Origin of the sequence: Microbispora sp. CSR-4 (assembly GCF_008033685.1) — a bacterium.
In the GTDB taxonomy this organism is placed as follows: Bacteria; Actinomycetota; Actinomycetes; order Streptosporangiales; family Streptosporangiaceae; genus Microbispora.
This window is the reverse complement of the sequence record NZ_VJVX01000056.1, coordinates 1-56,783: the sequence shown is the minus strand read 5'-3', so window position 1 is coordinate 56,783 and position 56,783 is coordinate 1. Positions and strand designations below refer to the sequence as shown.

Sequence of the window (56,783 nt, the reverse complement as noted above, 5' to 3'; positions counted from 1 at the left end):
GTTACGATTCGAATGCGATGCGTCATCCCGCACTCCCGCTGAACCCGGTAACCGCTAACCACCTGAAGGAAGGCTTCCTTCCGCATGGGCAGCAAGCTGACATTCCTGGGCCGTGACATGGCTGTCGACCTTGGCACGGCGAACACTCTCGTCTACGTCCGAGGGCGCGGCATCGTCCTGAACGAGCCGTCCGTCGTCGCCATCAACGTCACGACAGGAAACATCGTGGCTGTTGGGATAGAAGCGAAGCGGATGATCGGTCGGACGCCCGGAAACATCGTCGCGATCCGTCCCCTGAGGGACGGTGTCATCGCGGACTTCGATGTGACCGAGCGGATGCTGCGTTACTTCATCCAGAAGATCCACAAACGGCGCCATTTCGTGCGCCCGCGCATCATCGTGGCCGTGCCGAGTGGCATCACCGCGGTGGAGCAGCGCGCCGTGAAAGAAGCGGGCTACCAGGCCGGGGCCCGCCGTGTGTACATCATCGAGGAACCGATGGCGGCCGCGATCGGAGCCGGCCTGCCGGTCCACGAGCCGACCGGGAACATGGTCGTCGACATCGGCGGCGGCACCACCGAGGTGGCCATCATCTCGATGGGCGGCATCGTGACCAGCCAGTCGATCCGCGTCGGCGGCGACGAGCTCGACCACGCGGTCATCGCCTTCGCCAAGAAGGAGTACTCGCTGATGCTGGGCGAGCGCACGGCGGAGGAAGTCAAGATCGCCGTCGGGTCGGCCTGCGTCACGTGCGAGGACTTCCACGCCGAGGTGCGCGGCCGCGACCTGGTCAGCGGCCTGCCGAAGACGGTCGTCATCAGCGCCGAGGAGATCCGCCGGTCCATCGCAGAGCCGGTCAACGCGATCGTCGACGCGGTGAAGTCGACGCTGGACAAGTGCCCGCCGGAGCTCTCCGGCGACCTCATGGACCGGGGGATCGCCGTGACCGGTGGCGGCGCCCTGCTGCGTGGCATGGTCGACCGGTTGCGTGAGGAGACCGGCATGCCGGTCCACCTGGCCGAGAACGCGCTCGACTCGGTCGCGCTCGGCTCCGGGCGGTGCGTGGAGGACTTTGAAGCCCTCCAGCAGGTGCTCGTGCCGGAGCCCCGCAACTAAGGAGCGTCATGAGAGACACCCGTCGCGCCCGTCTCACGCTCGGAATCCTCCTCGCCGTGGCGCTGATCCTCATCACCGTGGATCACCGGGCCGGGAACAACCGCGTCCTCGGCCCGGTGCGCGACTTCGCGAGTGCCGTGTTCGGGAAGGCCGAGCGCGTCGGTGCCGCCGTCACCAGCCCGATCACCGGATTCGTCGGCATGCTGCGCGACGCGCCCTCCGCGCGGCGCACCATCGCCGACCTGCGCAAGGAGAACGCGCGGCTGCGCGACGAGGTGTCGGCGCAGAAGCTCGACAGGGCACGGGCCGACAAGCTCGACAGCATGCTCGGGCTGGCGGGTCTCGGCCGCTACCGCATCGTGCCGGCCCAGGTCGTCGCGCGGCGTACGGTGGCCGGTTTCGAGGACACGGTCGAGATCGACGCCGGCACCGGCGATGGGATCCGGCCCGACATGACGGTGCTCAGCGACGCCGGGCTGGTCGGCCGCGTCGTCCAGGCGGGCCCGGACGGCTCGACGGTGGCGCTCCTGACCGACCCGGCCCTGTCGGCCGGGGCCAGGTTGGAGGGCGGCAACGAGCTCGGCGTCGTGAGCGGCCTCGGCGAGGCGGGCGGCGGCGGCAACCTCGTCAGGTTCCGCCTGCTCGACTCCACCGTGCCGATCGGCGTGGGCCGCCGGATCGTTTCGTTCGGCTCCCAGCAGAGCAAGCCGTACGTGCCGGGGGTGCCGATCGGCGTGGTCGAGCGGGTGGACAACACGCCGGGTGAGGTGACGAGGACGGCCTACGCGCGGCCCTTCACCGACTTCTCCGCGCTGGACGTCGTCGGCGTGGTGGTCGCGGCGCCGAAGCGTGATCCGCGCGACGCGGTGCTGCCGCCGAAGCCGCCGCGCGAGGACCAGCGGCGCGGCGACGCCCGGGGGCAGGGACGCGCCTCGCTGGAGGCCGAGTGGGGGCTCGACGGCCGCAGTCGCGGCGCGGGCGACGAGGCGCGGGCCGCGACCGGACCGCAGGTGCGCGAGGGCCGGCCCGAGGCCGCGCAGGAGCGGCGCGGCCGGCACGGCACGCAGGCCGTGGACAGCGAGCAGCGCGCCCAAGAGCAGCGCGCACAGGAGCAGTACGCCCAAGAACGGCAGGCGCAGGAGCAGAGGCGCGAGCAGCCGGCGCAGGAACGGCAGGCGCAGGGGCGGCAGGCCCACGAGCAGCCCGCCGCGCACCGATCGCCCGCCGCGCACCGGCCGCCGGCCGTGGAGCCGCGCGACGCGCCTCGGCAGCACGACGGCCACGGTGAAAGGAACTGACCGATGGGCCGCAACCTCCTCGCCGCGCTGCTGCTCTTCGTGGCTCTGGTGCTCCAGGTCAGTGTGGTCAACCGGCTGCTGCTTTCCTGGGCGCCCGACCTGGTGCTGGTGACGGTGGCCGCGCTCGCGACCAGGCGCGGGGCCGTCCCGGGCGCGGTGATCGGCTTCTGCGGCGGGCTCGCCTATGACCTGCTGCCTCCCTCGAACCACACGCTGGGCCAGTACGCGCTGGTGCTGTGCGCCCTCGGCTACGCGGCCGGGCGGTTGGGAGATCGGGTGCCGCTGTTCGCGGTGGCGGCGTGCGCCGTGCTCGCGCCCGGCATGCTGGCGGGCCTGGGCGCGTTGATCGGCGCGCCGGGGGTCACCTGGTCGGTGCTGGCCACGGCATGGCCCCGGGCCGCGATCTGCAATCTCGTGGCCGCTCCACTGGCGCTCTGGGCGGTCAAGGTCACGCACGGCGGCCATCGCAGGCGCGCAGGCGGTGGCGAGCTCGTGCCGAGCTGGAGACGGGGGACGGCATGACACGTTTGCGCGGACGCCTGATCGTCCTGCAGGTGCTGGTCATCGCCATGATCGTGGTGCTCGTCGTCCGGCTGTGGCAGGGCCAGGTGGGGCAGGGGCCGCGGTTCGTCACGGTCGCGACGGAGACGCGCACCCGTGAGGTGCGGGTGCCCGCTCTGCGTGGGGCGATCCTCGACTCCTCCGGCCGCCCGCTCGTGCGCAACCGTACGACGCTGGTGGTCTCCGTGGACCGCGGCCGGCTTGAGCGGATGCCGGACGGCGGCGACGCGGTTCTGCGCCGGTTGTCCGCCGTGCTGAAGGTGCCGCTCGCGAAGCTGAAGCAGGAGATCCGGGCGTGCGGCCCGGGCATCAGCCGCCCGTGCTGGCCCGGCTCGCCGTACACGCCGATCCCGGTCGCCAACAACGTCAATCCCCGGGCGGCGCTGCAGATCCTGGAGCGCCAGGAGGACTTCCCCGGCGTCACGGCCGACATCCAGGCGCTGCGCGACTATCCCAACGGAAAGGACGCCGCCCAGCTCCTCGGCTACCTGCAGCCGGTGACGGAGAGCGAGCTGGAAAAGCGCGAGGGTCTCAAGGCCAACTATTCGGGCGTCGACCTCACCGGCCGCGACGGGCTCGAGCGCACCTACGATTCCGCACTGCGCGGCACGCCCGGCCTGCGCAACGTCCAGGTCGACCGGATGGGCAAGGTCATCACGGTCAACCAGGCGTCCGACCCGGTCCCCGGCGACGTCCTGGTGACCAGCATCGACGCCAAGGTGCAGCGCATCGTGGAGAAGTCGCTGGACCAGGCCATGCAGGAGGTGCCCCGCTCCGACGGCGCCGCAGGCGTGGTGCTCGACATCAAGACCGGTCGCGTGATCGCGATGGCCAGCCGGCCGACGTACGACCCCAAGGTCTGGACGGGCGGCATCTCGGAGAAGGACTACCGGTGGCTGCTGTCGGACAAGTCGGGCAAGCCGCTGGTGTCGCGGGCGATCGCCGGCGAGTACGCGCCGGGTTCGACCTTCAAGATCAGCTCGGTGTCGGCGATGATCGCCGATGGGCAGCCCCTGCACGGCACCTACCAGTGCCCGAGCTCCTACAACGTCGAGGGCAGGTCGTACCCGAACGCGGGCGGCATGAGCCTGGGCGCGATCTCGCTGCACGAGGCGCTGGTCAAGTCGTGTGACACCGTGTTCTACCGCGCCGGATATGAGGAGTGGCTGCGCGACGGCGGCAAGACGCCCAAGGCCAAGGTCAAGGAGCCGATGCCGAACATGGCCAAGGCCTACGGCTTCGGCAAGCGCACCGGCATCGACCTGCCCGGCGAGTCCGCGGGCCGCATCCCGACCCGCGCCTGGAAGCTCGACCTGTACAACACGACGAAGTCGGAGATGTGCAAGCGGGCCAAGATCGGCTACCCGGAGATGAAGGACCAGAGCCGGGCGGCGTTCGCCAAGCGGCTGGCCAACGAGAACTGCCTGGAGGGCATGATCTTCCACGCCTACGAGGCGGTCAACCTCTCGATCGGCCAGGGCGACGTGCTGGTCACCCCGCTCCAGCTCGCGCGGGCGTACGCGGCGCTGCTGGGCGACGGCCAGGTGCGCAGCCCGCGTGTCGGCTGGGCGCTGATGCGGCCGGACGGCACCCTTAAGAAGGAGATCCCGGTCCCGGTCGTGGGGCGCCTCCCGGTCAACGACGAGACCCGCACCTACATCCGCAAGGCGCTCAGCGAGGTGCCCTCGGACGGCACGGCCGCCGGCGCGTTCCGCGGGTTCCCGATGAACGTCGTCAAGATCGGCGGCAAGACCGGTACGGCAGAGGTCTACGGCAAGGAGGACACGTCGTGGTTCGCGTCCTTCGCGCCTGCGGACAATCCGCGGCTGGTCACCGTGGTCATGGTGGCGCAGGGCGGCTTCGGCGCCTCGACCGCCGCGCCCGCCGTGCGGCGCATCTGGGAGGGGATCTACGGCCTCGGCAAGGGGAACGACGGCAAGCCGCTCAAGCCGGCGCTTCCGGACGGCAAACCGGCGACGCGGCTGCCGGCCATCAGCCGCGAAACGCAGTGAGGCGGATCTGCCATGACTGAAGCCCTCGGGGTAAGGCGGAGGTCGTTCGCGAGCCGCGTCGTCGGCAGGGGATCGGTCGTCTGGCGGATGGACTGGCTGCTGTTCGGCGCGGTGGTCGCGCTCAGCGCGATCGGCACGCTGCTGGTGTGGTCGGCCACCCGCACGTGGTCGTCGATCGAGCCGACGGGCATGGCCAAGAAGCACGTGCTCAACCTGCTCATCGGCCTGGCCCTCTACAGCGCGATCGCGGTGACCGACTACCGCTGGCTGCGCACGTACGCGCCGGTCCTGTACGGCATCGCCGTCCTCGGGCTGATCCTGGTGATCAGCCCGATGGGTTCGACGGTCAACGGCCACCACTCGTGGATCCTGCTCGGCGGGGGTTTCGCCCTGCAGCCCGCCGAGCTGATGAAGCCGGCGCTGGTGGTGATGCTGGCGCGGCTGCTGGCCCCGGTGTCCGAGAAGGGGAAGACCAAGGACCGGCCGAGGGGCTCCGGTCTCGCGCTGTCGCTGGCGGCGGCGGGCGGGGCGGCGGCGCTGGTCATGCTGCAGCCCGACCTCGGCACCACGATGGTGCTGATGGCGACGACCGGCGCGATCATCGTCTTCGCCGGGATACGCAAGCGCTGGGTGCTGGCCGGGGTGCTGCTCGCGGGCCTCGCGGGGGTGGCGGTGTGGGCGCTGGGGCTGCTCAAGCCCTACCAGGTGGCGCGGTTCACCGCGCTCATCGACCCGTCGAGCGACCCGCGCGGCGTGGGCTACAACAGCACGCAGGCGCTCGTGGCGATCGGGTCGGGCGAGGTGTTCGGCAAGGGCCTGTTCCACGGCGGCCAGACCACGGGTCGCTTCGTGCCCGAGCAGCACACCGACTTCATCTTCACCGTCGCGGGCGAGGAGCTCGGCTTCGTCGGGTCGGTCACCGTGGTGGCCCTGCTCGGCGTGGTGCTGCTGCGCGGCGTGCGGATCGCCCGGATGTGCAACGACCGGTTCAGTGCGCTCGTCTCCGGCGGCATCGTCGCGTGGCTGGGCTTCCAGACCCTCGTCAACGTCGGCATGACGATCGGAATCATGCCGATCACCGGCGTGCCGCTGCCGTTCGTCTCCTACGGCGGCACGGCGACGTTCGCGAACATGACGGCGGTGGCCATCCTGCAGGCGATCCATCTCAGGTCGCGGCCCGGGTGATCCGCGCCGCCCGGTGCCTCGCGCCGGGCGCCGGGACGCCGCGGCCTACGGCGAGCCGGGTCACCGCCCGGTCTCGCCGCGCGGGCGGCCCGATCTGGCACCCCTGCTGAGGACGGAAGATCCGCAGGGGCCACTCTCCGGAGCCGATACCCTGGATACATGTCTGTCGAGTCGTTGTTTCCCCGCCTGGAGCCGCTGCTGCCCAAGGTGCAGAAGCCGATCCAGTACGTCGGGGGCGAGCTGAACTCGACGGTCAAGGACTGGGACGAGGCGACCGTCCGGTGGGCCCTGATGTACCCGGACGCCTACGAGGTCGGCCTGCCCAACCAGGGGGTGCAGATCCTCTACGAGATCCTCAACGAGCTGCCCGAGACGCTGGCGGAGCGCACCTACGCGGTGTGGCCCGACCTCGAGGCGCTCATGCGGTCCGAGGGTGTCCCGCAGTTCACCGTGGACGGTCACCGGCCGGTTCGCGCGTTCGACATCCTCGGGGTGTCGTTCGCCACCGAGCTGGGCTACACCAACCTCCTCACCGCGCTCGACCTGGCGGGGATCCCGCTGGAGGCGGCGGACCGCACCGACGAGGACCCGATCGTTCTGGCGGGCGGCCACGCCGCGTTCAACCCGGAGCCGATCGCCGACTTCCTCGACGCCGCCGTGCTCGGCGACGGCGAGCAGATCGCCATCGCGATCTCCGAGGTGCTGCGCGAGTGGAAGGCCGAGGGCTCGCCCGGCGGCCGCGACGAGCTGCTGCTGCGCCTCGCCTCCACCGGCGGGGTGTACGTCCCGAAGTTCTATGACGTCGAGTACCACCCGGACGGCCGCATCATGCGCGTCGTCCCCAACCGCGACGGCGTGCCGACGCGCGTGTTCAAGCACACGGTCATGGACCTCGACGAGTGGCCCTACCCGAAGAAACCGCTGGTCCCGCTCGCCGAGACCGTGCACGAGCGGTTCAGCGTCGAGATCTTCCGGGGCTGCACCCGGGGCTGCCGCTTCTGCCAGGCGGGGATGATCACCCGTCCGGTGCGGGAGCGGTCGATCACCACGATCGGCGACATGGTCGAGGCGGGGATCAGGGAGTCCGGCTTCAGCGAGGTCGGGCTGCTGTCGCTGTCCAGCGCGGACCACTCCGAGATCGCCGACGTCACCAAGGGCCTCGCCGACCGTTACGAGGGCAGCCAGGTCGGCCTGTCCCTGCCCTCCACCCGGGTCGACGCGTTCAACATCGACCTGGCGAACGAGCTGTCCCGCAACGGCCGCCGTTCCGGTCTCACGTTCGCGCCGGAGGGCGGGTCCGAGCGGATGCGCAAGGTGATCAACAAGATGGTCACCGAGGAGGACCTGATCCGCACGGTCACGACCGCCTACTCCAACGGCTGGCGGCAGGTGAAGCTCTACTTCATGTGCGGGCTCCCGACCGAGGAGGACGAGGACGTCCTCGGCATCGCCGACCTGGCCAAGAAGGTCATCAAGGCGGGCCGCGAGGCGACGGGCTCGCGCGACATCCGCTGCACGGTCTCCATCGGCGGGTTCGTGCCCAAGCCGCACACGCCGTTCCAGTGGGCCGCCCAGTGCGACCACGAGACGGTGGACCGCCGGCTGCGCGCGCTGCGCGACGCCCTGCGCTCCGACAAGGAGTACGGCAGGGCCATCGGCTACCGCTACCACGACGGCAAGCCGTCGATCGTGGAGGGGCTGCTGTCGCGGGGCGACCGCCGGGTGGGCCGGGTCATCCGGGCCGTCTGGGAGGACGGCGGCAGGTTCGACGGATGGAGCGAGCACTTCTCGTTCGAGCGGTGGATGGCCGCGGCCGAGCGCGCCTTCGCCGACGAGCCGGTCGACGTGGACTGGTACACGACGCGCGAGCGGGACGAGCACGAGGTGCTCCCCTGGGACCACCTCGACGCCGGTCTCGACCGCGAGTGGCTGTGGCAGGACTGGCAGGACGCGCTGAACACGGTCGAGGTCGAGGACTGCCGCTGGACGCCCTGCTACGACTGCGGCGTCTGCCCCACGATGGGGACGGAGATCCAGATCGGCCCCACGGGCAGAAAACTGCTGCCACTCACCGTGATCTGACGGTCACGGCCTATCCTGAAAGACGATCGACCGACAGCGGAAGGACGACGGAACTCTGAAACCCGTTCCCGACGGGCCCGCACCCGAACCCACCGTGCAGCGCCTTCGTGTGCGCTACGCCAAGCGGGGCCGCCTGCGTTTCACCAGCCACCGCGACATCTCCCGCGCCGTCGAAAGGGCGGTGCGGCGAGCGGGCATTCCGGTGGCCTACAGCGCCGGCTTCAGCCCTCACCCGAAGATCTCCTACGCCGGCGCCGCCCCCACCGGAGTGGCGAGCGAGGCCGAATACCTGGAGATCGGGGTGAACCGGCCGTGCGACCCGCGGCGGGTTCGCGACGACCTCGACGCCTCGCTGCCGCCGGGGCTCGACGTGCTCGACGTGGTGGAGGCGCGGGACGGGAACCTGGCCGACCGGCTGGAGGGCTCGATGTGGGAGCTGCGGCTCCCCGGAGCCGATCCGGGCGAGGCGGAGCGGGCGGTGAAGGAGTTCCTCTCGGCCGATCTGGTGGAGGTCGAGCGCCTGACCAAGAAGGGAATGCGGCGGTTCGACGCCCGCCAGGCGGTGCGTTCGCTGGCCGTCGTGGGGGAGCCGGGAATTACGGCAGGTCAGGAGACCGTTCAACCGTGTGTCATACTTCGTATGGTTGTTCGGCACGAAACACCTGCCGTCCGGCCCGATGACGTGCTCATGGGTCTGCGTCTCGTGGCAGGCTTCGCGCCGCCGTCACCCGCTGCGGTGACCAGGCTGGCGCAGGGGCCGCTCGACGCGACCGGTGAGCCCGCCGACCCGTTCGCCTTCGACCGGGCAGGCGGAGACCGATAAGACTTGCCGCCGAGGCGCCGACAGGAAGCCCGGCGGACCGCGAGAGACGAGAGCCTTCGCGCGGCGCGGCAACGTGCCCGGAGGCTGACGGGAGAGCGCCCGCATGCTCGACAACGAGCCCACTGACGGGGCTGTGAGCCTTGACAGTGACACGACAACAGAAGAACGCCGGCAGACCGGGGGAGAGGTCGTTTCTTCCGGTCCTTCGGTCGTATCCACGACCCGGCGCCGCCGGTCGGCGAGCCGTCCGGCCGGGCCACCGCCCGAGCCCGACGACCTGCCGCCGCCGGTGACCACCGTGGCCGCGGCCACCATGCCCAAGGCCGTGGAGACCACCGCGCCGAAGAGCGCCCGCGGCACCGAGCCGAAGAGCGCCCGCGGCACCGAGCCGAAGAGCGCCCGCGGCACCGTGCCGAAGAGCGCGGAAACCACCGTGGCCTCCGTGGCCGAGCCCGTGGCGGCTCCCGCGCAGGAGGAGCCTGCCGCGAAGGAGAAGCCCAAGCGGGTGACCCGCCGCCGCACCAAGGCCGCGGAGGAGCCGGTCGCCGAGCAGCCGCCGGTGACCGCGGAGGCCGTGACGGCCCCAATGGAGACGGCCCCGGCGGAGACGCCACCGGCGGCCGCGGAGACCGCCGCGGAGACCGTGCCGGCCACCGCGGAGACGGCGCCTGCCGCGCAGGACGAGCCGCCCGCGCCCACCCGGCGTCGCCGGAGCCGCAAGCGGACCGACGAGACCGAGACGCCCCAGCAGGCCGAAACGGCACAGGCCGAAGCGGCACAGACGGAAACGGCACAGACGGAAACGGCACAGACGGAAACGGCGCAGACCGAAGCGGTGCAGGACGTGCCGGCCGAGCAGCCTGCCACGTCGAGGCGGCGCCGCCGCGTCCGCGCGGAAGAGCCGGAGCCGGAACGATCCAGGGCGATGAGCGCCGCCGAGGCGGAGGTCGACGCCGCGCTGCGGCTCAACCTCCCCGACGAGGAGCCGCTGGACGACGAGCCGCTCGACATCGAGGACGTCGACCTGGAAGAGGCCGACGACGAGGACGGCGATCGCCTGGACGTGGTGGCCGACCCCTTCGGGCTGTCCGCGCAGCAGCCGGCCGTGCCCTCGGTGACCTTCCAGGCGCCGTCGGCGCTGTTCCAGCCGATCTTCCAGGCCCCTGATCCGTACGCGGTGCCCGTGCAGAGGGCGGCGACGCCCCCGGCCGAGCCGGTGCCGGCGGAGGACGAGGAAGCCGAGGCGGAGGAGCCGGAGGAGACCGTCGATTCCGGCGATGACGACTCCGAGGGCGAGGGCGGCACCCGCCGTCGTCGCCGCCGCAGGGGCGGCCGCGGCCGCGGTGCCCGCGCCAGGGACGCCGAGGACGGCGAGGAGCAGGAGAGCGAGGGCGAGGAGCCCCAGGCCGCGTCGGCCGAGGAGGACGACCGCGAGCAGGCGGAGGACGACTCCGAGGGCCAGACCGGCACCCGCCGCCGTCGCCGTCGCCGCCGCCGGGGCACCGAGGACGCCGATCTGACCCCCGACGACCCGCCGAACACCGTCGTCCGCATCCGGGCGCCCCGCGCGACCAGGTCCACCTCCGTGGACGAGGTCCAGGGCGTGCGCGGATCGACCCGGCTGGAGGCCAAGAAGCAGCGCCGCCGTGAGGGCCGCGAGCTGGGCCGCCGCCGTCCCCCGATCATCACCGAGTCGGAGTTCCTGGCCCGGCGCGAGTCGGTCGAGCGGATCATGGTCGTGCGCCGCCAGGGCGGCCGCACCCAGATCGCGGTGCTGGAGGACGGCGTCCTCGTCGAGCACTACGTCGACCGGGAGTCCAGCCAGTCGTACGTCGGCAACGTCTACCTCGGCAAGGTCCAGAACGTGCTGCCCTCGATGGAGGCGGCGTTCGTGGACATCGGCAAGGGCCGCAACGCCGTGCTGTACGCCGGCGAGGTGAACTTCGACACCGCGGGGCTGGAGGGCCAGCCCAAGCGGATCGAGGCGGCACTGAAGTCCGGGCAGTCGGTGCTCGTGCAGGTCACCAAGGACCCGATCGGTCACAAGGGCGCCCGGCTGACCTCGCAGATCAGCCTCCCCGGCCGCTATCTGGTCTATGTGCCGGACGGCTCGATGACCGGGATCAGCCGCAAGCTGCCCGACAAGGAACGGGCCCGGCTCAAGCAGATCCTGCGCAAGGTCATGCCGGAGAACGCGGGCGTGATCGTGCGTACCGCCGCGGAGGGCGCCTCGGAGGAGGAGCTCAGCCGCGACGTCGCCCGGCTGTCGGCCCAGTGGGAGAACATCCAGCGCAAGGCCAAGTCGGCCAGCCCGCCGGAGCTGCTGTCCGGCGAGCCCGACCTGACCATCCGGGTGGTCCGCGACGTCTTCAACGAGGACTTCAGCTCCCTGGTCGTCGAGGGCGACGACGCGTGGACGACGGTGGACGAGTACGTCCGCTACGTCGCCCCGCACCTGGCCGATCGGCTGTCGAAGTGGGAGGGCGAGACCGGCGCGTTCGCCGCCTACCGCATCGACGAGCAGATCGCCAAGGCGATGGAGCGCAAGGTGTGGCTGCCGTCCGGCGGCTCGCTGGTGATCGACAGGACCGAGGCGATGACCGTCGTCGACGTCAACACCGGCAAGTTCACCGGGCAGGGCGGCAACCTCGAGGAGACCGTCACCCGCAACAACCTGGAGGCGGCCGAGGAGATCGTCCGCCAGCTCAGGCTGCGGGACATCGGCGGCATCATCGTGATCGACTTCATCGACATGGTCCTGGAGAGCAACCGCGACCTGGTGCTCCGGCGGCTGCTGGAGTGCCTGGCGCGCGACCGGACCAAGCACCAGGTGGCGGAGGTCACCTCGCTCGGCCTGGTGCAGATGACGCGTAAGCGGGTCGGCCAGGGCCTGCTGGAGGCGTTCTCCACGCCGTGTGACTGCTGCCACGGGCGCGGGATCATCGTGTCGACCGAACCGGTCGAGGCGAAGCCCGAGCCACGTGGCACGCAGGGCAAGATGGCCATCGAAAAGGCGGTGGCCGAGAAGGTGGCGGCGAGCGAGGGCTCCGTCGCCGCGGCGGCGGGCTCGGTGCGCGAGAGCGTCACCGACGCCATCGACGCCGATTCCTCCGACTCCGACGGGGGCGACGGCTCCGCGTCGTCTTCCCGGGGACGGCGACGTTCCCGCAGGAAGACGGCGGAGTAGCGACTTCGTCAACCGGCGGTCCGCTCGGTTCGACCTGGGTACCGGATATCCGGTACCCTAGTCAACCGGTGCGCCTGGTGTCGGCGTGCCTGGCTTCGCGCGCCTGCCCGGATCGCCGGTCGTTTTATCGACAGCAGCTGGATGCGGGGCGCGGCATCTCAGCATTTAGCCAGTAGAAGGGTTCCGCGGTGTACGCGATCGTTCGTTGCGGCGGCAGGCAGCAGAAGGTCTCCGTCGGGGACGTCCTCGAGGTGGACAAGGTCGCCGGCGAGGTTGGGTCCTCGGTGTCGCTGCCGGCGGTGCTCGTCGTCAACGACGGCGATGTCACCACCGACGCCGCCACGCTTTCCCGGTTCCAGGTGACCGCCGAGATCCTCGGCGAGACGAAGGGGCCGAAGATCCGGATTCTGAAGTACAAGAACAAGACCGGATACAAGAAGCGCCAGGGTCACCGCCAGCGGTACACCCAGGTCAAGGTCACCGGCATCAACCCCGGACAGTAGTTTCCCGGGGGACGACCCCCGCTTACCCCCGAAAGGGAGTGAATCATGGCACACAAGAAGGGCGCCTCGTCCACCCGGAACGGTCGTGACTCGAACGCTCAGCGTCTCGGCGTGAAGCGTTTCGGTGGCCAGCTGGTGAACGCCGGCGAGATCATCGTCCGTCAGCGCGGCACGCACTTCCACCCCGGCGACAACGTCGGCCGTGGTGGCGACGACACGCTGTTCGCCCTGGCCACGGGCCGGGTGCAGTTCGGCACCAAGCGCGGTCGCCGCGCGGTGAGCATCGTCCCGGCCGCGGAGTAGATCCGCCCAGGACACCCACAAGCAGCGCGATGAGGCGGATCGAGCATTCGGTCCGCCTCATTCGTTTTTTCATACGGCAGTAAGGGGGAGCGGCTGATGGCCGACTTCGTGGACCACGTCGTCCTGCACATCAAGGCGGGTGACGGGGGCAACGGCTGCGCCTCCATCCACCGGGAGAAGTTCAAGCCGCTCGGCGGGCCCGACGGCGGCAACGGCGGGCGCGGCGGCGACGTCATCCTGGAGGTGGATCCCAACACTTCCACCCTGCTGGAGTATCACCACCGTCCGCACCGCCGCGCGGGCAACGGCAAGCAGGGCATGGGCTCCAACCGGGACGGCGCCAACGGCGAGGACATCGTCCTGCCCGTGCCCAACGGCACGGTCGTGAAGGACGCCAGGACCGGCGAGGTGCTGGTCGACCTCGTCGGCTCCGGCACCCGTTATGTGGCCGCGCAGGGCGGCTTCGGCGGCCTCGGCAACGCCGCGCTCGCCAACGCCAAGCGCAAGGCCCCCGGCTTCGCGCTGCTGGGCGAGCCGGGTGACGAGGCCGAGATCGTGCTCGAACTCAAGACCGTCGCCGACGTGGCGCTGGTCGGGTTCCCCAACGCGGGCAAGTCGTCGCTGATCGCGGCGCTCTCCGCGGCCCGCCCCAAGATCGCCGACTATCCGTTCACCACGCTCATCCCCAACCTGGGCGTGGTGACGGCGGGCGAGACGGTCTTCACGGTCGCCGACGTGCCGGGGCTCATCCCGGGGGCGTCCGAGGGCCGGGGCCTCGGTCACGAGTTCCTGCGGCACGTCGAGCGCTGCTCGACGATCGTGCACGTGCTCGACTGCGCGACGATCGAGCCGGGGCGCGACCCGGTCACCGACTTCGAGGTGATCGAGGCCGAGCTCGCGGCGTACGGCTCGTTGCAGGACCGGCCGCGGCTGGTCGCGCTCAACAAGGTGGACGTCCCCGACGGACGTGACCTGGCCGACATCGTCACGCCCATGCTGGAGGAGCGCGGACTGCGCGTCTTCGAGATCTCCGCGGCCAGCCACGAGGGCCTGCGGCCCCTGGCGTACGCGATGGCGGAGATGGTGGCCGCCGCCCGGGCGCAGGCCCCGGTGGAGGAGCCCACCCGGCTGGTCATCCGGCCCAGGCAGCTCGGCGAGACCGGCTTCGCCGTACGCAGGATCGACGAGAACCGTTTCCAGGTGACCGGTGAGAAGCCCGAGCGGTGGATCCGCCAGACCGACTTCTCCAACGACGAGGCCGTCGGCTATCTGGCCGACCGGCTCGAACGGCTCGGCGTCGAGGAGGAGCTGATCAAGGCCGGTGCGACGGCCGGCGCCGAGGTGATCATCGGCCCGATGGAGGGCGGCTACGTCTTCGACTGGCAGCCGTCGCATGGCACCGGGGCGACCATGGGACCGCGTGGCACCGACGCCAGACTCGGCTGATCGGGGGCCGGAGTGGGAGAGGGCGTGACAGGCAGGGAACGGATCCGCGAGGCCGCGCGGCTGGTGGTCAAGGTGGGGTCGTCGTCGCTGACGACGCCCCGGGGCACGATCGACGTCGACCGGGTGGACGCGCTGGTCGACGTGCTGGCGGCCCGGCGTACGGCCGGCACGCAGATCGTGCTCGTGTCGTCCGGCGCGATCGCCGCCGGGCTGGGGCCGTTGGGACTGCGCGACCGGCCCAGGGACCTGGCCACGCAGCAGGCGGCGGCCTCGGTGGGGCAGGGGGTGCTGGTCGCCCGCTACACCTCGTCGTTCGCCAGGTATGGCCTGCGCGTGGGGCAGGTGCTGCTGACCGCCGACGACATGATGCGCCGGTCGCACCACCGCAACGCGCAGCGGGCGCTGGCCCGGCTGCTCGAGCTGGGCATCATGCCCGTCGTCAACGAGAACGACACGGTGGCCACCGACGAGATCCGGTTCGGCGACAACGACCGGCTGGCCGCGCTGGTCGCCCACCTGATCCACGCCGACGGGCTGGTGCTGCTGTCGGACGTCGACGCGCTGTATGACGGCGACCCCCGCAAGGACGGCGCGACACGCATCGCCGAGGTCCGCGGGCCGGAAGACCTCGAAGGCGTCGAGCTGGGCACCTCCGGCCGGGTCGGCACCGGCGGCATGATCACCAAGGTGGAGGCCGCCCGCATCGCCACCGGGGCGGGTGTCCCGGTCGTGCTCACGGCGGCGGCGCACGCGGCCCAGGCACTCGCCGGGGCCGACATCGGCACGTGCTTCCACCCGGGCGGCCGCCACCCCGGCACCCGGCTGCTGTGGCTCGCCCACGCGACGACCGGCCGGGGCCGCCTCTACCTGGACGCCGGCGCCGTCGAGGCCGTCGTACGGCGGCGCAAGTCGCTGCTGCCGGCCGGTGTGGTGAAGGTCGAGGGCGACTTCGCGGCGGGCGACCCGGTGGACGTGTGCGGGCCGTCCGGCGATCGGGTCGCCCGCGGCCTGGTGAACTACGACGCGGGGGAGATCCCGGAGTTACTCGGCCGATCCACCCGGGAGCTGGCGAACACACTCGGCCCGGAATATCGGCGCGAGCTGATCCACCGGGACGACATGGTCATATTGGAGCCCACAATTCGTGACGGAGCGCGAGGCAATGTCTGAGGCAGAGGAATTCCTGAAGGTCGCACGGGCGGCGAGAGACGCCGCGACGGTGCTCGCGCCGATGCCGCGCGCGCCGAAGGACGCGGCGCTGCGTGCCGTGGCCGACGCCCTGGAGGCCGCCACGGACGAGATCGTCGCGGCCAACGCCGTGGACGTGGACCGGGCCAGGGAGAACGGCACCTCCGAGGCGATGATCGATCGGCTGCGGCTCGACGCCGGCCGGATCGCCGCGATCGCGGCGGCCGTCCGCCAGGTCGCCGACCTGCCCGACCCGGTCGGTGAGGTCGTGCGCGGCAGCACACTGCCCAACGGCCTGGAGCTGCGTCAGGTGCGGGTGCCGCTCGGCGTCATCGGCATCATCTACGAGGGCCGGCCCAACGTGACCGTGGACGCGGCCGCGCTGTGCCTCAAGAGCGGCAACGGCGTGCTGCTGCGCGGGTCGTCCAGCGCGTACTCCTCCAACACGGCGCTGGTGCGGGTCATGCAGGAGGCGCTGGCCGCGACCGAGGTGCCGGCGGACGCCGTGCAGCTCGTGCCGGGGCAGACCCGCGAGTCGGTCAAGCACCTGATGCGCGCCCGCGGGCTGGTCGACGTGCTGATCCCGCGCGGCGGCGCCTCGCTGATCAACAGCGTGGTCGAGGAGTCGACCGTGCCGGTGATCGAGACGGGCGTGGGCAACTGCCACGTGTACGTGGACGCCGACGCCGACATCGACACCGCACTGAAGATCCTGGTGAACGCCAAGGCGCAGCGGCCATCGGTGTGCAACGCGGCCGAGACCGTGCTCGTGCACGCCGCCATCGCCGACGCGTTCGTGCCCAGGGCCCTGACGGCGCTGAAGGACGCGGGCGTGACCGTCCACGGGGACGAGCGGGTGCGGGCCTACGGCGCCGACGTCGTGGCCGCCACCGAGGAGGACTTCACCAGCGAGTACCTTTCGCTCGACATCGCCGCCGCCGTCGTCGACTCGCTGGACGACGCGGTCGCGCACATCCGCAGGTATGGCTCGGCCCACACCGACGCCATCGTGACCCGCTCCCAGCAGGCCGCCCGCAGGTTCGTGGCGACCGTGGACTCGGCGGCGGTCGCCGTGAACGCCTCGACCCGGTTCACCGACGGCGGGGAGTTCGGCTTCGGGGCGGAGATCGGCATCTCCACCCAGAAGCTGCACGCCCGGGGCCCGATGGGACTGCCGGAGCTCACCTCCACCAAGTGGATCTACACCGGCGAGGGCCACGTACGCGTGTGACCGCCGGCCGCGGGTGAGCCGGGGACGCGAGCCGAGGCCCGCGTCCCCGGCCCCGTGGGACCGCAGTGCCGCCTCCACAGTGCCGCGTCTGGGCCGCGTCCGGGCCGCGTCCGTGGCGGCGTCCGTGGCGGCGTCCGTGGCCGCGTCCGTGGCGGCGTCCGTGGCCGCGTCCGTGGCGGCGGGCGCGGCAGGTTTTCGGGCCGGCGGCCCTATCAGCTTCCGGTCTGTCCGCGCCATCGGTTTTATCGCGATCGGACGGCGCGCCTCCGCCTGTTCGGACGGCCGGACCGCTATGGTTGGCGCTCCTATGGCTGGACGTCTCGGGCGGGTCGGCCCCTACGCGCTGCTGGAGCGGCTGGGCCGGGGTGGCATGGGTGAGGTGTACCTCGCCGTCGGCCGCCGGGGCGACCGCGTCGCGCTGAAGATGCTGCGCGACCCCATCGAGAACGATCCCGACGCCCGATTACGGCTCGAACGCGAGGTGCGGGCGCTGCGCCGGGTCGAGAGCCCGTACGTCGCCCAGGTGCTCGACGCCGACCTGTCGGGTGACCGGCCGTACCTCGTCATGGACTACATCGAGGGGGAGAACCTCCTCGACGCCGTACGGCGGCACGGGCCGCTGCCCGAGTCTCGGCTCATCACGCTGGCGCAGGGCCTCGCGTCGGCTCTGGCGATCATCCACGCGGGCGGGATCGTGCATCGCGACGTCAAGCCGGCCAACGTCCTGCTGGGCGAGGACGGGCCGGTGCTGATCGACTTCGGCATCGCCCAGGTGCTCGACGCGACGCGGGTCACGATGACCGGCACGTTCCTCGGCACGCCCGGCTACTGCGCCCCCGAGGTCTTCGCCGAGGAGACCGTGGGGGCGCCCGCCGACGTGCACGGCTGGGCCGCCACGGTGGCGTTCGCCGCCACCGGACGGCCGACCTTCGGCCGGGGCACCGCCGAGTCGCAGATGTACGCGGTGCTGAACGGCAAGGCCGACCTGGTGGGGGTGCCTGCCGCGCTGCTGCCGCTCGTGCGCGCCGCCCTGCACCGCGACCCCGCCCGCCGCCCGACGGCCGCGCTGCTGGCCGACCGGCTGTCGCGGCTCGCACGGGTCGCCGGGGAGTCGTCCCGCGCGCCGGGCGAGCCGTCCGCCGCCGAGACCACCACGCGTACGGCGATGGAGGCGGCACGGGCCCGCGCCGCGTCCGACGCCAAGCCGGGCGCGAAGACGGGCACGAAACCGGACGCGAAGGCGGGGGTCAGGAAGGCGGCCAAACCGGAGGACAAGCCGGTCAGGAAGGGCGCCGAGACCACGGCGCGGGAGCCGGCGACGGCGGCCGAGCGGGCCGCCCGGCGCGGCGGCCCCGCCGCCCGGCCCCGGCGGGTGAAGGCGGCCACGGCACTCGCCACCGCGCCGGAGGGGGCGCCGGAAGGGGCGCTCGGCATCCCGACAGGGAACGCGGCCCTGGTGCTGGTCGCGCTGCTCGCCGTGCCGTGCGTGGTGGTGTCGGTGGTCTATCCGCTCGCGACCTTCGCGATCACGGCGGCCCTCGCGGTGGTGATCAGGGCGGTGTGGACCAGTCACTGGCTCGTACGGCGCCGCAAACCCGGCCGGGCCCGGGCCTGCCTGCGCGCGCTGGCGTTCCCGCTCACGCTGGCCGGTTCGGTGTTGTCGGCCGTCGCGTGGCCGGGGCTGCCCGCGGCCGCGGTGGCGTTCGCGGGGCTGTGGGCGATCTCCGGGGGACGTCTGGAGCCCGAGTGGTGGTCTCGGCCGGTGCCCGTGACGATCGCCGGGATCGCGTTCGGCGTCGTCAGCGGCGCGATCATCGGCCGGGAGATCGAGCGCGCGGGTGCGGCGATTCCCGGCCTGCGGAGGGAGGGCCTGCGCGCGCTCGCCGTCCTGGGCGGGTTCGTCGCGCTCTGCGCCGCCGCCGTCCGCGCCGTGGCGTTCTTCTTCTGACAGCTTCTGACAGCTTCTGACGGCCTTCCGACGACTGTGGAAGGCCCGCCGCGGTGCACACACGGCTCGTCCGGGCGGGCCTACCCGGCGCCCGCCCCGGTGCCTGTCCCTGGAGCCCGGGCTCCGGGCCCGGTCACGGTGGTCAGTTCTCGCGGCGGGCGGAGCGGGTGAAGATGCGCTCGCCGGCGTGGACCGCGCCCTCGGCGACGTCGCGCAACACGCCGATGAACGGGTCCTGCGACTGCGCCCACGACTCGCGGTAGGAGTTGGCCGCCGCCTTGATCTCGTCGGTGAGGCGGGCGTTGGCGTCGTCCTCGCGGCGGGGGTAGGTGCCGGCGATGATCCGGTCGTACTCTCCGCTGCGCCGCCAGCGGTCGAGCTCGGCGACGCGGCTCACCGCGAACGGGTGGGTCGTGCCGAGCATGTTGAGGACCTTGAGCAGGCCGTCGCGCACGTCGCCCGCGGTGTCGTACTCCCTGGCCTGGTCGAGGAACGCCTCGATGTTCATCTCGTGCAGGCGGGAGCCGCCGGCGAGCTTCATGAGCGCCCGCAGCGCGGCGTCGGGGTCCTGCCCGGCGAGCAGGCCGCCGCGGTCGGCGGACATCTCCGCCTTGCGCTGCCACTCCTCCAGGGCGGCGACGATGACCCGCAGGCCGATGTAGCCGAGCGGGATCCAGGCCACCCGGGTGGCCAGGCGGGTCAGGATCGCGAGCATCGTGCCGTAGACGGCGTGGCCCGACAGGATGTGCGAGGTCTCGTGGCCGATGACGAAGCGCAGCTCCTCGTCGTCCATGAGGTCGAGCAGCCCGGTCGAGACGATGATGAACGGCTCGTCGAAACCGATCGCCATCGCGTACGCCTTCGGGTCCTGCTGCACGTAGATCTCGGGGATCCGGTGCAGGTCGAGGATGTAGGCGCTGTCGCGGCCCATGTCGTGCAGGGCGCGAAACTGGGTGTCGGTCGTGCGCACCGCGGAGGCCAGGAACATGAGGCGGAGCCGGCGCTCGCTGAACAGGCCGGACGTCCGCTTGAGCACCGCGTCGAATCCGGACAGCGACCGCATCGCGACGAGGGCGGAACGATCGGCGGGGTGTTCGTAGGCTCGCGAGCTGATGCCGGGCAGCTGCACGCGATTGCGATCGGGAGTGGTCATGTTCCGCATGCTATGTCTCACGGGCCGGACGCGCGCGGGCACAGCGGGGCGCCCGGGCCGTCACGGGAGGGCCGGTTTCCCGGTTGGTCCGGTAGGGGCGTTATCGTCCGTTCCATGCGTAACGGGACGGCGATCCGGCGACTGGGCGTGATGGGCGGGACCTTCGACCCGATCCACCACGGTCACCTGGTGGCGGCCAGCGAGGTGGCCCACCACTTCAACCTGGACGAGGTGGTGTTCGTCCCGACAGGTCAGCCCTGGCAGAAGGCCGAGCAGACCGTGTCCTCGTCCGAGGACCGCTATCTCATGACGGTGATCGCCACCGCGTCGAACCCGCGCTTCTCGGTCAGCCGGGTGGACATCGACCGGCCGGGCCCCACGTACACGATCGACACGCTGCGTGACATCTCCGCCGCGTACGGCCCGGACGTGGAGCTCTACTTCATCACCGGCGCCGACGCGCTCGCGCAGATCCTTAGCTGGCGCGACGCCGACGAGCTGTTCACGATCGCGCACTTCGTCGGCTGCACCCGGCCCGGCCACACGCTCCAGGACCCCGGCCTGCCGGCGGGCAAGGTCAGCCTGATCGAGATCCCGGCGCTGGCGATCTCCTCCTCCGAGTGCCGCGACCGGGTGGCCGCCGGGGAGCCCATCTGGTATCTCGTCCCCGACGGCATCGTGCAGTACATCAACAAGCGGCGCTTGTATCGCGATCCGGAGTCGTGACGGCCCGGCGCGGTCTCCGCCGGGCGTACGCCGCGGCGAGCGCGCCGGCGAACGCCGCGGCCCACAACACCGGGCGGTAGGAGGTCAGGGCGAGGAGCCCGGCGCCGAGCGCCATCCCCACGGCGGTCGGGACGAACAGCACGGTGTTGGCGGTCGCCGAGACGGTGGCCAGCAGGTCGCGGGGTGCGATCCGCTGCACGGCGGTGAGGGCGGCGACCAGCACCCAGGGCAGCCCCAGCCCGGACAGCAGGCTCGCCGCCGCCACGACGGGCGTCGAGGGGAGGGCCCGCAGCGCCACCGAGGCGGCGTACAGGAGCCCTCCGGCGGCGGCCAGCCGCGCCTCGCCGGCCCGGCGCAGCAGCGGCCCCGCGATCATGCCGCCGAGCACCGTGCCGCCGCCCTGGATCGCGGACAGCACGCCGGTGAAGCCGGGCTCCTGGTGCAGGCCGTGATCGACGACGGCGAAGACGAGCGCCCCGTTGACCGCGCCGAGCGCGGGCCCGGCCACGCTTCCTGGACGCCGCCGGGCTGACCGAGCTGGCCGACGTACGGGTCCGGCGCGGAGGCAGGGAGCGCCGCTATCGGGCGGCGGGAGGCACGCCGCTGACCGAGCAGAGGGACGGCTTCCTGCTGCTCGCCGAGGCGCTGGCGCAGTCGCTGCGCGAGCGGGCCGGGCGGCGCCGCGCGGACGAGGAGGGGGTCACGGCCGACGCCGAGCTGTGGGTCGAGCCGGAGCTGTGGCACGACGTCCGCGGCAGGATCCTCGCCGCGATCGTGGACCTGCACGAGGGCGCGGCGGCCCCGCGCACACCGGGGACGATCCGGGTCGGCGCGACGGTCGCCGCCTTTCCCATGACGGAATCCACGGGCACCGAAGGACGTTGAACCCCTGATCCCGGGCATAACACCGGAATGACAGGGTGTGCCGGTAGGGTCTCCCCGGGAAAGCCGGTTGTACGGGGCACGCGGACTGTGCACCCTGGAATGACACTGTGCACCCTGGAAGAACCCGTCAACGGAGGACAGAACCGAATCGTGACAGCATCCGAGAGATCGATCCAGCTCGTGCGCGTGGCGGCCGAGGCAGCCGCGGAGAAGCTGGCCGACGACATCATCGCCTATGACGTGAGCGACCAGCTCGTCATCACCGACGCCTTCCTCCTCTGCTCCGCGTCCAACGACCGGCAGGTGCGCGCGGTCGTCGACGAGATCGAGGAGCGCCTGCGCGTGGAGGCCGACGCCAAACCCGTACGCCGCGAGGGGGAGCGGGAGGGCCGCTGGGTCCTGCTCGACTACCTCGACATCGTGGTGCACGTGCAGCACGAGGAGGACCGCAACTTCTACGCGCTGGAGCGCCTGTGGAAGGACTGCCCGTCCATCGAGCTGCCGGAGAGCGTCAAGCGGGTCGCCGCCCAGCGCGGGCACGGGGCGGCCCGGTGACGAACGCCATCATCGGAGCGGCGCGATGAGCCGTCGCGTCGTCTGCCTGCGGCACGGGCAGACGCTGTGGAACGTGGAGAAGCGCTTCCAGGGGCACACCGACATCGCACTGGACGAGACCGGCATCGCGCAGGCGGCCCGGGCGGCCTCCCTGCTCGCGGCCCTGCGGCCGACCATGCTCGTCTCCTCGGACCTGCGGCGCGCGTACGACACCGCCTCGGCCCTCGGCCGGCTCACCGGCCTCGACGTGTCGGTCGACAAGGACCTGCGCGAGCGCGGCGGCGGCGAGTGGGAGGGCCTGACCCGCGACGAGATCAGGGCGGGCTGGCCGGTCGAATACGAGGCGTGGGAGGCCCCGGGCGGCGAGGACGTGGGGCACGTCGCCGACCGGGTCGCCGACGCGATCGGGCGCTGGGCGGCCCGCCTCGACGACGACGGCCTGCTGGTCGTCGCCTCGCACGGCGCCGCGCTGCGGCTCGGCATCTGCCGGCTGCTCGGGCTGCCGCAGGAACTGTGGTCGGCGCTGGGCGGCCTCGGCAACTGCTCGTGGTCGGTGCTTGAAGAGGGCCGCCGGGGCTGGCGGCTGCTGGAGCACAACGCGGGCACGCTGCCCGAGCCGGTCAGCAGCGACGACAGCCCGGCCGCCACCGCGGACGGCTGAGACGCGTGTGACCGGTGACGATTAGGTAAACGGATGGGCATACCTATATGCTCTCCGAGCGCCGCGCCGGGAACACCCGGAGCGGTGGCAAGGGGCTATAGCGCAGCTGGTAGCGCACTTCCATGGCATGGAAGGGGTCTGGGGTTCGAATCCCCATAGCTCCACCCTTCATCCGGTGAGTTATCCGGCGGGCAGCGGGCTGCGGTGAGCGACGCGTGGCGTGGACCAGGCCGCTTACGGCGCAGATCGGGACCAGCGCCGGATACCGCGGCACGGAGAACGCGAACCACAGCTCGCCCACGACTGCCTCGCCCAGCGCCGCCGGCGAGGCGGCGGCGATCGACGTGCCGAGCGGCGCGCCCGCACCCGTCACCGCCGGCGTCGCATGCAGCGTCTGAGGATCAGAGGCTCTTGAGATAGGCGAGCGACGGCATGAAGAAGTATTCGCCGCCCTTCATGGTCACGGTCTGGGGGACCTGGCGCTGCGGGGCGCTGAGCTTGGTGCTGTTCCACGCCTTCGGGTAGCGCACCTTGACGTCCCGCTTGCCCTGGCCGATCACGGGATCGTGGCCGGTGCCCTCGTCAGGGAAGCCGGGGTTGTCGGCCCAGGTCTGCTGGGTGAACTCGAACTGGCCCTGCAGGCTGGCGTTGAACGCCATGAACAGCAGGCCCACCCCGCCGGTCGGCCGGGCCGCCGGGGGCGCGTCGTCCCACGGCGTGTCGGTGCGCCTGCCGTACGTCTGGCCGCGCCGGGCCATCATCACGCCGAGCGTGCGCTCCAGGCCGCCGTCCCGGGAGTCACGGGGGTTTGCCTTGCGGATGTGCGCGCCGACCGGGCACTTGGCGCCGGGGTCGTCGCGGTAGCTGAAGTCGTTCTGCACAGGGTGGCCCTCGGAGCTGGGCCTGCCGTGCAGCCGCAGCGGCGTGCCGTTGCGGAACCGGCCGACCAGCATCGCGCCCGCGAGCGGCCGGTCGTCTCCCTTCAGGCCGAGCGCGTCGGCGAGGGCCTCCTCGGCCTCGCGGAACGCGCGGACGTTCTGCTCCAGCTTGCGCAGCACGAGGTAGCTGCCGAAGTGGCGGGCCGGGCGGGGAGCGAGGGGATCGGGGACGAGCACGTGGCTCAGCGGGAAGAAGGGATTCCAGTTGGCGCCGGACTCGGCGGCCACCTGGTCGGCGAGGAACAGCGGCTGGCTGCGGCCGTCCACGTAGCCGAAGTGCTCGATGCCCCGCCCCTGCGCGTCGCGCAGGCCCTCGCCCTTCTCCTCGCCGACGATCTTCGCGGTCTTCGGCAGCAGCGCGAGGACACGCTTGCGGGTGGCGGCGACCGGCTCGGGCGCGGCGTCGCCGATCAGCACGATCGCGTGGATCTCCTCCTGGTAGTGCTGCTCCCAGGCGCTCACCGCCGGGTCGTTCAACGTGTCCTTGCGCCGCTTCATCCCCGATTTGAACGCGTTGTCGGTGAATCGGGTGGTCGAGTGGCCCAGTTTCAGATAGCCGATTTTGCTGATGCCGACGCCCACGTACGGCGTGCCGGGTTTCTTCGTGCGGTTGAACGCGCGGACCTCCTCCAGGTGCTTCCTGGCCGATTTCATGAGCGGCGCCAGGGAGCGCAGGAAGCGCCTGCCGTCCGGGCCGTCGCCGAAGTGCACGAGGAGCAGGGACATGCTCTCCCGCACGTGCGCCTGGAGGATGTTCGGCTGCAGGTTGTCGAGCATGACCTTGGTGTCGGCGTCGAGTTTCGCCGAATCCCAGGCGAGCGGTTTGGCGTTGGACAGGTCGACAGGCATGTCGAATCCTTCCCCGTAGTGGAAATGTCGGGCCCCCACCCGATAAGAGCCATCATTCACGGAAAATGTTCTACGTAAAGGGAAATTCGCCAGGCGACGCCGGATACGTACACGGCTCCTGTCTCGCGCGTGCTCGGCCGGGCAGGCCTATTTCGCACCATCGGGGTAGTCGAGCGGTCATGACGAAGAGACGGCCTGTCGGCGTTGAAGAAGAGTTCCTTGTCGTCGATCTCGAGACCCGGCGGCTGACGCCGGTGGCGGAGTCGATGCTGGAGCGGCTGCCGGACGCGGGGTTCGCGGCCGAGCTGCAGCGCTCGGTGGTGGAGACCAACAGCACCCCGATGGAGGACCTGAGCGACGTGCGGGCCGAGATCGTGCGGCTGCGCCAGGGGCTCGTGTCCGCCGGTGAGCCGCTGGGGGTGGGCGTGATCGCCTCCGGCAGCACTCCGATCACCGGCATCGAGGGCTACACGTTCACGCCCGGGGAGCGCTACGAGTACCTGCAGGAGTCCTACCGGTTCCTCGCCCAGGAGCAGCTCATCTGCGGGGCGCAGGTGCACGTGGAGATCGACGACAGGGACGTGGCGGTGCTCGCCGCCCAGCGCGTGGAGGCGTGGCTCCCTCCGCTGCTCGCGCTCAGCGCCAGCTCGCCCTACTGGATGGACGAGGACAGCGGATATGCCAGCAGCCGCGCGCTGACCTGGCAGCGCTGGCCGACCGCGGGCCCGCTCGGGCCGTTCGCCGACGCCGCCGACTATGACAGGACGGCCGATGACCTGGTGGCCTCCGGCGTCATCGAGGACCGCGGCATGGTCTATTTCGACCTGCGGCTCAGCGCCCACGTGCCGACGGTGGAGATGCGCATCTGCGACTCCTGCCCGCTCGCGGACGACGTGGTGCTGCTCGCGGGTCTCTTCCGCGCCCTCATGACGAGGGAGACCGAGGCCGTGGAGCGGGGTGAGCCGCCGGCCGGCGAGCAGCGCCTTGCGCTGCTGCGGGCGGCCAACTGGCGGGCGGCCCGCGACGGGCTGGAGGGCGACCTGCTGTCGCCGGTGACGAGCAGGCCCGAACCGGCCCCGCGGCTCATCACGTGGATGCTGGAGGAGCTGCGGCCGACCCTGGAGGAGCTGGGCGACTGGGAGATCGTCTCGGAGCTCGCCGACGCAGCACTGCGCCGGGGCAGCTCCGCCTCGCGCCAGCGGGGGGCGTACGCGGTCAAGGGGAAGCCCGAGGACGCGGTCGACCTGCTCCTCGCCGAGACCCGACGGCGCTAGGCGGCGCCGGGAGGCCGTGCGGCGGGGCGGGCGCGGGGGCCGATACCCTACTGGCCATGTCTGTGATCCCCGCCCCGAGCGCGGCATGAACGGCGCCTACTCGGGCTGGCTGATCGGCGCCGCCCTGGTGCTCGCACTGGTCAGCGTGATCACCGCCGTACGGAACCGGCCGATGGGGCCGGTGCTGCTGGCCGGGCTCGGGCTGCTCGAACTCGCCGTGCTCGCGCAGGCGGCCTTCGCGCTCGCCGATCTCGGCCACGTGACGGAGAAGGCGACCTTCATCGGCTACCTGCTGGGCACCGTGGTGATCCCGCCCGCCGCCATGTGGTGGGGCCGGGCGGAGCGCACCCGCTGGGGCCCCGGGGTCATCACCGTGGCCGCCTTCACCGTCGCCGTCATGACCGGGCGGCTGCTGCAGATCTGGAACGCGGGCGCATGAGTGCTCATTCCGGGCAGGACCGGGGCGGCGAGGCCGTGCGCTCCGGGCCGGGACGCGTGCTCGTCGCCGTTTACGGCATCTTCGCGCTGGCCGCGACCTCACGCGCCGCCGTGCAGATCGCCACGAGATTCGCCGAGGCGCCGCTGGCGTACGTGCTGTCGGCGTTCGCCGGGGTGGTCTACATCGTGCTCACGGTGGCGCTGGCCCGCGGCGCACGGCGCGTCGCGGTCGCCGCCTGCGTGGTCGAGCTGGCCGGGGTGCTGGTCGTCGGCACGCTGAGCCTGGCCGACTCCGCCGCGTTTCCGCAGGCCACCGTGTGGTCCGGGTACGGCAGTGGCTACGGCTTCGTGCCGCTCGCGCTGCCCGTGATCGGCCTGCTGTGGCTGCTGCGCGGCGTGCGGCGTTCGTAGAACTTCTCCCAGGCTGGAACAAATGAGAGCGATGAGGGCTTTGGTATGGTGTCAATCGTAGGATGACCGGATGAGGGGAGATGTTGCGGCGATGAGTGCCGTCGTGACGCGGAGGGGCGTGCTCGTAGCACCGTTGCGAGCACACGGCGGATCGATGGCGTGGCTGATCGCCGGGGGCATCGCCCTCGCCGCGTTGAACCTGCGTACCGCGGTGACCAGCGTGGGGACCGTGCTCGACCAGGTGAGCGCGGGGCTGGGCCTGTCGGCGGCGATGACCGGGCTGCTCACCACCCTGCCGGTGATGAGCTTCGCCCTGTTCGGCGCGCTGACGCCGGCCATGTCGCGCAGGATGGGGGAGCAGCGGCTGCTGCTCGGGGCGATCGTCCTGCTCGCGGCGGGCCAGGCCGCGCGCGCCCTCGCCGACTCCGCCGTGCCGTTCATGGCGGCCAGCGCCGTCGCGCTGGCGGGCGGCGCGGTCGGCAACGTCGTCATCCCCGCGCTGATCAAGAGGCACTTCCCCCGGCGGGCGGGGGCGATGACCACCGTCTACTCGACGGCCCTCGCGGCCGGGACGATGGTCGCCGCCGCCGCGACCGTTCCCGTGCAGCAGGCCGCGGGAGGCAACTGGCACGTGGCACTCGGGGTGTGGGCGGCTCTGGCCGCCGTGGCCGCGATTCCGTGGCTCGCGCTCAGGCGCGGTGAGCCGGAGCGGCGCGACACATCCGTGAGGGCCGGAGCCGACGGCCTCCTGCGCAGCAGGCTCGCCTGGGCCGTGGCCGGATATTTCGGCTCGCAGTCGCTCATCGCGTACGTGATGTTCGGCTGGCTGCCCCTGCTGCTGCGGGACAACGGCTACACCGCCGGGGAGGCCGGCCTGGTCCTCGCCGTGTTCACCGGGCTCGGGATCCCCGTCTCCATGGCGGTGCCCGCCCTGGCGACCCGGTTGTCCGGCCAGCGCCCGCTGGTGATCGCCTTCTCGGTCCTGTACGCGGCCGGCTTCGCGGGCCTGCTCACCGGGCACGCGCTGTGGGCGTGGTCGATCCTCGTGGCCGTCGGCGGGGGCACCTTCCCGCTCGCGCTGGCGATGCTGGCCATGCGGACCCGCACGCCGGCGGGCACCGCCGCGCTGTCGGCCTTCGGGCAGAGCGCCGGATATCTCATCGCCGGCGCGGGACCGATCACGTTCGGCCTGCTCCACCAGGTGAGCGGCGGGTGGGCGCTGCCGTTCGTGCTGCTGTTCGCGGCGCTCGCCGTACAGGTGGTGACCGGCTGGTACGCGGCGGCCGACCGCACCCTCGAAGACGAGACCCCGCCCGTGCCCGCCGGGGGCCGGGACGACCACGTCTCGCGGGGCGTGCGCGACCTGGTCACGGGACAGGCGCGCCGGCCGGCCGGCAAGGCGCGGCACGCGCAGACGGGTGACGGGGGCAAGGCGGCCCGGCCGCGCCTGGCCCGCCCGGCCGGGCGGCACGAGGGGCGCCGCAGGTCGCCCTGCCCCTGAGGCCGCCGGGTTTACCTCCATCTCTCAGGGCAGGCGTAGTGCGGCAACCCACGAGAGAAGGAGAAGGCATGAGCTCGATCGAGCAGTCAGTCGACGTGAATGTCCCGATCCGCACGGCGTACAACCAGTGGACGCAGTTCGAGAGCTTCCCGGAGTTCATGGAGGGCGTGGAGTCGGTCAAGCAGATCGGCGACACGCGCACCGACTGGGTCGTCGAGATCGCGGGCGTCCGCCGCGAGTTCGAGGCGGAGATCACCGAGCAGCACCCCGACGAGAGGGTGGCCTGGCGCTCGGTGGACACGCCGCGGCAGGCCGGCGTCGTGACCTTCCACCGGATCGGCGGCGACACGACGCGCGTCACGCTGCAGATGGAGTACGACCCCGAGGGCTTCCTGGAGAAGGCGGCCGACGCCCTGCAGATCGTCCGCATGCGGGTCAAGGGCGACCTGGAGCGTTTCAAGACGTTCATCGAGACGCGCGGCGGCGAGACCGGCGGCTGGCGCGGCGAGGTCCCCGGCCCGCACCAGCAGGACGACACGGGCCGCGCTCCCGGCGCCGGCGGCACGGGTTATGACATCGGCGAGCCGATGCCGCCCCGCACCGTGAACCCCGAGTATCCGCGCGAGACGCCGCTGCCGCCGCCCGGCACCGGCCCGGTCCCGCCCGCTCCCGGCACGGGCCCCGCTCCCGGCACCGGTCCGGTGCCGCCGCGGGACACGCCCGGTCCGGTGATCTGATCCGATGCAGTCAGGCCCGTCTCCCGAAAGGAGACGGGCCTGTTATTTCCGAGAAATCGGAAATTTATTTTGTCCTGATATGATGGACGGGATGTATTGTAGCCTCACGGGCGTATCCGGCAATCTCAACGAAAGGCATATCGCCCGTGTGTTACGAGCCCGACGCCGTGCCGCCCGTCTGCGGTTCTCCGATCACGACCGTCACGTCCGAACGCATCGTGCTGACCTCGGCCGACGGCGCGAACTTCGCGGCCTTCCTGTCCCGTCCCGGCCGGGTGTCCGGCTCCGCGGTGCTCGTCCTGCCGGACAATCGCGGTTTGTCGGGGTTCTACGAGCGCCTCACCGAACGGCTCGCCGAGCAGGGCCACACCGCGCTCGCCATCGACTATTTCGGGCGTACGGCCGGGACCGATCCGAGGCCCGATGACTTCCCCTTCATGGAGCACCTGGGCAAGGCGCACCGGGACGGGCTGTTCGCCGACATCGCCGCCGGCGCCGCGCACCTGCGGGCCGAAGGAGGTGAGGACGTGGTGTCCCTCGGCTTCTGCTTCGGCGGGAGGCTCGCGTTCATGACGGCCAGGCCCGCCTTCGGATTCGCCGGGGTGATCGGTCTCTACGGATATCCGGACGTGCTCTTCGGCAACCCCGGCCCCACCCAGACGGCGGGCGAGCTGCGCGGGCCGATCCTGGGCCTGTTCGGCGGCGCGGACGAGGGCATCTCCGCCGAGGTGGTGAGCGCGTTCGATGAGGCGCTGGAGGGCGCCGGGGTGGCGCACGAGTTCGTCACCTATCCGGGAGCGCCGCACAGCTTCTTCGAGCTGGGCCGCCCGGAGCTCGCGGAGACCTGCGCCGACGCCTGGTCGCGCATCCTCGGCTTCGTGAAGCGGACAGCCCGAGGCGACCTGACCTCGCCTCGGGCTGCCACGATGTAAGACTAAGCCTTCCGCATCCCGTCACGCGCACCGGCACCCCCGAAAGTGCCCAAATGGTGATGCGGACGGCCGTGCGGACACGTTACGGTGCCCGCGTGACATTGATCGTCTCTCCCCCCCCCGCCCGCTAGCGGGCGGCACCATCCGGTGAGCCGGGCCTGGGCGGCCCGGCCGGTGGCCCCTGCCCGCCTGCGGGAATCGGGCCCACCTCACTGGAGAGACGTCGATGAACCATGCTGCAGCCCTGTCCGTACGGCAGGGCCTTGTCTACGTGTCCACCGCCGCGGTCGCCTGGGGAACCGGGGGAGCGGCGGGGGCGCTGCTGCACGGTGCGGGACAGCTGAGTCCCGTCGCCGTGTCGTTCTGGCGCTTCGCCTGCGGCGCGGTGCTCCTGCTCGCCGTCGCCCGCAGCCGGCCCTCCTGGCGGGTGGTGCTGCTCGTCGGCCCGGCGATGGCGGTGTGCCAGGCGGCCTACTTCGCGGCCATCGCCGAGGCCGGTGTCGCGGTCGCCACCATGATCACGATGGGCGCGGCTCCGCTCCTGGTGGCGGCCGGCGGCCGGATCTTCCTGGGCGAACGGCTGGGCCGCACCGGCCTCGGGTGCGCCGCGCTCGCCGTCGCGGGTCTCGCCATGCTCACGGGCGGCGCGCAGACCGTCACCCCGGCCGGAGCCGGCTACTCGCTGCTGTCTGCGGCGGCCTACTCCTGCGTCACCCTCACGACCCGCCGGATGCCCGCCGACGGCGTGGCAGTGTGGGGGTTCGCCGGGGGCGCGGCCTGCCTGCTGCCGCTCGCCGCGTCAGGGGGGCTGCTGCCCGCCGGGCACACCGTGACCAGCATGGTGACCAGCGTGCTGCTGCTCGGCTATCTGGCGGCCGTGCCGACGGCCCTCGCGTACGGGCTGTTCTTCGCGGGGCTGCGCGTCGTCGGCGGCACCACGGCGGCGGTCCTCTCCCTGCTCGAACCACTCGTCGCCGCCGTCATCGGCATCGTGCTGCTGGGGGAGAGGATGTCCACCGTACAGGTGGGCGGGGCGATGGTGCTCCTGTGCGCCCTCGCCTGGCTCGCCAGGGGGGAACTTCGTGACGCTCCGCACCAACACAAGGGGAGCGGGAGCTGTTAGCGATACCATGAGCTGGGCACGTGCGCACACGTGGTCGCCAGGCGGAACGTTCCTCACCGGGCTCGTGACGCACAGTGATCACCGTTGTGGTGGCGCGGCCCGCTGTTATCGCAATCACTCAGGAAACCTGACCAGAATGAGCGGGGCGCGGCGGATGACGAAGGTCCGGCCTGGAGAGAGCCCGACCGAACGCCCGAAGGCGGCGGTCATGGAGGACGTCGCGGAGCTGGCAGGAGTGTCGGCGATGACGGTGTCGAGAGTGCTGAACGCTCCGGAGAAGGTGCGCCCGGAGACCCGGGCGCGCGTCCTCGCGGCGGTCCGCGAGCTCGACTACCGGCCCAACTCGGCGGCGCGGGTCCTCGTGACCGGCCGCTCGGGTGTGCTGGGGGTCGTCTGCTTCGACACCACCCTGTACGGCCCGGCCTCCACGCTCTTCGGCATCGAGCAGGCGGCAAGGGACAGCGACTACCTGGTCAGCATCGCCAGCCTGCCCGCGCTCAACCGAAGCTGGATCACCCGGGGCATCGACCGCCTGCGGTCCCAGTCCGTGGACGGCGTCATCGTCGTCGCGCCGCACGAGTCGGCCGCCGAGGGGCTGCGCCACCTTCCCCAGGGGCTCCCGGTGGTCGACGTCGGCGGCGGAACGGACCTGCCGGTGCCGGTGCCGGTCGCGGCGGTGGACCAGTACGCCGGTGCCGCCCGCGCCACCCGCCATCTGCTCAGTCTGGGTCACCGCACGGTCTGGCACCTGTCGGGCCCGCCCAACTGGATCGACGCGAACGGCCGGGTGGCAGGCTGGCGGTCGGCGCTGGAGGCGGAGGGCAGGGAGGTGCCCGAGCCGCTGGTCGGCGACTGGACCGCCCACTCCGGCTACGAGATCGGCAAGCGGCTCGCCCGTGAGCCCGAGGTGACGGCGGTCTTCGTGGCCAACGACCACATGGCGATGGGCGTGCTGCGGGCCCTGCGGGAGGCGGGCAGGCGGGTCCCCGACGACGTGAGCGTCGTCGGGTTCGACGACGTCCCCGAGGCGGCCTACTTCTGGCCGCCGCTGACCACCGTGCGGCAGAACTTCGGCGAGGTCGGCCGGCAGGCGTTCCAGCTCCTGCTGGACCGCATCGCCGGGGTGGAGGGCGAGGCGCGGCGCATGGTGGAGCCCGAGCTCGTGGTGCGGGAGAGCACCGGCGTCAGGCCCTGAAGGAGGCCGCCGCGCCGGCCGCGATCGGCGTGCCGTTCCGCGCGGACAGTGCGGACAGCGCGAACAGGCCGACCTGCTCGACATCCGGCGCGGCGGTGACCCTGGACGCCTGGACCCAGGACGACGGCGCTGACGACGCCGCTCACGATGGCCGCCGATAAGGCCGGTGGCCAGGCCTTTCTGCTCATTCGAGGGGCACTCCGGGTGCTGTTAACGTTCTCATTACGAGATGGTTGCAAAGTGAGCGCTAACAACGGGGATTCGGCCATCAGTTAAGGGCTATGCGACATGTCCGTCAATAGCGTGTTACCAGGATGTGTCGGTGTGACCGGACCGTAATCCCTCATCGCCTTGACGGAGGGTCGTGTTAACGCTCACAGTCTTCCCAAGCAGTTGAGAGGAGCACCAGTGGGACCCAACGTCGACCGTCGCCCGCCCGTCATGGCCGACGTGGCCAGGCTGGCCGGAGTGTCGCATCAGACGGTCTCGCGGGTGCTCAACGACCATCCGAACGTCCGCGCCGAGACCCGCACCCGGGTCATGCGGGCCATCGACCAGCTCGGTTATCGTCGCAACCTCGTCGCCCGGGCCCTGGTCACCAAGCACTCGCGCACGCTGGGCGTGGTCAGCTTCGACACGACGCTGTACGGCCCGGCGAGCACGGTATACGGAATCGAGCAGGCGGCACGGGACGCCGGTTACTTCGTCAGCATCGTGAGCCTTCGGACCATCGACAGGGCCGGGGTCAACGACGCGATCGGCTACCTCGCCGAGCAAGGTGTGGACGGCATCGTCGTCGTCGCCCCGCAGCGGTCGGCGGCGCGGGCGCTCGACGACCTGCCGGCGGGCATGCCCGCCGTGGCCGTCGAGGGCTGGCATCAGGGCGAGGTCTCCGTGGTGAGCGTCGACCAGGTGGAGGGCGCCAGGCTGGCGACCTCGCACCTGCTCGACCTCGGGCACGAGACCGTCTGGCATGTCAGCGGCCCGGCGGACTGGCTGGAGGCCGAGGGGCGCATCGAGGGCTGGCGCGCGGTTCTGACCGCCGCGGGGCGGCCCATTCCCGGCATGCTGACCGGCGACTGGAGCCCGCGTTCGGGCTACCGGGCCGGCAAGGAGCTCGCCGCGATGGCCGGCGACGTCACCGCGGTGTTCGTCGCCAATGACCAGATGGCACTCGGCCTTCTGCGCGCGTTCACGGAGGAGGGGGTGAAGGTACCCGAGCAGATCAGCATCGTGGGCTTCGACGACATCCCTGAGTCGGAGTTCTTCTCCCCGCCGCTCACCACCATCCGACAGGACTTCGGGGCCGTAGGCAGGCGCAGCATCGACGTGCTGCTCCGGCAGATCGAGTCGGGCGAGGCGCTGCCCCACGAGCGTCTCGTCGTGCCTCCCCAGTTCGTGCTCAGGGGAAGCACGGCCGCGCGCTAGCCGTACGGAAACACATTGGATGAGCAGCGCTGCGCCCAAGGTGTTAGCGCTAACTTTAGAAAGGATCCCCCCCAAGTGTTGAAGAGGTTCTCGGCACTGATCCTGGCCGGTGCCACGGCCCTGACGATGGCCGGTTGCAGCAGCAGCGACGGCGGCGACTCGTCCGTCGGCGGCGGCGCCGACGACGGCAAGCTCGTGATGGGCTTCGCCCAGGTCGGCGCGGAAAGCGGTTGGCGCACCGCCAACACCAAGGACATCCAGGAGGCCGCGAAGGCCGCCGGAGTCGAGCTGAAGTTCTCCGACGCGCAGCAGAAGCAGGAGAACCAGATCAAGGCGATCCGGTCCTACATCCAGCAGAAGGTCGACGTGATCGCCTTCTCGCCGGTCGTCGAGTCGGGCTGGGACACCGTGCTCAAGGAGGCCCAGAACGCGAAGATCCCGGTCATCCTCACCGACCGGGCCGTGGACTCCAAGGACACCAGCCTGTACAAGACCTTCCTCGGCTCCGACTTCGTCGAGGAGGGCAAGAAGGCCGGTCAGTGGCTGGTCGACCAGTACAAGGACAGCAAGGACGACGTGAACATCGTCCAGCTTGAGGGCACCACCGGCTCCGCGCCCGCCAACGACCGCAAGTCCGGGTTCCAGGAGGTCATCTCCGCCGATCCGAAGTTCAAGATCATCGCTTCGCAGAGCGGCGACTTCACCCGCGCCAAGGGCAAGGAGGTCATGGAGGCCTTCCTGAAGTCCAACCCCGACATCGACGTGCTGTACGCGCACAACGACGACATGGGCCTCGGCGCCATCGAGGCGATCGAGGGCGCGGGCAAGGTCCCGGGCAAGGACATCAAGATCATCACTGTCGACGCGGTGCACGACGGCATGCAGGCCCTCGCCGACGGCAAGATCAACTTCATCGTCGAGTGCTCCCCGCTGCTCGGCACCCAGCTGATGGACCTCGCCAAGAAGGTCGTCGCCGGCGAGCAGGTGCCCCAGCGGGTGGTCACCGAGGAGACCACCTTCACCCAGGAGCAGGCCGCGGAGGCTCTGCCCAACCGTAAGTACTGATCGGGTTCCGGGCCGCCCCGCCACCGGGGCGGCCCGCCCCACGACGAGGCGAGGATCGAGAGACAGAGGAAGGGGCGCCGCATGGCCGCACCCGCGCCGATCCTGCGGATGAGCGGGATCGGCAAGCAGTTCCCCGGCGTGAAGGCACTGGACGGCGTCGACTTCCGGCTGCTTCCGGGCGAAGTCCACGCGCTGATGGGAGAGAACGGCGCCGGCAAGTCCACCTTGATCAAGGTGCTTACCGGCGTCTACGACATCGACGCGGGCGAGATCGAGCTGGAGGGCCGGCCGGTCGCCTTCTCCAGCCCTCTCGCCGCGCAGCAGGCGGGCATCAGCACCGTCTATCAGGAGGTCAACCTCTGCGCGAACCTGTCGGTGGCGGAGAACATCTTCATCGGCCGTGAGCCCCGCCGCTTCGGCCGCATCCAGTGGAAGGCGATGCGCCGCCGGGCCGAGGAGATCCTCGCCCGGCTCGAGCTCGATCTCGACGTGTCGGCGCCCCTGTCGTCGTATTCGCTGGCGATCCAGCAGATGGTCGCGATCGCGCGGGCCGTCGACATCGACGCGAAGGTGCTCATCCTCGACGAGCCCACCTCCAGCCTCGACGCGGGCGAGGTCGCCCAGCTCTTCCGGGTGATGCGCAGGCTCAAGGAGCAGGGCATCGCGATCCTGTTCGTCTCGCACTTCCTCGACCAGATCTACGAGATCTCCGACCGGATGACGGTGCTGCGCAACGGGACGCTCGTGGGGGAGTACCTCACCAGCGAGCTGAGCCAGGTCGAGCTGATCGGCAAGATGATCGGCCGGGAGCTGGCCGACCTGGAGAAGCTGGAGGAGCGCCCGCCGGCCCGCGAGGGCGCCCCGCTGGTCGAGGCCGAGAAGCTGGGCCGCACCGGCGCCATCCAGCCGTTCACACTGACCATCCACGAGGGCGAGGTCGTCGGCCTCGCCGGGCTGCTCGGCTCGGGCCGTACGGAGATCGCCCGGCTGCTGTTCGGGGCCGACCACGCGGGCACGGGCTCTTTGAAGATCGACGGTGAGCCGGTCAACCTGCGTACGCCGCGATCCGCGGTCTCCCGGAAGCTGGCCTTCTGCTCGGAGAACCGGCGGGCCGAGGGGCTGATCCCCGACCTGACGGTGCGGGAGAACCTCGTCCTCGCCCTGCAGGCCTCCCGCGGCTGGACCCGGCCGATCCCGCGGCGCAGGCAGGACGAGCTGGTCGACAAGTACATCGCCGCGCTGAACATCCGCCCGGCCAACCCCGACCAGCTCATCAAGAACCTCAGCGGCGGCAACCAGCAGAAGGTGCTGCTGGCCCGCTGGCTCATCCTGGAGCCCCGCCTGCTCATCCTCGACGAGCCCACGCGCGGCATCGACGTCGGCGCCAAGGCCGAGATCCAGCGCCTGGTCGCCGAGCTGTCGGACGGCGGGATGGCCGTGCTGTTCATCTCCGCCGAGCTGGAGGAGGTGCTGCGGCTCAGCCACAGGGTCGGCGTGCTGCGCGACCGCCGGCTGGTCGCCGAGCTGGACAACGACGAGGGCCTGACCACCGACACTCTGACGGAGACGATCGCGAGCGGAGCCCGATCATGAGCCGGATCCTCAAGCACCGCCTGTTCTGGCCCGTGGTCGTCCTGGTCGCGCTGCTGGCGCTGAACCTCTTCTTCACCGACGGCTTCTTCAAGATCGAGATGAAGGAGGGGCACCTCTACGGCAGCCTCATCGACATCTTCCGGTTCGGCGCGCCTTTGATTCTGGTGTCGCTCGGCATGACGCTGGTCATCGCCACCAGCGGCATCGACCTGTCGGTCGGCTCGGTCGTGGCGATCGCCGGCGCGCTGGCCTGCCTGCGCATCAGCGGCCTGTCCGACCAGAACTCGGTGAGCGGTGTGCTCGGGGCCGTGGGCCTCGCGCTGGTGCTGTCGGTGGTCCTCGGCGCGTGGAACGGCTTCCTGGTCGCCGGCATCGGCATCCAGCCGATCATCGCGACGCTGATCCTGATGGTCGCCGGGCGCGGCCTGGCCCAGCTCATCACCGACGGCCAGATCACCACCGTCAACAGCTCGCCGTACAAGCTGATCGGTGGCGGCTACTGGCTGACGCTGCCGTTCGGGATCATCGTCGTGGCGGTCGTGCTCGCCCTCACCGCGTTCCTCACCCGGCGCCTGGCGCTCGGCCTGCTCATCGAGTCGGTCGGCGGCAACGCCGAGGCGAGCCGCCTGGCCGGCATCAGCGCCCGCGGCGTGCTCATGACGGTGTACGCGTTCTGCGGGCTGTGCGCCGGCATCGCGGGCCTGATGATCAGCTCGAACGTCTCCAGCGCCGACGGCAACAACGCCGGTCTGTGGATCGAGCTGGACGCGATCCTCGCCGTCGTCATCGGCGGCACCCCGCTGTCCGGCGGCCGGTTCTCGCTCAGCGGCACGGTGCTGGGCGCCCTCATCATCCAGACGCTGACCACCACGATCTACTCGATCGGCGTTCCGCCGGAGACGACGCTGCTGTTCAAGGCGCTCGTGGTGACGATCGTCTGCCTGATCCAGTCCCCGGCCTTCCGCACGAAGGTGTTCCACCGCCGCAGACGCCCGGTCACGGCGTCCCCGGCGCCCGAAGAGAAGGTGAGGGTCACGGCGTGACGGGCATCACCGGTCTGCTGGACCGCCGCCGTGCGATCCCGCAGAAGTACATCCCGGTCCTGGTGACCGCGGGCCTGTTCGTGGCCATGTTCGTGGCGGGCGGCATCCGCTACCAGAACTTCGCCACCGGGCAGATCATCCTCAACGTCTTCATCGACAACGCGTTCCTGCTGGTCGTCGCGGTCGGCATGACGTTCGTGATCCTCACCGGCGGCATCGACCTGTCGGTCGGCTCGGTGGTCGCGCTGGCCACGATGCTGAGCGCCAGCCTGCTCAAGGACGGCTGGCCGGCGTACGCGGTCATGGTGCTGGTGCTGGTGATCGGCGCGGTGCTGGGCCTGGCGATGGGCGCGATCATCCACTATTTCGAGATCCAGCCGTTCATCGTCACGCTGGCCGGGATGTTCCTCGCCCGCGGCCTGTGCTACACGATCAGCACAGAGTCGATCCCGATCGACAACCCGACGTTCACCGACATCGCCCAGTCGCGGATCAACCTCGGCGGCGACCTGTCGGTCTCCCCGAGCGCGGTGATCGCGGTGGTGGTCGTGCTGATCGGGGCGTACGTGCTGCACTACACGCGGCTCGGCCGCAACGTCTACGCGACCGGCGGCAGCGAGCAGTCGGCCCTGCTCATGGGTCTGCCCGTGGCCCGTACGAAGATCGCGGTGTACACGATCAGCGGGTTCTGCTCGGCGCTCGGCGGCCTGCTGTTCGCCTTCTACTCACTGTCGGGCTACGGCCTGAGCGCCGTGGGCATGGAGCTGGACGCGATCGCGGCGGTCGTCATCGGCGGCACGCTGCTGACCGGCGGGAGCGGCTTCCTCTTCGGCACCGTGCTCGGTGTGCTCGTGCTGGGACTGATCCAGACGATCATCAGCTTCGAGGGCACGCTCAGCTCCTGGTGGACCAAGATTTTTATCGGTTTGCTGCTCTTTGTCTTTATCCTCCTGCAGCGCGTATTTTCAGGTGGCTCACGCCGCAGAGTTCCCTGATGTGCGGAAAGTCCTATCCTTCAATCGGCCGCACACCGGTGTGCGGCGACCCCCAAGGAGATCTACATGAGGTTGCTACGAATCGGGGGCGTGGTGTCCGCCATCGCGCTCGCCGCGACCATGACCGCCTGCGGCTCCAGCCAGAAGACGGTGGACACGGAGGCGTCCGCGTCCTCCGGGGCCGGCAACGCCGGGGCCCTGATCGGCGTCACCATGCCGACGAAGTCGTCGGAGCGCTGGATCCACGACGGCGACAACGTCAAGCAGCAGCTTGAGGCCCTGGGCTACCAGGTGGACCTCCAGTACGCCGAGAACGACATCCCCACCCAGGTCAACCAGATCGAGAACCAGATCACCAAGGGCGCCAAGCTCCTGATCATCGCCTCGATCGACGGCACCGCGCTCACCTCGCAGCTGCAGGAGGCCGCGGACAACAAGATCCCGGTCATCGCCTACGACCGGCTCATCCGCAACAGCCCGAACGTCGACTACTACGCCACCTTCGACAACTTCAAGGTCGGCGTGCAGCAGGCGAACTCGCTGCTCAAGGGCCTCGGCGTCGACGCCGGCAAGAAGGGCCCGTTCAACGTCGAGCTGTTCGGCGGCTCGCCCGACGACAACAACGCCACCTTCTTCTGGAACGGCGCGATGTCGGTGCTCCAGCCGAAGATCGACGACGGCACGCTGAAGGTCAAGAGCGGCCAGACGGACTTCAAGCAGGCCGCCATCCTGCGGTGGGACCCCGCCACGGCGCAGAAGCGCATGGAGGACATCCTCACCAAGACCTACACCGGCGGCACCAAGGTCGACGGCGTGCTGTCGCCGTACGACGGTCTTTCGATCGGCATCCTGTCGGCGCTCAAGAGCTCCGGCTACGGCACCAGCGGCCAGCCGTACCCGGTCGTGACCGGCCAGGACGCCGAACTCGCCTCGGTCAAGTCGATCATCGCCGGTGAGCAGTACTCCACCATCTTCAAGGACACCCGCAAGCTCGCGGAGCAGACCGTGAAGATGGCCGACGCGGTGCTGAAGGGCCAGCAGCCCGAGGTGAACAACACCACGGACTACAACAACGGCAACAAGGTCGTTCCGTCGTACCTGCTCGACCCGGTGGTCGTCGACAAGGACAACTACAAGGACGTCATCATCGGCAGCGGCTACTACACAGAGGACCAGCTCAAGTAGGGATCGGGGCCCGGGGAGCAGTCCCCGGGCCCTCCCTGAGCGGGGGGCACATGACCGAGCACATCTTGCGGATGAGCGGGATCACCAAGACGTTTCCCGGGGTGAAGGCGCTGCAGGACGTCAATCTGGCGGTGCGGCGGGGAGAGATCCACGCGATCTGCGGCGAGAACGGCGCCGGCAAGTCGACGCTGATGAAGGTGCTGTCCGGGGTCTATCCCCACGGCCAGTACGACGGCGAGATCACCTTCGAGGGCAAGCGTTGCGAGTTCGGCGGCATCCGCGACAGCGAGCACGCCGGAATCGTCATCATCCACCAGGAGCTGGCGCTGTGCCCGCAGTTGTCGATCGCGGAGAACATCTACCTCGGCAACGAGCGGGCCACACGCGGCTTCATCGACTGGAACCGCACCAACTACGAAGCAGGCGAGCTGCTGAAACGGGTCGGCCTGCGGGAGAACCCGACCACGACCGTCTCCGACATCGGCGTGGGCAAGCAGCAGCTCGTGGAGATCGCCAAGGCGCTGTCGAAGGAGGTGAAGCTCCTCATCCTCGACGAGCCGACCGCGGCGCTCAACGACGAGGACTCGGCCCACCTGCTCGACCTGCTGCGCGGGCTCAGGGACGAGGGCATCACCTGCGTGATCATCTCGCACAAGCTCAACGAGGTGATCGCGATCGCCGACTCCGTCACGATCCTCCGGGACGGGCGCACGATCGAGACGCTCGACATGGCCTCGGGCGACGTGACCGAAGACCGCATCATCTCGGGGATGGTCGGCCGCGCCCTCGACAACCGCTTCCCGCCGCGTACGCCGGCGATCGGCGAGGAGGCGTTCCGGATCGAGGACTGGACGGTCTACAGCCCCAGCCAGCCCGGCAGGAAGGTGGTCGACGGGGCCTCGCTCACGCTGCCGCGGGGGGAGATCGTGGGCCTGGCCGGGCTGATGGGCGCCGGCCGCACCGAGCTGGCGATGAGCGTGTTCGGCCGGACGTACGGCGTGCACATCTCCGGCAGGATCTTCAAGGACGGCAGGCCGATCGAGATCCGCACCGTGCAGGACGCGATCAGGCACGGCGTCGCCTACGCCACCGAGGACCGCAAGCGGTACGGCCTCAACCTGATCGAGGACATCAAGCGCAACATCAGCGCGGCGTGGCTGAAGGGCCTGTCGAGGCGGGGCTGGGTCAACGAGTACGAGGAGTACCGCGTCGCCCAGCAGTTCCGCGCGAGCATGAACATCAAGGCGCCGGACGTCGACAGCGTCGTCGGCAAGCTGAGCGGCGGCAACCAGCAGAAGGTCGTGCTCTCCAAGTGGATCCTGACCGAGCCTGACGTGCTGATCCTCGACGAGCCGACCCGGGGCATCGACGTCGGCGCCAAGTACGAGATATACGTGATCATCAACCGTCTGGCGGAGCAGGGCAAGGCCGTGCTGGTGATCTCGTCTGAACTGCCCGAGTTGCTCGGTCTCTGCGACCGCATCTACACGCTCTCGGAGGGGCGCGTCACCGGCGAGGTGCCGCGCGAGGAGGCCACACAGGAACGCCTCATGTATCTCATGACCAAGGGACAGGAGTCGCTCGCATGAGCAGCATCACGCCCGCCGACATCGAGGTCGGCGCCAAGGGCGGCGGGGGAGCGCCGGGGCGGCCGGGCCGGGTGTCGCTCGGCGGGCTGTCGCTCAACCTGCGCTCCAGCGGCATCTACATCGCGTTCGCGCTGATCATCGCGTTGTTCTCGGTGCTGACCGACGGCGCGCTGCTCCAGCCGCAGAACATCTCCAACATCATCGTCCAGAACTCCTACATCCTGATCCTCGCGATCGGGATGATCCTGATCATCATCGCGGGGCACATCGACCTGTCGGTCGGCTCGGTGGTCGCCGTCACCGGCGCGCTGGCCGCCGTGCTCATGGTGAACATGGGCGTGCCCTGGCCGCTGGCCCTGCTGATCACGCTCGTGGCCGGTGCGCTGATCGGGGCCTGGCAGGGGTATTGGATCGCCTACTTCGGCATCCCCGCGTTCATCGTCACGCTGGCCGGCATGCTGCTCTTCCGGGCGCTGACCCTGACCGTGCTGGGCAACCAGGGCATCGGCCCGTTCCCCGACCAGGTCCGGACACTGGCCAACGGCTTCACCGACGGCTGGCTGGGCAACATCGGCCTCGGCCCGCTCGGGGGCGCCGACCTGTTCAGCCTGCTGATCGGCATCGTCGCGATCGCCGGCATGGTCCTCGCGCAGTGGCGCAGCCGCAGCGCGCGCAAGGGGTATGGCCAGACGGTCGACTCCCTGGCGCTGTTCGTGCTGAAGATGGCGGCCGGAGCCGCGCTGATCCTCTTCCTCGTCGTGCAGCTCGCCCGCTTCAAGAACCTGCCGTGGGTGCTCGTGCTGCTGGCGGTGCTCGTGCTGGCGTACTCGCTGATGGCCAACCGCACCGTCTTCGGCCGGCAGATCTACGCGATCGGCGGCAACCTCCAGGCGGCCGTGATGTCCGGCGTCAAGGTCAAGTCGGTCGTCTTCTGGATCTTCGTCAACATGGGGGTGCTGTCCGCGATCGCCGGCGTCATCTTCGCCGGGCGGCTCAACCAGGCGGGTCCCACCGCGGGCAACAGCTTCGAGCTGGACGCGATCGCCGCGGCCTTCATCGGCGGCGCGGCCGTCCAGGGCGGCGTGGGCAAGGTCGTCGGCGCGATCACCGGCGGTCTGATCATGGCGGTGATCAACAACGGCATGTCGCTGATCGGCTCGCCCAGTGAGCGGGTGATGCTCGTCAAGGGTGCCGTGCTGCTCGCCGCGGTGGCGTTCGACGTGTGGACCAAGCGCAGGGCAGGCACCGCACGCTGATGGCCTCAGACATCGACAGGAACCCGGGCCGCCGGCCGCACCGCCGGTCGGCGGCCCCGTCCCGGTCGGCACGACAGCTTGTGGAGGTTGAGTGTGAGCGTTAACAATGACCGCTATGTGGTCGGTGTGGACTACGGCACGTTGTCCGGCCGCGCCGTGGTGGTGCGGGTGAGCGACGGCGCGGAGCTCGGGAGCGCCGTGCACGAGTACGCCCACCGCGTGATCGAGGACGCGCTGCCCGGCTCCGGGGTCCGCCTCGCGCCCGACTGGGCACTGCAGTCGCCGGCCGACTGGATCGACGTGCTGCGCAACGCCGTGCCGAAGGCCCTGGCCGACGCGCAGGTCTCCGCCGAGCAGGTCGTCGGCATCGGCACGGACTTCACGGCCTGCACGATCCTGCCCGCCACGGCCGACGGCCGTCCGCTGTGCGAGGAGTTCCCCGAGCGGCCGCACGCCTGGCCGAAGCTCTGGAAGCACCACGCGGCCCAGCCGCACGCCGACCGCATCAACGCGCTGGCCGCCGAGCGCGGCGAGGCGTGGCTGCCGAGATACGGCGGCAAGATCTCCTCCGAGTGGGCCTTCGCCAAGGGCCTGCAGCTGCTGGAGGAGGACCCGGAGATGTACGACCGGGCCGACCGCTGGATCGAGGCCGCCGACTGGATCATCTGGCAGCTCACCGGCGTGGAGACCCGCAACGTCTGCACCGCCGGATACAAGGCCGTCTTCCAGGACGGCGCCTACCCGTCCGAGGACTTCCTGGCCGCGCTGAACCCCGCCTTCTCCGGGTTCACCCGGAAGCTCGGCCAGGAGCTCGCGCCGCTCGGCGGGCTCGCCGGTCGCCTGACCGCGCGGGCCGCCGAGTGGACGGGACTGCCCGAGGGCATCGCGGTCGCGGTCGGCAACGTCGACGCCCACGTCACCGCCGCCGCGGCCGACGCCGTGCGGCCGGGCCAGATGGTGGCCATCATGGGCACCTCCACCTGCCACGTCATGTGCTCCGACCAGCTCGCCGAGGTCCCCGGCATGTGCGGCGTGGTGCGCGACGGCATCGTCCCCGGGCTGTGGGGCTACGAGGCCGGGCAGTCCGCCGTCGGTGACATCTTCGGCTGGTTCGTGGACAACTGCGTGCCCGCCGCGTACGCCGAGCGGGCGGCGGAGGCGGGCGTCGGCCTGCACGAGTACCTGACCTCGCTCGCCGCCGAGCAGCGCGTGGGGCAGCACGGGCTGGTCGCGCTCGACTGGCACGGCGGCAACCGCTCGGTCCTGGTCGACCACACCCTGTCCGGCGTGATCGTCGGGCAGACGCTCGCCACCCGGCCCGAGGACGTCTACCGCGCGCTCATCGAGGCCACCGCGTTCGGCGCCCGCACGATCGTGGAGACGTTCGAGGCGGCCGGGGTGCCGGTCGAGGAGTTCGTGGTCGCCGGCGGCCTGCTCAAGAACCGCTTCCTCATGCAGACGTACGCCGACGTGCTGCGCCGCCCGTTGTCGGTGATCGGCTCCGACCAGGGGCCGGCCCTCGGCTCGGCCATCCACGCCGCCGTCGCGGCGGGCGCCTACCCCGACATCACGGCCGCCGCGGCGGCGATGGGCAAGCGCGAGGCGGCGGCGTACGTGCCCGACGCCGGGCGGGCCGACGCCTACGACCTGCTGTACGCCGAATATCGCAGGTTGCACGACCACTTCGCGGACGGCGAGATGCTCCACCGGCTCCGCGCGATCAGGAACGAGGCCAGCGCATGATCGATGAACTTCGCAGGGAAGTCTGCCGGCTCCACGCCGAACTGGTGCGATACAACCTCGTCGCCTGGACGGCCGGCAACGTGTCGGGCCGGGTGCCGGGCGAGGACCTGTTCGTCATCAAGCCCAGCGGGGTGTCGTACGACGACCTGACCCCCGAGTCGATCGTGGTCTGCGACCTCGACGGCAACCTCGTCGAGGGCGACCTGGCGCCGTCCAGCGACACGGCCGCGCACGCGTACGTCTACCGGCACATGCCGGAGGTCAACGGGGTCGTGCACACCCACTCCACGTACGCCTCGGCATGGGCGGCCCGTGGTGAGGCGATCCCGTGCGTGCTCACCGCGATGGCCGACGAGTTCGGCGGCGAGATCCCCGTCGGGCCGTTCGCGCTCATCGGCAACGACGACATCGGCAAGGGGATCGTCGCGACCCTGACCGGGCACCGTTCCCCCGCCGTGCTGATGCAGAACCACGGCGTGTTCACCATCGGCGGCTCGCCGAAGGCGGCCGTCAAGGCCGCCGTGATGTGCGAGGACGTCGCCCGCACCGTGCACATCTCCCGGCAGCTCGGCGAACCCCTGCCGATCGCCCAGGGTGACATCGACCGCTTGTACGACCGCTATCAGAACGTCTATGGACAGAGGAGTCACCTGTGAAGCTTTGGTTCCTGACCGGTAGCCAGGGCCTGTACGGCGAGGACACGCTTCGGCAGGTGGCCGAGCAGTCCCAGCGCATCGCCGAGCAGCTGGGCGAGGCCCTGGGGGAGTCGGCGCCGTTCGAGATCGAGTGGCGGCCGGTGCTCACCGACGCGGCGGCCATCCGCCGCGTCTGCCTTGAGGCCAACAGTGACGACGACTGCATCGGCCTGATCGCGTGGATGCACACGTTCTCCCCGGCCAAGATGTGGATCGCCGGGCTGGACGCGTTGCGCAAGCCGCTGCTGCACCTGCACACGCAGGCCAACGTGGAGCTGCCGTGGAGCTCCATCGACATGGACTTCATGAACCTCAACCAGGCCGCCCACGGCGACCGCGAGTTCGGCTACATCCAGACGCGCCTCGGCGTGCCGCGCAAGACCGTCGCGGGTCACGTGAGCGACCCCGCGGTGACGGCGCGCATCGCCACCTGGGCCCGCGCCGCGGCGGGCCGGGCCGAGATCGGCTCGCTGCGCCTGGCCCGCTTCGGCGACAACATGCGCGACGTCGCCGTGACCGAGGGCGACAAGGTCGAGGCGCAGCTCCGGTTCGGCGTGTCGGTGAACACCTACGGCGTCAACGAGCTGGTCGAGGCCGTGGACGCCGCCGCGGACGCCGACGTGTCGGCCCTGGTCAAGGAGTACGACGACCTCTACCGGCTGGCCCCCGAGCTGCGCGCGGGCGGGGACCGGCACGAGTCGCTGCGTTACGCGGCCCGCATCGAGCTGGGCCTGCGGCACTTCCTGGAGGGCGGGGGCTTCAAGGCGTTCACCACGAACTTCGAGGACCTGGGCGGGCTGCGCCAGCTTCCCGGCCTGGCCGTGCAGCGGCTCATGGCCGAGGGCTACGGCTTCGGCGGCGAGGGCGACTGGAAGACCTCCGTGCTGCTGCGCACGCTCAAGGTCATGTCGGCGGGCCTGCCCGGCGGCACCTCGTTCATGGAGGACTACACCTATCACCTCACCCCGGGCGAGGAGCTCATCCTCGGCGCGCACATGCTGGAGGTCTGCCCGACGATCGCGTCGGACACCCCGTCGTGCGAGATCCACCCGCTGAGCATCGGCGGACGGGAGGACCCGGTGCGGCTGGTGTTCGACGCCGCCCCCGGCCCCGCCGTGGTGGTCGGCCTGTCCGACATGGGCGAGCGGTTCCGGCTGGTGGCCAACGAGATCGACGTGGTCGCCCCGCCCGAGCCGCTGCCCGCCCTGCCGGTCGCCCGCGCCGTGTGGCGGCCCCGGCCCGACCTGCGCACCTCCGCCGAGTCGTGGATCACGGCGGGCGCCCCGCACCACACGGTGCTCTCCTCGGCCGTCGGGTCGGAGGAGCTGACCGACTTCGCCGACATGCTCGGCGTCGAGCTGCTCGTCATCGACGAGGCGACCACCCCGCGCCAGTTCGCCAAGGAACTGCGGTGGAACCAGGCCTACTATCGGCTCGCGCAAGGGTTCTGAAGCTCAAGGTCATGATGTCTCGCGGGCCCTTCCCCTCCTGGGGAAGGGCCCGTTCGCGTTCCGTCAGGCCGCACGCCGGGACAGGGGCCGCGCGGCGAGCGCGGCCTCGGCCGCCGCGAGCGCGCTGTTGATCGAGACCTCGCCGAGCAGGCCGGGCGCCGCGACCTGGTCGCCGGCCAGCCACACGCCGTCGCCGCGCCGCACCGCAGGCCGGTCGCGCCACGTCGCGCCGGGCAGGTCGAGCGCGCCGGTGCGCCCGGCGGCCACGGCGTCGCGGCGCCAGGTCGTCCGCTCGTGCCAGCCCGGCAGGGCCAGGTCGGCGATCCGCTCCAGCCGCGCGATCGCCGCGGCCCTCGACTCGCCGGGACGCATCGGCATCTCCAACTGGACGAGGCTCTCGCCCTCGGGCGCCAGCGACGGGTCGGGCAGCGTGTAGCGCTCCAGGAAGCCGCCCTCGTCCAGGTCGCTGACGAGGAACAGGTCGCGCCGGTCGGCCCGCACCGCGAGGTCGAGCAGCACCGCCCGGCCGCTCTCCCAGCGCAGCGAGTCGTCGCCCAGCAGGCCGCGGGCGGCGTCGAGGGAGGTGGCCACGATCACCCGCCCCTCCGGCAGCCGGTCGAGCCGCGACCCGGTCTCGATGCGTACGCCGAGGTCGCGCGCCCGCGCCGCCATCCGGTCGATCACCCGTCCCCAGCCGCCGATCACGTAGCGCACGGCCGGGTAGCGCGGGCCGAACGCCCGCCGGAACCGCTCCCAGGCGAAGGCCGCCGACAGCCGGCCGGGGTCCGACTCGTAGGTGACGATGCCGAGCATGCCGGCGGCGGCCCGTGCGGCCTCGGCGCCGAAGCGCCGGGTGGCCCAGGAGCCGAAGTCCTCGTCCACCGGCGCCTCGGCCCGGCCGGCCATCATCCGCAGCACCCCCGCCGGGGGCCGTACGGTCAGCCTCCCGTCGCGGCGGAACCGCGCCCTGGCCAGGTGCCCCGGCCGCACTGCCGCGTACGGCCGGACCAGCCCCCGCTCGTCCAGCCACCGCCAGGGCCGGCCGTCGGCGTAGAAGGCGTGGGTGCCGTCGTTGGCGCCGTACGGCGCGGCGGTGGAGCGGGCGCGCCCGCCGAGGGGGTGATGTGCCTCGTGCAGGACGACGGTCGCGCCACCCTCCGCGCAGGCGATGGCGGCGGGCAGGCCGGCGAGCCCGCCGCCCACGATGGTGATGTTTTCTGTCATGCACTCCCGGACGCATCCGGGGCCCCGATCCGTGACATCTTGTCGGGGTTGGCGATGAGGTAGACCGTGTCCACCAGTCCGTCGTTGATCACCAGCGAGATGACCGTGACGGGACGGCCGTCCAGCCAGGCGACGATCGCGGGCCCGCCGTTGACCTCGGCGATCCCCACCTCCATCCGTTCGCCGGGGCTGGCGCCGATGGAGGCCAGGAAGCGCTTGCGGCCCTCCGCGCTCGCGATCGCGAGGAGGAAGCGGGCGACCCGCATGGCGCCGGTCACCTCCCGCAGGGGCGCCCGCGCCTTGCCGCCGCCGTCGCCGACCATGCGCACGTCCGCGGCGAGCAGCGCCGTCAGGCCCTCGATGTCCCCTTCCGTGCAGGCCGCGATGAAGCGCTCGGTGATCGTGCGCCGTTCCCGCCGGTCCACGTCGAAGCGCGGCCTGCGCTCGCGCACGTGGTCGCGGGCGCGCCTGGCCAGTTGCCGTACGGCGGGCTCGCCCCGGCCGAGGATCTCGGCGATCTCGCCATGGGAGAAGCCGAACGCCTCCCGCAGGACGAACACGGCCCGTTCCAGCGGGGACAGCGTCTCCAGCACGACGAGGAGGGCCAGCTCGATGCTGTCGGCGTGTTCCGCGGCGTCCCCGGAGTCCGGCGCGCCGATGATCGGCTCGGGCAGCCAGGGCCCGACGTACGCCTCCCGCCTGGCCCGCACCCGGCGCAGCCGGTCGATGGCGAGGTTGGTGGTGACGCGCACGAGGTAGGCCTTCGGGTCGGCCACCGACGCGGCGTCCACCTCCGCCCAGCGCAGCCACGCCTCCTGGACCACGTCCTCGGCGTCCGCGGCGCTGCCGAGGATGCGGTAGGCCACGCCCGCGAGCAGGCTCCGGTGCGCGGTGAAGACTTCGATGGTCATGACATGCCAGACGTATCATGCCCGCCGTTATGTGACATCGGCTCGTCCGATTACCGCAGCCGCGCGGACTCCTATACACTGGCTCCGTCGCAAGGGGCTATAGCGCAGCTGGTAGCGCACTTCCATGGCATGGAAGGGGTCTGGGGTTCGAGTCCCCATAGCTCCACAACACCTCAAGGGCGGTCGATCGACCGCCCTTTTTGTCGTCCCCGAGGCCTCAAGCACCCGGAAGCTCCACTTAGATGGGTGATGACTTGCATCTATGCGTAGTGAAGCGCCGCCGTTGTTGCCGATCTTCCGTTCCCGGCACCAGGCGGAGCTGCTCGCACTGCTGTACCTCCAGCCGGAGCGGGAGTTCTCTCTGACCGAACTCGCGGGTCGCCTGTGGAGGCAGGGCTCCTCCTCGATCGCCGAGTGGGCAGAGCGCATCTGCTTCGCGCCAAGGCGCACGGCCGATATGCCAAGCCGCTCACCGAACTGCTGACCTTGTCGTTCGGGCCGCACGCGTTCATAGAGCAGGAGTTCGCCGATGTCCCGGGGGTCGAAGCGCTGGCGATCTTCGGGTCCTGGGCGCGTCGGCCGTGCTGGCTCACCAGGGCTGCGGCCTACCTCTTCGGGCGGGCACTACGTGATCGAAGAGGTGCTCAGAGCCCAGTTCGGTAACACCTTCAGGGACTTTGGCGCGCTACGCCGTCGCCGCAACGAGATCGACTAGCGGAAAGCCTGATCGAGACGGCGGGAAAGCCGCTGCCCAATCTTTCTCTTTTCTGACGCCTTCGCTGATCAGGGGACGCCGAGGAGGCGGAGGATCGCGGTGGTGGCGGCGGCGAGGACGACGATCAGGGGGAACGGCGCCTTCCGCAGCGTGAGGATCCCGGCGACGAGCACCCCGGCGGGCCTGGCCCATCCGGCGAAGCCTTGCCCCTCGGTGAGGGCCGAGGTCGCCACCAAGGCGATGAGCAGCACGGTCGCGGCGACGGACAGCAGGTGACGCAGGCGGCCGGGCAAACGCAGCCGGTGCCGCAGCACCGGCCCGGCCAGGCGGAACGCGTAGGTGCCGGCGGCCAGCGCGAGGACGGCGATCAGGGGCATGGGACCTCCGCACCGGAAGGGGTCCGTACGGCGAGCACGAGACCGGTCAGGGCGAGCAGCACCGGCAGGCCCGCGGGCAGGAACGGCGTGGCCGCCACCGCGACCACCCCACCCAGAAGGCAGGCTCGCCGCAGGGTGGCGGTCCGGGCGTTCCGTTCCGTCAGGGAGGGCAGCACGAGGGCGAGCAACACGGCGGGGAAGGCCGCGTCCAGCCCCAGGGCGCCGGTGTCGCCGATGCCGCGCCCGGCCAGCGCGCCGAGCACGACGGCCGCGTTCCAGCTCACGAACAGACCGAGCCCGCAGGCCCAGAACGCCGCGTGACGCCGCCGGGGATCGCCGTCGCGCAGCACGAAGGCCACCGCTTCGTCCGTCATGAGGTGCGCGCCGGTGAGCCGGGTCCACCACCGGCCGCCGAGGACGTCGCCGATCGCGAAGCCGAACGGCAGCAGGCGCGCGTTCAGCACCAGACCGGCCGCGACGGCGGCGATCGGGGCGCCGCCGGACAGCACCACGCCGACCGCGGCGAACTGCGCCCCTCCGGCGAACACCAGCAGGGACATGACGACCGGCACCCACGCGGGCAGGCCGCCGGACACGCTGATCGCGCCGAACGCGGCGCCCACCATGGCGTCGGCGAGGCACACCAGGGCGATGTCGCGGAGCGTGCCGCGATCAAGTGTTCGCCAGAGCGAATGCATGTCCAGTAGAGTGAACAACGATGATGGTGTTCGTCAAGTCGAACAAGTGGAAGTGTGGAGCGAACACATGGGTGAGAGGCCGTCCTTCGACCTGATCACGCTCATCGCCGGGTCGATCCGCAAGGAGCGTGAGCGGGCCGGCCTGTCGCTGACCGAGCTGGCCAAGCGCGCGGGCATCGCCAAGTCCACGCTCTCCCAGCTTGAGTCGGGCGTCGGCAACCCGAGCGTGGAGACGCTGTGGGCGCTCGGGGTCGCCCTCGGCGTGCCGTTCAGCCGCCTCGTGGACCCGCCCCGGCCGGCCGTACGGGTGATCCGGGCGGGGGAGGGGCCCGCGACCTACTCCGAGCAGGCCAGTTATGCGGCCACCCTGCTGGCGTCGTGCCCGCCCAACGCGCGGCGCGACCTCTACCGGATCTCGGCCCAGCCGGGCCCGCCGCGCACCTCGGACCCGCACATGGCCGGCACCGTCGAGCACCTGCTCATCGGCACCGGACGCGCCCTGGCCGGGCCCGCGGAGGAACCGGTGGAGCTCGGGCCGGGCGACTACATCGCCTATCCCGGCGACGCCCCCCACATCTTCGAGGCACTCGAACCCGACACCACTGCGGTCATCGTCATGGAGCACGTCTAGGCGGCCTGCGGCTCGCCACTGCGCCCAGACGGCGACGCCCGCCACGGTCGCGGTGGCGCACGCCGCGAGCGCGAGGGGCGGCGCCGGCGGGGCGATCGCCCCGAGAGCGGCGAGGACGAGCACCCCCGCGAGATGCGACCGTGGGACACGCCCCCACACGGCCCGCCTGAACAGCGCGTGCCCGATGAGGAAGAGCGCGGGGCCGCCCAGGATGGCGGTCGCCGTTCCGGGCGCCATGTGGCCGCCCGGGTGGTGGATCACGAGTTCGTCGGCCACGGCCGACACGACGATGCCCGCGACCATCGGCAGGTGAAGGAAGGTGTAGGCGGACCGGGCGAGCCGCCCCGGGTCGTCCGATGCGGCGATGACCCGGCTGCCCGCCTCGGCGCTGCTGCCGAAGTAGGTCCACCACGGGCCGACGCTCGCGCCGAACGCGGTGAGCAGGGCAGTGCCGCCCTCGGGCGACGGGTGCGCGGCGAAGGTCGCCCCGGTGACCAGGATCGACTCCCGGCAGCGTCACCGTGCTGTGGCGCGACCGGCCCACGTGGCCCGAGGAAGCCCGAGGCGGTCCTCGCCGGGAAGCGGGCTCAGGTGAGCGTACGCCGGATGTCCGAAACCCGCTGGCGGCCGGGGCCGCTCGACTCGGTCATCGGCGGGCGTACAGCGCACAGCCAGACCGGCCCCTCGTCAGCCGTTCGACGACGCCCGCGAGCGCCGGCTCGTCGATCCGGCCGCCGTCGTCGTACGGGGTGACCGTGACGGCGGCCATGCCGTGCCTCGCGGACCTCGCCGATCACGCGAACCCTCCCTGGTCTGACATCTGGCATATCGGCATGCCGGGCGGAGTTGACAACGATCTTTGACACATTTGATGGCCGAAATGCCTTTTTGGCCGTGCAATGTCTTGACTTGTCAGGGTGTGGTCCCCTATCTAGAAGAAGGCAAAAGACGGCTGATCAATACGGCGGCGACAATGACAATCGAATCAGGACCGGACAATCCGCGTCAGGAGTACCGCGCCATCCAAGCTGAGGCGTTCAATCGCATCGGCGGCCGGTACGACGAGGCCTTCCCGCACAAGGAAGGCCAGGTGGCCGCCGGTGAATGGATGATCAAGCAGCTCAAGCCGGGATCGCGCGTCCTCGACGTCGGCTGCGGCACCGGGTCGCCCACGGCGCAGCAGTTCGCCGAGGCGGGCTGCGAGGTCACCGGCATCGACATCTCCCCGGTCATGCTCGATCTGGCGCGCAAGAACGTGCCGACCGGGACGTTCCTCGAACGCGACGTGCTCGACCTCGACGACTCGCTCGGCGTGTTCGACGCCGCGACGGCGTTCTTCAGCCTGCTCATGCTGCCCCGGGCCGAAATCGAGCAGGCGCTCCGCGCGATCCACGGTGTGCTCGCCCCCGGCGGCCTGTTCTCGCTGAGCATGGTGGAAATCGACCTCGACGACGTTCCTTTCCAGTTTCTCGGCGCTCCGGTGCGGGTGACCGGATATCTGCGCGACGAGTTGCGCGAGGTCGTCGAAGCCGCCGGTTTCAGCGTGCTGTCGGAGAATCACATTTCGTATGCTCCCGCGACCACACAGGCGCCGCCGGAAATCCAGCTCTTCGTCAACTGCCGGCGTGACCAATTCTGAGCGGCCACACCCGTGTCGGGAGGCGGGGAGCCGTTCGCCGTACTGAGCCACGTCAGCGGTGTCGTCCGGGCCATGGGCGAGAGTCAGGGCCCGGACATGACGACGAGGGTCCTCTGCGAGGCGGTGGTGCCGGAGCTGGCCGACGCCGCCGCGGTCTACGTGGACGGCGCCGTCTGGCACCGGGTCGATCCGGACGGACGGCTGCCGCCGCGCTGGGCCGGCGACGAGATCCGTGAGGCGGCGCTGCTCGACGAGCACCTGCTCGCCGTACCCCTCAGGGCGTACGGCGAGCCCGTCGGCTGCGCGCTGCTGGCGCGGGACAGCCGGCGGCCGCCCTTCGGGGAGGCCCACGTGCTCGCCGCCGGGCAGCTCGCCGTGCCCGCCGCGCTCGCCATCCACCACGGGCGGCGCGACCGCCAGCAGGACGAGACCCTGGAGACCCTCCAGCGCGGCATGCGGCCGGGCGACCCGCCCGACCTGCCCGGGCTGGAGATCTCCTACCGCTACAAGCCGGCCGCGGACCGGGTGGGCGGCGACTGGTACGACGTCATCCCGCTGCCGGGCAGCAGAGTGGCCCTGGTCGTCGGCGACGTCATGGGGCACGGGCTGGCCGCCGCGGCCGTGATGGGCCAGCTCCGCACGGCCGTGCAGACCCTCGCCTCGCTCGACCTGCCGGCCGAGCAGGTGCTCCATTCCCTCGACGAGATGGCCCAGCGGCTGGCCGCGCAGACGCTCACCACCTGCGTCTACTGCGTGTACGACCCGGTGCTGCGCAGGTGCACGATCGCGAGCGCCGGGCACCTGCCGCCGATCCTGCTGGGCGCGGACGGCAAGGCGGAGGTGCTGTCGCCGCCCCGGTGCCCGCCGATCGGGCTGGGCCGCACGCCGTTCGAGACCATGGAGATCGCGGCGGAGGACGGCAGCATGCTCGTCCTCTACACCGACGGGCTCGTGGAGGAGCGCGGGCAGGACATCGGGCTCAGCGTCGAGTTGCTGCGCCGCAGGCTCGCGAACGGCGCCTCGATCGAGGCGCTGAGCGACGACGTGCTGTCCGCCGAGAGGACCGACGACGTCACCGTGCTGGCCATCCGGTTCCGCGGCATCCCCAGCGAGCACGTCGCCCAGTGGCTGCTGGAGCCCCTGCCGACGACGCCGTCGCGCGTACGCGGCCTGGTCCGCCGGACGCTCGGCTCGTGGGGTCTCACGTCGATGATCCCGGTGGCCGAGCTGCTCGCCGGAGAGCTGGTCACCAACGCCGTGCAGCACACCCAGCGGCCCATCACCATCAGGCTGCTGCGCACCGACCACCTGCTGTGCGAGGTCAGCGACGACGACCACCGGCTGCCGGTGGTGCACGAGCCCGGCCCGCTCGACGAGGAGGGCAGGGGGCTCTACCTGGTCAACCAGCTCGCCGAGCACTGGGGGACCAGCCGGGTCGCCGGAGGCAAGACGGTCTGGTTCTCGCTGGCGATCCCCTGACGCCGGAACGCCTTCCGGTACGCCGACGGCGACGTACGCATCGAACGGCCGAAATGGTGGCGGAACGTCACCGGGCTCTCGAACCCGACGGCGGCCGCCACCTCCTCGATGGGAGCCGTCGTCGCCTCCAGGAGCGGCAGGCTGGCGGCGATCCGCTGCGCGATCACCCACGGCAGGGGGCTCGTCCCGGTGCGGCGGCCGAAGTGCCGGATGAAGCCGCGCTCGGACATCCCGGCGACCCGGGCCAGCGCGGCGACCGTGACCGGCCGGGTGAGATCGGCCAGCACCCAGTCCATCGCCCTGCCCACCGGATCACCGGCCTCCACCTCCGCGACCGGCGTCTCGACGAACTGCGCCTGCCCGCCCTCCCGGTGCGGCGTGACCACCAGCCTGCGGGCCACCGCGTTGGCCACGCTCGGCCCGTGGTCACGGCGCACCAGATGGACGAGCAGGTCGAGGCCCGCCGCGCTGCCCGCGCTGGTCAGCACGTCGCCCTCGTCCACGTACAGCACTCCGGGATCCACCCGGACCTCGGGGAAACGCCGCTGGAGCAGCGCGGCGTACCGCCAGTGGGTCGTCGCGGCCCGCCCGTCGAGCAGCCCGGCGGCGGCGAGCGCGAACGCGCCCGAGCAGATCGACACGCCCCGTGCCCCGCCGTCGTGCGCCCGGCGCAGGGCGTCCGTGAGGGCGGGGGAGATCTCCGCCCGCACGTCCGGGACTCCGGGCACGATCACGGTCCGCGCCCCGGCGAAGACGTCCAGCCCGTGCGCCGCCTCGATCGTGAACCCGCCGACCGCCCGCAGCGGGCCGGGCCTCTCCGCGCACACGGCCAGCTCATACCAGGGGACGTCCAGCTCCGGGCGGGGCAGCCCGAAGACCTCGACGACGCAGCCCAGCTCGAAGGGGCTCATGCCGTCGAAGGCCAGCACCGACACGGTACGGCTCCGGTCGGGGAGCGGGAGCATGGCGGAATATTAGCGATATCGGGCGTTCACGCCTCTTCTGGCATGGCAGGGCGGCCGGGCACTCTGGTCGGCATGTCCGCCGTAACGCACATGTTCGCCGCCGAGCCGGCCGCCGCCGTCGCCCACTTCTCCGCCCGCCTGACCTTCGAGACCGACGTGTCCGACGTACGCGCCGACCTGCTCTCCGGGGAGCCGGCGATCGTGGTGGTCGACTCCCGCAGCGCGGAGAGCTGGCGGCAGGGCCACATCGAAGGGGCCGTCCACCTGCCCACGGCCGAGATCGCCGCCCGGGCGCCCGCGCTGATCCCCCGTGACGTGACCGTGGTCACCTACTGCTGGGGGCCGGGCTGCAACGGCGCCACCCGCGCGGCCCTGGAGTTCGCCCGGCTGGGCTACCGGGTCAAGGAGATGATCGGCGGCTTCGAATACTGGGTGCGTGAGGGCTTCCCGGTCGTCGGGCCCTCCGGAGTGCGCACCCGGCCGGCCGACCCGCTCACCGCCCCGGCGGGAGCCGCCTGCGCCTGCTGAAACGTTCTCGGTTACACCCACACCGCGGAAGTCCTATACACTGGCGAGGCATCGCCGACGCGGTGTGGCAAGGGGCTATAGCGCAGCTGGTAGCGCACTTCCATGGCATGGAAGGGGTCTGGGGTTCGAATCCCCATAGCTCCACAGTGACCGGATCACCAAGAGAGCCGTCCTCCGCCCGGAGGGCGGCTTTCGGCGTTCTGATGGACGCCGAAACGGTCTGCCGCATCTACGAGCATCTCGCCGAGCGCGGGGTGAAGGTCTGGATCGACGGCGGCTGGTGCGTGGACGCCCTCCTGGGCAGGCAGACGAGAGATCACCCGGATCTCGACCTGGCCGTGGACCGCAGAGACGAAGAGGACTTCGCCGGGCACATGCGGGGCCTCGGCTATGTGAAGAGGCGCGACGGCGACGACACCGCGTGGAACTACGTCCTGACCGACGGCCGGGGCCACAGCGTCGACGTGCACGTCTTCGAATATGACGAAGCCGGAAACCACGTCTACGGGATCGCGTACCCCTACGGCTCGCTCACCGGACAGGGAATGATCAACGGCCATGTCGTGGACTGCGTCGCTCCGGAGTGGATGTTGGCCTTCAAGACGGCGTACCCACCGCAGGAAAAGGACCGCAGGGACGTTCGTGCGCTGGGGGAGACGTTCGGCTTCGAGATTCCGCCGGCCCACCAATGATCACTGGCCCATGAGGCACAGGACGCGCTCACGCAAATCCGCGACCACCAGGGACGGCGTTTCGTCGTGGGGCCATTCGCGGCCGACTGATGCAGGCGGTATCCAATCCGGCCCTTCGACCGGCGACATCGTGACGTTCGGCTTCGTCCCGGCGCACCACTGGAACCGCCGTACGCTCTGGGACACCTGCCGCACGTCGGCGCCTACGAGTCGCGGTGGTTCATGAAGGTCTCCCACGTCGATCCCGTCGAGGCCGTGCAGGGCTGCCTCGACGCCTGACTTCCCGGCGGCTGCCCATGCCGCCGTGCCGCACTGTGAAGCCCTGTGAGCACGGTGAAGCCCTGTGAGCACGGTGAAGCCCTGTGAGCACGGTGAAGCCCTGTGAGCACGGTGAAGCCCTGTGAGCACGGTGAAGCCCTGTGAGCACGGTGAAGCCCCCGTGGACAGCGCACCGGTGACCCTCTCGTCGGCCCTCGGCCCTCGGCCCTCTGCTTGGGCGGTCATTCCCGTAGCCGCCGTGCTCTTCCGAGGCGGTGGTAGGTGAAGGCCCAGCGGTCTTCGCCTACGTTGCGGCGGGTGTAGCGCTCGGGGTGCTGGTAGCGGTCGCGGTTGTGGAACTG

Annotated in this window: 52 protein-coding genes, 3 tRNA genes and 1 pseudogene; 45 read left to right on the top strand and 11 right to left on the bottom strand. The window is 71.1% G+C overall.

The features are described from left to right. Positions 1-84: 84 nt before the first annotated feature. The 14 genes from FLV34_RS31650 (at position 85) to FLV34_RS31585 (ending at position 18,883) form a co-directional block, all read left to right on the top strand. Positions 85-1,116, top strand: coding sequence for a rod shape-determining protein (locus FLV34_RS31650; RefSeq protein ID WP_147944835.1), 1,032 nt, complete (start codon positions 85-87; stop codon positions 1,114-1,116). Positions 1,117-1,124: 8 nt separating this feature from the next. Continuing rightward, complete coding sequence (locus tag FLV34_RS31645) at positions 1,125-2,414, top strand: rod shape-determining protein MreC (protein ID WP_147944834.1); 1,290 nt, start codon at positions 1,125-1,127, stop codon at positions 2,412-2,414. Between the two features lie 3 nt (positions 2,415-2,417). Then, positions 2,418-2,936: a rod shape-determining protein MreD gene (mreD, locus tag FLV34_RS31640; protein WP_142645845.1), complete on the top strand. Its 519-nt coding sequence runs from the start codon at positions 2,418-2,420 to the stop codon at positions 2,934-2,936. After that, the gene (gene mrdA, locus FLV34_RS31635; RefSeq protein ID WP_147944833.1) at positions 2,933-4,987 is read left to right on the top strand and encodes a penicillin-binding protein 2; all 2,055 of its coding nucleotides are present in this window, start codon (positions 2,933-2,935) and stop codon (positions 4,985-4,987) included. Before mreD ends, mrdA begins: the two co-directional genes overlap by 4 nt. A 12-nt stretch (positions 4,988-4,999) precedes the next feature. Next, the gene (gene rodA, locus FLV34_RS31630; protein WP_142645843.1) at positions 5,000-6,172 is read left to right on the top strand and encodes a rod shape-determining protein RodA; all 1,173 of its coding nucleotides are present in this window, start codon (positions 5,000-5,002) and stop codon (positions 6,170-6,172) included. Positions 6,173-6,331: 159 nt separating this feature from the next. Continuing rightward, positions 6,332-8,254, top strand: a complete 1,923-nt coding sequence (locus FLV34_RS31625; RefSeq protein WP_147944832.1) for a TIGR03960 family B12-binding radical SAM protein — start codon at positions 6,332-6,334, stop codon at positions 8,252-8,254. 94 nt (positions 8,255-8,348) lie between these two features. Then, a complete protein-coding gene (locus FLV34_RS31620; protein ID WP_142623795.1) occupies positions 8,349-9,077 on the top strand; it encodes a TIGR03936 family radical SAM-associated protein in 729 nt (242 codons plus the stop codon). Positions 9,078-9,180: 103 nt separating this feature from the next. Further along, entirely contained in the window at positions 9,181-12,264 is a 3,084-nt protein-coding gene (locus FLV34_RS31615) for an Rne/Rng family ribonuclease (protein ID WP_147944831.1), read from the top strand. A 188-nt stretch (positions 12,265-12,452) separates the two neighbouring features. Beyond that, positions 12,453-12,767 (top strand): 50S ribosomal protein L21, encoded by a 315-nt coding sequence (gene rplU, locus FLV34_RS31610; protein WP_030505848.1) that lies wholly within the window; start codon positions 12,453-12,455, stop codon positions 12,765-12,767. Between the two features lie 45 nt (positions 12,768-12,812). After that, positions 12,813-13,070, top strand: coding sequence for a 50S ribosomal protein L27 (rpmA, locus tag FLV34_RS31605; protein ID WP_030505847.1), 258 nt, complete (start codon positions 12,813-12,815; stop codon positions 13,068-13,070). A gap of 96 nt (positions 13,071-13,166) precedes the next feature. Beyond that, positions 13,167-14,516 (top strand): GTPase ObgE, encoded by a 1,350-nt coding sequence (obgE, locus tag FLV34_RS31600; RefSeq protein ID WP_142645840.1) that lies wholly within the window; start codon positions 13,167-13,169, stop codon positions 14,514-14,516. Positions 14,517-14,540: 24 nt separating this feature from the next. Further along, the gene (gene proB, locus FLV34_RS31595) at positions 14,541-15,686 is read left to right on the top strand and encodes a glutamate 5-kinase (protein ID WP_260617131.1); all 1,146 of its coding nucleotides are present in this window, start codon (positions 14,541-14,543) and stop codon (positions 15,684-15,686) included. Next, complete coding sequence (locus tag FLV34_RS31590; protein WP_147944830.1) at positions 15,679-16,935, top strand: glutamate-5-semialdehyde dehydrogenase; 1,257 nt, start codon at positions 15,679-15,681, stop codon at positions 16,933-16,935. Before proB ends, FLV34_RS31590 begins: the two co-directional genes overlap by 8 nt. Positions 16,936-17,242: 307 nt before the next feature. Then, entirely contained in the window at positions 17,243-18,883 is a 1,641-nt protein-coding gene (locus tag FLV34_RS31585; RefSeq protein ID WP_142645838.1) for a serine/threonine-protein kinase, read from the top strand. A gap of 142 nt (positions 18,884-19,025) precedes the next feature. Here the strand turns inward: FLV34_RS31585 and FLV34_RS31580 are convergent, their stop codons facing one another. Further along, the gene (locus FLV34_RS31580) at positions 19,026-20,045 is read right to left on the bottom strand and encodes a M48 family metallopeptidase (protein WP_147944829.1); all 1,020 of its coding nucleotides are present in this window, start codon (positions 20,043-20,045) and stop codon (positions 19,026-19,028) included. Positions 20,046-20,150: 105 nt separating this feature from the next. Here FLV34_RS31580 and nadD point away from each other — a divergent pair, with 105 nt between their 5' ends. Next, positions 20,151-20,762: a nicotinate-nucleotide adenylyltransferase gene (gene nadD / locus FLV34_RS31575; protein WP_185948925.1), complete on the top strand. Its 612-nt coding sequence runs from the start codon at positions 20,151-20,153 to the stop codon at positions 20,760-20,762. Here the strand turns inward: nadD and FLV34_RS31570 are convergent. Together FLV34_RS31570 and FLV34_RS31565 are read right to left on the bottom strand one after the other, a co-directional pair. After that, positions 20,725-21,270 (bottom strand): MFS transporter, encoded by a 546-nt coding sequence (locus FLV34_RS31570; RefSeq protein ID WP_147944828.1) that lies wholly within the window; start codon positions 21,268-21,270, stop codon positions 20,725-20,727. The genes nadD and FLV34_RS31570 overlap by 38 nt on opposite strands. 70 nt (positions 21,271-21,340) lie before the next feature. Next, a complete protein-coding gene (locus FLV34_RS31565) occupies positions 21,341-21,616 on the bottom strand; it encodes a hypothetical protein (protein WP_147944827.1) in 276 nt (91 codons plus the stop codon). A 181-nt stretch (positions 21,617-21,797) separates the two neighbouring features. Between FLV34_RS31565 and rsfS the strand changes: the two genes are divergently transcribed. From rsfS to FLV34_RS31545, 4 genes are all read left to right on the top strand, one after another. Beyond that, the gene (gene rsfS / locus FLV34_RS31560) at positions 21,798-22,202 is read left to right on the top strand and encodes a ribosome silencing factor (protein ID WP_142645833.1); all 405 of its coding nucleotides are present in this window, start codon (positions 21,798-21,800) and stop codon (positions 22,200-22,202) included. A gap of 25 nt (positions 22,203-22,227) precedes the next feature. Then, on the top strand, positions 22,228-22,863 hold the full coding sequence (locus FLV34_RS31555; protein WP_142645832.1) for a histidine phosphatase family protein: 636 nt from the start codon (positions 22,228-22,230) through the stop codon (positions 22,861-22,863). Positions 22,864-22,954: 91 nt separating this feature from the next. Further along, positions 22,955-23,027 (top strand) — tRNA-Ala (locus FLV34_RS31550). 51 nt (positions 23,028-23,078) lie between these two features. Further along, entirely contained in the window at positions 23,079-23,261 is a 183-nt protein-coding gene (locus FLV34_RS31545; protein WP_147944826.1) for a hypothetical protein, read from the top strand. Positions 23,262-23,264: 3 nt separating this feature from the next. Here FLV34_RS31545 and FLV34_RS31540 read toward each other — a convergent pair whose 3' ends face one another. Further along, a complete protein-coding gene (locus tag FLV34_RS31540) occupies positions 23,265-24,650 on the bottom strand; it encodes a peroxidase (RefSeq protein ID WP_142645830.1) in 1,386 nt (461 codons plus the stop codon). Between the two features lie 179 nt (positions 24,651-24,829). Between FLV34_RS31540 and FLV34_RS31535 the strand changes: the two genes are divergently transcribed. The 19 genes from FLV34_RS31535 to araA all read left to right on the top strand — a co-directional run bounded on the left by FLV34_RS31535 (position 24,830) and on the right by araA (position 46,304). Continuing rightward, positions 24,830-25,924, top strand: a complete 1,095-nt coding sequence (locus FLV34_RS31535; protein WP_142645829.1) for a glutamate--cysteine ligase — start codon at positions 24,830-24,832, stop codon at positions 25,922-25,924. An 85-nt stretch (positions 25,925-26,009) separates the two neighbouring features. Next, positions 26,010-26,363, top strand: coding sequence for a hypothetical protein (locus tag FLV34_RS31530; RefSeq protein ID WP_142645828.1), 354 nt, complete (start codon positions 26,010-26,012; stop codon positions 26,361-26,363). Continuing rightward, positions 26,360-26,773 carry a hypothetical protein gene (locus FLV34_RS31525; RefSeq protein WP_142645827.1) on the top strand — a complete coding sequence of 138 codons (414 nt, stop codon included), beginning with the start codon at positions 26,360-26,362 and terminating at the stop codon, positions 26,771-26,773. Before FLV34_RS31530 ends, FLV34_RS31525 begins: the two co-directional genes overlap by 4 nt. A gap of 91 nt (positions 26,774-26,864) precedes the next feature. Next, positions 26,865-28,274, top strand: a complete 1,410-nt coding sequence (locus tag FLV34_RS31520) for an MFS transporter (protein WP_147944825.1) — start codon at positions 26,865-26,867, stop codon at positions 28,272-28,274. A gap of 68 nt (positions 28,275-28,342) precedes the next feature. Next, a complete protein-coding gene (locus FLV34_RS31515; protein ID WP_147944824.1) occupies positions 28,343-29,011 on the top strand; it encodes an SRPBCC family protein in 669 nt (222 codons plus the stop codon). Between the two features lie 146 nt (positions 29,012-29,157). Then, on the top strand, positions 29,158-29,943 hold the full coding sequence (locus FLV34_RS31510) for a dienelactone hydrolase family protein (protein ID WP_147944823.1): 786 nt from the start codon (positions 29,158-29,160) through the stop codon (positions 29,941-29,943). A 226-nt stretch (positions 29,944-30,169) separates the two neighbouring features. Further along, positions 30,170-31,066, top strand: coding sequence for a DMT family transporter (locus FLV34_RS31505; RefSeq protein ID WP_147944822.1), 897 nt, complete (start codon positions 30,170-30,172; stop codon positions 31,064-31,066). A gap of 154 nt (positions 31,067-31,220) precedes the next feature. After that, entirely contained in the window at positions 31,221-32,261 is a 1,041-nt protein-coding gene (locus FLV34_RS31500) for a LacI family DNA-binding transcriptional regulator (RefSeq protein WP_142645881.1), read from the top strand. 441 nt (positions 32,262-32,702) lie between these two features. Then, on the top strand, positions 32,703-33,689 hold the full coding sequence (locus FLV34_RS31495; RefSeq protein WP_142645880.1) for a LacI family DNA-binding transcriptional regulator: 987 nt from the start codon (positions 32,703-32,705) through the stop codon (positions 33,687-33,689). Positions 33,690-33,764: 75 nt separating this feature from the next. Then, a complete protein-coding gene (locus FLV34_RS31490) occupies positions 33,765-34,754 on the top strand; it encodes an ABC transporter substrate-binding protein (RefSeq protein ID WP_221889869.1) in 990 nt (329 codons plus the stop codon). An 81-nt stretch (positions 34,755-34,835) separates the two neighbouring features. Beyond that, entirely contained in the window at positions 34,836-36,347 is a 1,512-nt protein-coding gene (locus tag FLV34_RS31485) for a sugar ABC transporter ATP-binding protein (protein WP_142645822.1), read from the top strand. Continuing rightward, positions 36,344-37,390 carry an ABC transporter permease gene (locus FLV34_RS31480; protein ID WP_142645821.1) on the top strand — a complete coding sequence of 349 codons (1,047 nt, stop codon included), beginning with the start codon at positions 36,344-36,346 and terminating at the stop codon, positions 37,388-37,390. Before FLV34_RS31485 ends, FLV34_RS31480 begins: the two co-directional genes overlap by 4 nt. A gap of 5 nt (positions 37,391-37,395) precedes the next feature. Beyond that, entirely contained in the window at positions 37,396-38,385 is a 990-nt protein-coding gene (yjfF, locus tag FLV34_RS31475) for a galactofuranose ABC transporter, permease protein YjfF (RefSeq protein ID WP_142645878.1), read from the top strand. A 66-nt stretch (positions 38,386-38,451) separates the two neighbouring features. Further along, positions 38,452-39,570: a multiple monosaccharide ABC transporter substrate-binding protein gene (chvE, locus tag FLV34_RS31470; protein WP_142645820.1), complete on the top strand. Its 1,119-nt coding sequence runs from the start codon at positions 38,452-38,454 to the stop codon at positions 39,568-39,570. A 50-nt stretch (positions 39,571-39,620) separates the two neighbouring features. Beyond that, positions 39,621-41,159, top strand: a complete 1,539-nt coding sequence (gene mmsA / locus FLV34_RS31465; RefSeq protein ID WP_147944821.1) for a multiple monosaccharide ABC transporter ATP-binding protein — start codon at positions 39,621-39,623, stop codon at positions 41,157-41,159. Then, entirely contained in the window at positions 41,156-42,415 is a 1,260-nt protein-coding gene (gene mmsB / locus FLV34_RS31460) for a multiple monosaccharide ABC transporter permease (protein WP_185948924.1), read from the top strand. Before mmsA ends, mmsB begins: the two co-directional genes overlap by 4 nt. Positions 42,416-42,508: 93 nt before the next feature. After that, entirely contained in the window at positions 42,509-44,158 is a 1,650-nt protein-coding gene (araB, locus tag FLV34_RS31455; protein ID WP_142645818.1) for a ribulokinase, read from the top strand. Then, positions 44,155-44,814 (top strand): L-ribulose-5-phosphate 4-epimerase, encoded by a 660-nt coding sequence (locus FLV34_RS31450; RefSeq protein WP_142645817.1) that lies wholly within the window; start codon positions 44,155-44,157, stop codon positions 44,812-44,814. Before araB ends, FLV34_RS31450 begins: the two co-directional genes overlap by 4 nt. Continuing rightward, positions 44,811-46,304, top strand: a complete 1,494-nt coding sequence (gene araA, locus FLV34_RS31445; RefSeq protein WP_142645816.1) for an L-arabinose isomerase — start codon at positions 44,811-44,813, stop codon at positions 46,302-46,304. The genes FLV34_RS31450 and araA overlap by 4 nt, the downstream gene beginning before the upstream one ends. 63 nt (positions 46,305-46,367) lie before the next feature. Here the strand turns inward: araA and FLV34_RS31440 are convergent, their stop codons facing one another. Both FLV34_RS31440 and FLV34_RS31435 read right to left on the bottom strand, forming a co-directional pair. Continuing rightward, the gene (locus FLV34_RS31440) at positions 46,368-47,528 is read right to left on the bottom strand and encodes an FAD-dependent oxidoreductase (protein ID WP_147944820.1); all 1,161 of its coding nucleotides are present in this window, start codon (positions 47,526-47,528) and stop codon (positions 46,368-46,370) included. Further along, the gene (locus FLV34_RS31435) at positions 47,525-48,439 is read right to left on the bottom strand and encodes an RNA polymerase sigma-70 factor (protein ID WP_142645814.1); all 915 of its coding nucleotides are present in this window, start codon (positions 48,437-48,439) and stop codon (positions 47,525-47,527) included. The genes FLV34_RS31440 and FLV34_RS31435 overlap by 4 nt, the downstream gene beginning before the upstream one ends. Positions 48,440-48,532: 93 nt before the next feature. Between FLV34_RS31435 and FLV34_RS31430 the strand changes: the two genes are divergently transcribed. Further along, positions 48,533-48,605 (top strand) — tRNA-Ala (locus tag FLV34_RS31430). A gap of 617 nt (positions 48,606-49,222) precedes the next feature. Here FLV34_RS31430 and FLV34_RS31425 read toward each other — a convergent pair. Both FLV34_RS31425 and FLV34_RS31420 read right to left on the bottom strand, forming a co-directional pair. After that, complete coding sequence (locus tag FLV34_RS31425) at positions 49,223-49,531, bottom strand: AzlD domain-containing protein (protein ID WP_142645813.1); 309 nt, start codon at positions 49,529-49,531, stop codon at positions 49,223-49,225. Then, positions 49,522-50,229 carry an AzlC family ABC transporter permease gene (locus FLV34_RS31420; RefSeq protein WP_147944819.1) on the bottom strand — a complete coding sequence of 236 codons (708 nt, stop codon included), beginning with the start codon at positions 50,227-50,229 and terminating at the stop codon, positions 49,522-49,524. The genes FLV34_RS31425 and FLV34_RS31420 overlap by 10 nt, the downstream gene beginning before the upstream one ends. Positions 50,230-50,296: 67 nt before the next feature. On the opposite strand from FLV34_RS31420, the gene FLV34_RS31415 reads away from it, so the two are divergent. Next, a complete protein-coding gene (locus tag FLV34_RS31415; protein ID WP_142645811.1) occupies positions 50,297-50,860 on the top strand; it encodes a helix-turn-helix domain-containing protein in 564 nt (187 codons plus the stop codon). Between the two features lie 39 nt (positions 50,861-50,899). Here FLV34_RS31415 and FLV34_RS43470 read toward each other — a convergent pair. Both FLV34_RS43470 and FLV34_RS42810 read right to left on the bottom strand, forming a co-directional pair. Further along, positions 50,900-51,358 (bottom strand): annotated as a pseudogene (locus FLV34_RS43470) (low temperature requirement protein A); the annotation flags it as partial. 148 nt (positions 51,359-51,506) lie between these two features. Next, the gene (locus tag FLV34_RS42810; protein ID WP_260617129.1) at positions 51,507-51,629 is read right to left on the bottom strand and encodes a hypothetical protein; all 123 of its coding nucleotides are present in this window, start codon (positions 51,627-51,629) and stop codon (positions 51,507-51,509) included. Positions 51,630-51,779: 150 nt separating this feature from the next. Here FLV34_RS42810 and FLV34_RS31405 point away from each other — a divergent pair, with 150 nt between their 5' ends. After that, positions 51,780-52,499: a class I SAM-dependent methyltransferase gene (locus FLV34_RS31405; protein ID WP_205829875.1), complete on the top strand. Its 720-nt coding sequence runs from the start codon at positions 51,780-51,782 to the stop codon at positions 52,497-52,499. Positions 52,500-52,571: 72 nt separating this feature from the next. Then, positions 52,572-53,978: a SpoIIE family protein phosphatase gene (locus tag FLV34_RS31400; RefSeq protein WP_147944818.1), complete on the top strand. Its 1,407-nt coding sequence runs from the start codon at positions 52,572-52,574 to the stop codon at positions 53,976-53,978. Here FLV34_RS31400 and FLV34_RS31395 read toward each other — a convergent pair. After that, the gene (locus FLV34_RS31395) at positions 53,891-54,943 is read right to left on the bottom strand and encodes a helix-turn-helix domain-containing protein (RefSeq protein ID WP_147944817.1); all 1,053 of its coding nucleotides are present in this window, start codon (positions 54,941-54,943) and stop codon (positions 53,891-53,893) included. The two genes, FLV34_RS31400 and FLV34_RS31395, sit on opposite strands and share 88 nt — an antisense overlap. A 72-nt stretch (positions 54,944-55,015) precedes the next feature. Here FLV34_RS31395 and FLV34_RS31390 point away from each other — a divergent pair, with 72 nt between their 5' ends. From FLV34_RS31390 to FLV34_RS31380, 3 genes are all read left to right on the top strand, one after another. Next, on the top strand, positions 55,016-55,471 hold the full coding sequence (locus tag FLV34_RS31390; protein ID WP_187280786.1) for a rhodanese-like domain-containing protein: 456 nt from the start codon (positions 55,016-55,018) through the stop codon (positions 55,469-55,471). 71 nt (positions 55,472-55,542) lie between these two features. After that, positions 55,543-55,615 (top strand) — tRNA-Ala (locus tag FLV34_RS31385). Positions 55,616-55,674: 59 nt separating this feature from the next. Next, the gene (locus FLV34_RS31380; protein WP_147944816.1) at positions 55,675-56,163 is read left to right on the top strand and encodes a nucleotidyltransferase domain-containing protein; all 489 of its coding nucleotides are present in this window, start codon (positions 55,675-55,677) and stop codon (positions 56,161-56,163) included. The last annotated feature ends 620 nt before the right edge of the window (positions 56,164-56,783 follow it).

Excerpts from the sequence above, each read along its gene's own strand:
- FLV34_RS31650 (WP_147944835.1), top strand. The coding sequence starts at position 85 with ATGGGCAGCAAGCTGACATTCCTGGGCCGTGACATGGCTGTCGACCTT.
- FLV34_RS31645 (WP_147944834.1), top strand. The coding sequence starts at position 1,125 with ATGAGAGACACCCGTCGCGCCCGTCTCACGCTCGGAATCCTCCTCGCC.
- mreD (WP_142645845.1), top strand. The coding sequence starts at position 2,418 with ATGGGCCGCAACCTCCTCGCCGCGCTGCTGCTCTTCGTGGCTCTGGTG.
- mrdA (WP_147944833.1), top strand. The coding sequence starts at position 2,933 with ATGACACGTTTGCGCGGACGCCTGATCGTCCTGCAGGTGCTGGTCATC.
- rodA (WP_142645843.1), top strand. The coding sequence starts at position 5,000 with ATGACTGAAGCCCTCGGGGTAAGGCGGAGGTCGTTCGCGAGCCGCGTC.
- FLV34_RS31625 (WP_147944832.1), top strand. The coding sequence starts at position 6,332 with ATGTCTGTCGAGTCGTTGTTTCCCCGCCTGGAGCCGCTGCTGCCCAAG.
- FLV34_RS31615 (WP_147944831.1), top strand. The coding sequence starts at position 9,181 with ATGCTCGACAACGAGCCCACTGACGGGGCTGTGAGCCTTGACAGTGAC.
- rpmA (WP_030505847.1), top strand. The coding sequence starts at position 12,813 with ATGGCACACAAGAAGGGCGCCTCGTCCACCCGGAACGGTCGTGACTCG.
- obgE (WP_142645840.1), top strand. The coding sequence starts at position 13,167 with ATGGCCGACTTCGTGGACCACGTCGTCCTGCACATCAAGGCGGGTGAC.
- FLV34_RS31590 (WP_147944830.1), top strand. The coding sequence starts at position 15,679 with ATGTCTGAGGCAGAGGAATTCCTGAAGGTCGCACGGGCGGCGAGAGAC.
- FLV34_RS31585 (WP_142645838.1), top strand. The coding sequence starts at position 17,243 with ATGGCTGGACGTCTCGGGCGGGTCGGCCCCTACGCGCTGCTGGAGCGG.
- FLV34_RS31580 (WP_147944829.1), bottom strand. The coding sequence starts at position 20,045 with ATGCGGAACATGACCACTCCCGATCGCAATCGCGTGCAGCTGCCCGGC.
- nadD (WP_185948925.1), top strand. The coding sequence starts at position 20,151 with ATGCGTAACGGGACGGCGATCCGGCGACTGGGCGTGATGGGCGGGACC.
- FLV34_RS31565 (WP_147944827.1), bottom strand. The coding sequence starts at position 21,616 with ATGGGAAAGGCGGCGACCGTCGCGCCGACCCGGATCGTCCCCGGTGTG.
- FLV34_RS31555 (WP_142645832.1), top strand. The coding sequence starts at position 22,228 with ATGAGCCGTCGCGTCGTCTGCCTGCGGCACGGGCAGACGCTGTGGAAC.
- FLV34_RS31540 (WP_142645830.1), bottom strand. The coding sequence starts at position 24,650 with ATGCCTGTCGACCTGTCCAACGCCAAACCGCTCGCCTGGGATTCGGCG.
- FLV34_RS31535 (WP_142645829.1), top strand. The coding sequence starts at position 24,830 with ATGACGAAGAGACGGCCTGTCGGCGTTGAAGAAGAGTTCCTTGTCGTC.
- FLV34_RS31530 (WP_142645828.1), top strand. The coding sequence starts at position 26,010 with ATGAACGGCGCCTACTCGGGCTGGCTGATCGGCGCCGCCCTGGTGCTC.
- FLV34_RS31525 (WP_142645827.1), top strand. The coding sequence starts at position 26,360 with ATGAGTGCTCATTCCGGGCAGGACCGGGGCGGCGAGGCCGTGCGCTCC.
- FLV34_RS31520 (WP_147944825.1), top strand. The coding sequence starts at position 26,865 with ATGAGTGCCGTCGTGACGCGGAGGGGCGTGCTCGTAGCACCGTTGCGA.
- FLV34_RS31515 (WP_147944824.1), top strand. The coding sequence starts at position 28,343 with ATGAGCTCGATCGAGCAGTCAGTCGACGTGAATGTCCCGATCCGCACG.
- FLV34_RS31505 (WP_147944822.1), top strand. The coding sequence starts at position 30,170 with ATGAACCATGCTGCAGCCCTGTCCGTACGGCAGGGCCTTGTCTACGTG.
- FLV34_RS31500 (WP_142645881.1), top strand. The coding sequence starts at position 31,221 with ATGACGAAGGTCCGGCCTGGAGAGAGCCCGACCGAACGCCCGAAGGCG.
- FLV34_RS31495 (WP_142645880.1), top strand. The coding sequence starts at position 32,703 with ATGGCCGACGTGGCCAGGCTGGCCGGAGTGTCGCATCAGACGGTCTCG.
- FLV34_RS31485 (WP_142645822.1), top strand. The coding sequence starts at position 34,836 with ATGGCCGCACCCGCGCCGATCCTGCGGATGAGCGGGATCGGCAAGCAG.
- FLV34_RS31480 (WP_142645821.1), top strand. The coding sequence starts at position 36,344 with ATGAGCCGGATCCTCAAGCACCGCCTGTTCTGGCCCGTGGTCGTCCTG.
- chvE (WP_142645820.1), top strand. The coding sequence starts at position 38,452 with ATGAGGTTGCTACGAATCGGGGGCGTGGTGTCCGCCATCGCGCTCGCC.
- mmsA (WP_147944821.1), top strand. The coding sequence starts at position 39,621 with ATGACCGAGCACATCTTGCGGATGAGCGGGATCACCAAGACGTTTCCC.
- mmsB (WP_185948924.1), top strand. The coding sequence starts at position 41,156 with ATGAGCAGCATCACGCCCGCCGACATCGAGGTCGGCGCCAAGGGCGGC.
- FLV34_RS31450 (WP_142645817.1), top strand. The coding sequence starts at position 44,155 with ATGATCGATGAACTTCGCAGGGAAGTCTGCCGGCTCCACGCCGAACTG.
- FLV34_RS31440 (WP_147944820.1), bottom strand. The coding sequence starts at position 47,528 with ATGACAGAAAACATCACCATCGTGGGCGGCGGGCTCGCCGGCCTGCCC.
- FLV34_RS31435 (WP_142645814.1), bottom strand. The coding sequence starts at position 48,439 with ATGACCATCGAAGTCTTCACCGCGCACCGGAGCCTGCTCGCGGGCGTG.
- FLV34_RS31425 (WP_142645813.1), bottom strand. The coding sequence starts at position 49,531 with ATGCCCCTGATCGCCGTCCTCGCGCTGGCCGCCGGCACCTACGCGTTC.
- FLV34_RS31420 (WP_147944819.1), bottom strand. The coding sequence starts at position 50,229 with ATGCATTCGCTCTGGCGAACACTTGATCGCGGCACGCTCCGCGACATC.
- FLV34_RS31415 (WP_142645811.1), top strand. The coding sequence starts at position 50,297 with ATGGGTGAGAGGCCGTCCTTCGACCTGATCACGCTCATCGCCGGGTCG.
- FLV34_RS42810 (WP_260617129.1), bottom strand. The coding sequence starts at position 51,629 with ATGGCCGCCGTCACGGTCACCCCGTACGACGACGGCGGCCGGATCGAC.
- FLV34_RS31400 (WP_147944818.1), top strand. The coding sequence starts at position 52,572 with ATGGGCGAGAGTCAGGGCCCGGACATGACGACGAGGGTCCTCTGCGAG.
- FLV34_RS31395 (WP_147944817.1), bottom strand. The coding sequence starts at position 54,943 with ATGCTCCCGCTCCCCGACCGGAGCCGTACCGTGTCGGTGCTGGCCTTC.
- FLV34_RS31390 (WP_187280786.1), top strand. The coding sequence starts at position 55,016 with ATGTCCGCCGTAACGCACATGTTCGCCGCCGAGCCGGCCGCCGCCGTC.
- FLV34_RS31380 (WP_147944816.1), top strand. The coding sequence starts at position 55,675 with ATGGACGCCGAAACGGTCTGCCGCATCTACGAGCATCTCGCCGAGCGC.